The sequence below is a fragment of the Streptomyces sp. NPDC096048 genome, assembly GCF_044763415.1.
In the GTDB taxonomy this organism is placed as follows: Bacteria; Actinomycetota; Actinomycetes; order Streptomycetales; family Streptomycetaceae; genus Streptomyces.
The window spans coordinates 170,594-219,825 of sequence record NZ_JBIWGG010000013.1 but is presented as its reverse complement, the minus strand read 5'-3'; the positions used below and the strand labels follow the sequence as shown (position 1 = coordinate 219,825).

Annotated in this window: 45 protein-coding genes (1 of these 45 cut by a window edge); 18 read left to right on the top strand and 27 right to left on the bottom strand. The window is 72.9% G+C overall.

Annotated elements, in window-relative coordinates; genetic code table 11:
* Positions 1–181: 181 nt before the first annotated feature.
* On the bottom strand, positions 182–1,603 hold the full coding sequence (locus tag ACIQ6R_RS32105) for a PepSY-associated TM helix domain-containing protein (RefSeq protein ID WP_404225166.1): 1,422 nt from the start codon (positions 1,601–1,603) through the stop codon (positions 182–184).
* 145 nt (positions 1,604–1,748) lie between these two features.
* Between ACIQ6R_RS32105 and ACIQ6R_RS32100 the strand changes: the two genes are divergently transcribed.
* Positions 1,749–2,447, top strand: coding sequence for a peptide deformylase (locus tag ACIQ6R_RS32100; RefSeq protein WP_404225164.1), 699 nt, complete (start codon positions 1,749–1,751; stop codon positions 2,445–2,447).
* A 130-nt stretch (positions 2,448–2,577) separates the two neighbouring features.
* On the opposite strand, the gene ACIQ6R_RS32095 is transcribed toward ACIQ6R_RS32100, so the two are convergent.
* Complete coding sequence (locus ACIQ6R_RS32095; RefSeq protein WP_404225161.1) at positions 2,578–4,014, bottom strand: dihydrolipoyl dehydrogenase family protein; 1,437 nt, start codon at positions 4,012–4,014, stop codon at positions 2,578–2,580.
* A gap of 119 nt (positions 4,015–4,133) precedes the next feature.
* On the opposite strand from ACIQ6R_RS32095, the gene trxA reads away from it, so the two are divergent.
* Positions 4,134–4,532, top strand: a complete 399-nt coding sequence (gene trxA / locus ACIQ6R_RS32090; RefSeq protein ID WP_376673808.1) for a thioredoxin — start codon at positions 4,134–4,136, stop codon at positions 4,530–4,532.
* 70 nt (positions 4,533–4,602) lie between these two features.
* Here trxA and ACIQ6R_RS32085 read toward each other — a convergent pair whose 3' ends face one another.
* Complete coding sequence (locus ACIQ6R_RS32085) at positions 4,603–5,637, bottom strand: LacI family DNA-binding transcriptional regulator (RefSeq protein WP_404225158.1); 1,035 nt, start codon at positions 5,635–5,637, stop codon at positions 4,603–4,605.
* A 126-nt stretch (positions 5,638–5,763) separates the two neighbouring features.
* A complete protein-coding gene (locus tag ACIQ6R_RS32080; RefSeq protein WP_404225155.1) occupies positions 5,764–6,432 on the bottom strand; it encodes a TetR/AcrR family transcriptional regulator in 669 nt (222 codons plus the stop codon).
* A gap of 147 nt (positions 6,433–6,579) precedes the next feature.
* Here ACIQ6R_RS32080 and ACIQ6R_RS32075 point away from each other — a divergent pair, with 147 nt between their 5' ends.
* Complete coding sequence (locus ACIQ6R_RS32075) at positions 6,580–7,143, top strand: NAD(P)H-dependent oxidoreductase (protein ID WP_375917275.1); 564 nt, start codon at positions 6,580–6,582, stop codon at positions 7,141–7,143.
* Positions 7,144–7,281: 138 nt separating this feature from the next.
* On the opposite strand, the gene ACIQ6R_RS32070 is transcribed toward ACIQ6R_RS32075, so the two are convergent.
* Positions 7,282–8,187: a LysR family transcriptional regulator gene (locus ACIQ6R_RS32070; RefSeq protein ID WP_404225151.1), complete on the bottom strand. Its 906-nt coding sequence runs from the start codon at positions 8,185–8,187 to the stop codon at positions 7,282–7,284.
* A gap of 170 nt (positions 8,188–8,357) precedes the next feature.
* Between ACIQ6R_RS32070 and ACIQ6R_RS32065 the strand changes: the two genes are divergently transcribed.
* A complete protein-coding gene (locus tag ACIQ6R_RS32065; RefSeq protein WP_404225149.1) occupies positions 8,358–8,561 on the top strand; it encodes a hypothetical protein in 204 nt (67 codons plus the stop codon).
* A 186-nt stretch (positions 8,562–8,747) separates the two neighbouring features.
* Here ACIQ6R_RS32065 and ACIQ6R_RS32060 read toward each other — a convergent pair whose 3' ends face one another.
* Together ACIQ6R_RS32060 and ACIQ6R_RS32055 are read right to left on the bottom strand one after the other, a co-directional pair.
* Entirely contained in the window at positions 8,748–9,353 is a 606-nt protein-coding gene (locus ACIQ6R_RS32060; protein ID WP_404225183.1) for a lytic polysaccharide monooxygenase, read from the bottom strand.
* A 390-nt stretch (positions 9,354–9,743) separates the two neighbouring features.
* A complete protein-coding gene (locus ACIQ6R_RS32055) occupies positions 9,744–11,168 on the bottom strand; it encodes a non-reducing end alpha-L-arabinofuranosidase family hydrolase (protein WP_404225147.1) in 1,425 nt (474 codons plus the stop codon).
* 768 nt (positions 11,169–11,936) lie between these two features.
* Between ACIQ6R_RS32055 and ACIQ6R_RS32050 the strand changes: the two genes are divergently transcribed.
* Positions 11,937–13,367 carry an endo-1,4-beta-xylanase gene (locus ACIQ6R_RS32050; RefSeq protein ID WP_404225145.1) on the top strand — a complete coding sequence of 477 codons (1,431 nt, stop codon included), beginning with the start codon at positions 11,937–11,939 and terminating at the stop codon, positions 13,365–13,367.
* A gap of 305 nt (positions 13,368–13,672) precedes the next feature.
* Here the strand turns inward: ACIQ6R_RS32050 and ACIQ6R_RS32045 are convergent, their stop codons facing one another.
* A complete protein-coding gene (locus tag ACIQ6R_RS32045; RefSeq protein ID WP_404225142.1) occupies positions 13,673–14,647 on the bottom strand; it encodes a TerC family protein in 975 nt (324 codons plus the stop codon).
* Between the two features lie 151 nt (positions 14,648–14,798).
* Here ACIQ6R_RS32045 and ACIQ6R_RS32040 point away from each other — a divergent pair, with 151 nt between their 5' ends.
* Together ACIQ6R_RS32040 and ACIQ6R_RS32035 are read left to right on the top strand one after the other, a co-directional pair.
* Positions 14,799–16,022: a polysaccharide pyruvyl transferase family protein gene (locus ACIQ6R_RS32040; protein WP_404184025.1), complete on the top strand. Its 1,224-nt coding sequence runs from the start codon at positions 14,799–14,801 to the stop codon at positions 16,020–16,022.
* A gap of 15 nt (positions 16,023–16,037) precedes the next feature.
* Positions 16,038–17,465 carry an FAD-dependent oxidoreductase gene (locus ACIQ6R_RS32035; RefSeq protein WP_404184023.1) on the top strand — a complete coding sequence of 476 codons (1,428 nt, stop codon included), beginning with the start codon at positions 16,038–16,040 and terminating at the stop codon, positions 17,463–17,465.
* Positions 17,466–17,489: 24 nt separating this feature from the next.
* On the opposite strand, the gene ACIQ6R_RS32030 is transcribed toward ACIQ6R_RS32035, so the two are convergent.
* From ACIQ6R_RS32030 to ACIQ6R_RS32010, 5 genes are all read right to left on the bottom strand, one after another.
* Positions 17,490–18,515 (bottom strand): RNA polymerase sigma factor RpoD/SigA, encoded by a 1,026-nt coding sequence (locus ACIQ6R_RS32030; protein WP_404225141.1) that lies wholly within the window; start codon positions 18,513–18,515, stop codon positions 17,490–17,492.
* Between the two features lie 32 nt (positions 18,516–18,547).
* Positions 18,548–18,892 (bottom strand): DUF6343 family protein, encoded by a 345-nt coding sequence (locus ACIQ6R_RS32025; RefSeq protein WP_404225138.1) that lies wholly within the window; start codon positions 18,890–18,892, stop codon positions 18,548–18,550.
* A 132-nt stretch (positions 18,893–19,024) separates the two neighbouring features.
* Positions 19,025–19,450 carry a CBS domain-containing protein gene (locus ACIQ6R_RS32020; protein WP_404225135.1) on the bottom strand — a complete coding sequence of 142 codons (426 nt, stop codon included), beginning with the start codon at positions 19,448–19,450 and terminating at the stop codon, positions 19,025–19,027.
* 87 nt (positions 19,451–19,537) lie between these two features.
* Positions 19,538–19,972: a PPC domain-containing DNA-binding protein gene (locus ACIQ6R_RS32015; RefSeq protein ID WP_404225133.1), complete on the bottom strand. Its 435-nt coding sequence runs from the start codon at positions 19,970–19,972 to the stop codon at positions 19,538–19,540.
* A gap of 220 nt (positions 19,973–20,192) precedes the next feature.
* Positions 20,193–22,205 carry a BTAD domain-containing putative transcriptional regulator gene (locus ACIQ6R_RS32010; RefSeq protein WP_404225131.1) on the bottom strand — a complete coding sequence of 671 codons (2,013 nt, stop codon included), beginning with the start codon at positions 22,203–22,205 and terminating at the stop codon, positions 20,193–20,195.
* 161 nt (positions 22,206–22,366) lie between these two features.
* Here ACIQ6R_RS32010 and ACIQ6R_RS32005 point away from each other — a divergent pair, with 161 nt between their 5' ends.
* Together ACIQ6R_RS32005 and ACIQ6R_RS32000 are read left to right on the top strand one after the other, a co-directional pair.
* A complete protein-coding gene (locus tag ACIQ6R_RS32005) occupies positions 22,367–23,254 on the top strand; it encodes an alpha/beta fold hydrolase (protein ID WP_404225129.1) in 888 nt (295 codons plus the stop codon).
* Positions 23,255–23,353: 99 nt separating this feature from the next.
* A complete protein-coding gene (locus tag ACIQ6R_RS32000; protein WP_404225128.1) occupies positions 23,354–24,637 on the top strand; it encodes an MFS transporter in 1,284 nt (427 codons plus the stop codon).
* Between the two features lie 66 nt (positions 24,638–24,703).
* Here ACIQ6R_RS32000 and ACIQ6R_RS31995 read toward each other — a convergent pair whose 3' ends face one another.
* From ACIQ6R_RS31995 to ACIQ6R_RS31980, 4 genes are all read right to left on the bottom strand, one after another.
* On the bottom strand, positions 24,704–25,786 hold the full coding sequence (locus ACIQ6R_RS31995; RefSeq protein ID WP_404225126.1) for a hypothetical protein: 1,083 nt from the start codon (positions 25,784–25,786) through the stop codon (positions 24,704–24,706).
* 103 nt (positions 25,787–25,889) lie between these two features.
* On the bottom strand, positions 25,890–26,318 hold the full coding sequence (locus tag ACIQ6R_RS31990; protein ID WP_404225125.1) for a VOC family protein: 429 nt from the start codon (positions 26,316–26,318) through the stop codon (positions 25,890–25,892).
* A 440-nt stretch (positions 26,319–26,758) separates the two neighbouring features.
* Positions 26,759–27,184 carry a PPOX class F420-dependent oxidoreductase gene (locus tag ACIQ6R_RS31985; RefSeq protein ID WP_404225124.1) on the bottom strand — a complete coding sequence of 142 codons (426 nt, stop codon included), beginning with the start codon at positions 27,182–27,184 and terminating at the stop codon, positions 26,759–26,761.
* A 125-nt stretch (positions 27,185–27,309) separates the two neighbouring features.
* Positions 27,310–28,200, bottom strand: a complete 891-nt coding sequence (locus ACIQ6R_RS31980) for an NAD(P)-dependent oxidoreductase (RefSeq protein ID WP_404225122.1) — start codon at positions 28,198–28,200, stop codon at positions 27,310–27,312.
* 203 nt (positions 28,201–28,403) lie between these two features.
* On the opposite strand from ACIQ6R_RS31980, the gene ACIQ6R_RS31975 reads away from it, so the two are divergent.
* Positions 28,404–28,859 carry a type II toxin-antitoxin system PemK/MazF family toxin gene (locus ACIQ6R_RS31975; protein WP_404225120.1) on the top strand — a complete coding sequence of 152 codons (456 nt, stop codon included), beginning with the start codon at positions 28,404–28,406 and terminating at the stop codon, positions 28,857–28,859.
* Here ACIQ6R_RS31975 and ACIQ6R_RS31970 read toward each other — a convergent pair.
* Positions 28,844–29,683, bottom strand: a complete 840-nt coding sequence (locus ACIQ6R_RS31970) for a TIGR02452 family protein (RefSeq protein ID WP_404225118.1) — start codon at positions 29,681–29,683, stop codon at positions 28,844–28,846. The two genes, ACIQ6R_RS31975 and ACIQ6R_RS31970, sit on opposite strands and share 16 nt — an antisense overlap.
* 287 nt (positions 29,684–29,970) lie before the next feature.
* On the opposite strand from ACIQ6R_RS31970, the gene egtA reads away from it, so the two are divergent.
* Genes egtA through egtD form a run of 4 tightly spaced genes read left to right on the top strand, consistent with a single transcriptional unit; the run spans position 29,971 to position 34,401 of the window.
* On the top strand, positions 29,971–31,272 hold the full coding sequence (gene egtA / locus ACIQ6R_RS31965) for an ergothioneine biosynthesis glutamate--cysteine ligase EgtA (protein ID WP_404225115.1): 1,302 nt from the start codon (positions 29,971–29,973) through the stop codon (positions 31,270–31,272).
* Positions 31,269–32,642: an ergothioneine biosynthesis protein EgtB gene (egtB, locus tag ACIQ6R_RS31960; protein WP_404225113.1), complete on the top strand. Its 1,374-nt coding sequence runs from the start codon at positions 31,269–31,271 to the stop codon at positions 32,640–32,642. The genes egtA and egtB overlap by 4 nt, the downstream gene beginning before the upstream one ends.
* A complete protein-coding gene (gene egtC, locus ACIQ6R_RS31955; RefSeq protein WP_404225111.1) occupies positions 32,642–33,442 on the top strand; it encodes an ergothioneine biosynthesis protein EgtC in 801 nt (266 codons plus the stop codon). Before egtB ends, egtC begins: the two co-directional genes overlap by 1 nt.
* Complete coding sequence (gene egtD / locus ACIQ6R_RS31950) at positions 33,439–34,401, top strand: L-histidine N(alpha)-methyltransferase (protein ID WP_404225109.1); 963 nt, start codon at positions 33,439–33,441, stop codon at positions 34,399–34,401. Before egtC ends, egtD begins: the two co-directional genes overlap by 4 nt.
* A 40-nt stretch (positions 34,402–34,441) precedes the next feature.
* Here egtD and ACIQ6R_RS31945 read toward each other — a convergent pair whose 3' ends face one another.
* A complete protein-coding gene (locus tag ACIQ6R_RS31945) occupies positions 34,442–35,704 on the bottom strand; it encodes an extracellular solute-binding protein (protein WP_404183969.1) in 1,263 nt (420 codons plus the stop codon).
* Between the two features lie 254 nt (positions 35,705–35,958).
* Here ACIQ6R_RS31945 and ACIQ6R_RS31940 point away from each other — a divergent pair, with 254 nt between their 5' ends.
* Positions 35,959–36,174 carry a dodecin gene (locus ACIQ6R_RS31940; RefSeq protein WP_121745613.1) on the top strand — a complete coding sequence of 72 codons (216 nt, stop codon included), beginning with the start codon at positions 35,959–35,961 and terminating at the stop codon, positions 36,172–36,174.
* Between the two features lie 35 nt (positions 36,175–36,209).
* Here the strand turns inward: ACIQ6R_RS31940 and ACIQ6R_RS31935 are convergent, their stop codons facing one another.
* A complete protein-coding gene (locus tag ACIQ6R_RS31935) occupies positions 36,210–36,701 on the bottom strand; it encodes a hypothetical protein (RefSeq protein ID WP_404183965.1) in 492 nt (163 codons plus the stop codon).
* Positions 36,702–36,760: 59 nt separating this feature from the next.
* Between ACIQ6R_RS31935 and ACIQ6R_RS31930 the strand changes: the two genes are divergently transcribed.
* Together ACIQ6R_RS31930 and ACIQ6R_RS31925 are read left to right on the top strand one after the other, a co-directional pair.
* The gene (locus ACIQ6R_RS31930) at positions 36,761–37,780 is read left to right on the top strand and encodes an LLM class flavin-dependent oxidoreductase (RefSeq protein ID WP_404225107.1); all 1,020 of its coding nucleotides are present in this window, start codon (positions 36,761–36,763) and stop codon (positions 37,778–37,780) included.
* Positions 37,781–37,853: 73 nt separating this feature from the next.
* Positions 37,854–40,199 carry an ATP-binding cassette domain-containing protein gene (locus ACIQ6R_RS31925; protein ID WP_404225105.1) on the top strand — a complete coding sequence of 782 codons (2,346 nt, stop codon included), beginning with the start codon at positions 37,854–37,856 and terminating at the stop codon, positions 40,197–40,199.
* A 45-nt stretch (positions 40,200–40,244) separates the two neighbouring features.
* Here the strand turns inward: ACIQ6R_RS31925 and ACIQ6R_RS31920 are convergent, their stop codons facing one another.
* From ACIQ6R_RS31920 to ACIQ6R_RS31895, 6 genes are all read right to left on the bottom strand, one after another.
* Complete coding sequence (locus ACIQ6R_RS31920) at positions 40,245–41,111, bottom strand: DUF2382 domain-containing protein (protein WP_404183956.1); 867 nt, start codon at positions 41,109–41,111, stop codon at positions 40,245–40,247.
* 82 nt (positions 41,112–41,193) lie between these two features.
* Positions 41,194–41,994: a lysophospholipid acyltransferase family protein gene (locus ACIQ6R_RS31915; RefSeq protein WP_404183953.1), complete on the bottom strand. Its 801-nt coding sequence runs from the start codon at positions 41,992–41,994 to the stop codon at positions 41,194–41,196.
* Positions 41,994–42,764, bottom strand: coding sequence for a GNAT family N-acetyltransferase (locus ACIQ6R_RS31910; RefSeq protein ID WP_404225103.1), 771 nt, complete (start codon positions 42,762–42,764; stop codon positions 41,994–41,996). The genes ACIQ6R_RS31915 and ACIQ6R_RS31910 overlap by 1 nt, the downstream gene beginning before the upstream one ends.
* A gap of 222 nt (positions 42,765–42,986) precedes the next feature.
* Positions 42,987–43,736 carry a succinate dehydrogenase/fumarate reductase iron-sulfur subunit gene (locus ACIQ6R_RS31905; protein WP_404183947.1) on the bottom strand — a complete coding sequence of 250 codons (750 nt, stop codon included), beginning with the start codon at positions 43,734–43,736 and terminating at the stop codon, positions 42,987–42,989.
* Positions 43,733–45,682 (bottom strand): fumarate reductase/succinate dehydrogenase flavoprotein subunit, encoded by a 1,950-nt coding sequence (locus tag ACIQ6R_RS31900; RefSeq protein WP_404225101.1) that lies wholly within the window; start codon positions 45,680–45,682, stop codon positions 43,733–43,735. Before ACIQ6R_RS31900 ends, ACIQ6R_RS31905 begins: the two co-directional genes overlap by 4 nt.
* Before the next feature lies 1 nt (position 45,683).
* The gene (locus ACIQ6R_RS31895) at positions 45,684–46,355 is read right to left on the bottom strand and encodes a succinate dehydrogenase (RefSeq protein ID WP_404184096.1); all 672 of its coding nucleotides are present in this window, start codon (positions 46,353–46,355) and stop codon (positions 45,684–45,686) included.
* A 131-nt stretch (positions 46,356–46,486) separates the two neighbouring features.
* Between ACIQ6R_RS31895 and ACIQ6R_RS31890 the strand changes: the two genes are divergently transcribed.
* Positions 46,487–47,371 (top strand): LysR family transcriptional regulator, encoded by an 885-nt coding sequence (locus ACIQ6R_RS31890; protein ID WP_404183941.1) that lies wholly within the window; start codon positions 46,487–46,489, stop codon positions 47,369–47,371.
* A gap of 202 nt (positions 47,372–47,573) precedes the next feature.
* On the opposite strand, the gene rmdA is transcribed toward ACIQ6R_RS31890, so the two are convergent.
* Positions 47,574–49,232, bottom strand: the 3' portion of a protein-coding gene (rmdA, locus tag ACIQ6R_RS31885) for a cyclic Di-GMP phosphodiesterase RmdA (RefSeq protein WP_404225099.1). 486 nt of this gene lie beyond the right edge of the window; the window shows 1,659 of its 2,145 coding nt (coding positions 487–2,145); the start codon falls outside the window, past its right edge — the gene reads right to left on this strand; its stop codon occupies positions 47,574–47,576.

Genomic DNA, 49,232 nt, shown 5'->3' with positions numbered 1-49,232 from the left:
CTGTCTTGGGACCCTTGCCGGTGGTACTGATGTGTGCGGTTTGGGGGGGGGGTGTGGGGGGCGGGGTGCACCGCCCCGCGGGGCCGGGCGGGGGGGGGGGGGGGGGCGGGGGGGGGGCGGGGGGGGGGGGGGGGGGGGGGGGGGGGCCCGCCCCCCCCCCCCCCCCCCCCGCCGCGGCGAGTCACCGCTCCGCGGTCGCACTGCCCGCGTGCGTCCGCCGCCCCCGCCGGTGGGCGATCTCGCCGAGTACGACGTCGGCCGCGACGAACGCGGCCAGCGGGATACCGAGCAGCGGCACGAAGTAGCCGAGGACGGCGACCGCCGCGAGCAGCGGGACGAGGAGCAAGGGCGGCACCTGCTGCCACGCGCCGCGCGGGATCGGGCGGCCGAACGCGGAGCCCCGGCCGCGCTGCCACCACATGCGGTACCCCCAGACGATGAGCAGCACGAGGGAAGCGGCCAGCAGCATCAGGGCGATCTGGTTGGGCAGGCCGAACAGGCTGCCGGTGTGCAGGTCGATGCCCCAGCGGCTGAGCTTGGCGAGCACCGGGTAGTCGGCGAAGCGGAGCACGTCGGTCACCTCGCCCGTCGCCGGGTCCACGGCGACCGAGTCCTGCTTCTCGGGCCAGCTGCGCTGCACCTGCTTGACGACGTAGGCGGAGGACGCGTCCGCGGGCGGGACGATCTCCACGGGGTCGCCCAGGCCCTCGGCGCGCGCGGCGGACAGGACCTTGTCGAGACCGACCCCGTGCGCGGCGTCCCCGCCCGCGCCCGTCGCCGCGCCGTGGCCCGCGTGCTCGCCTCCGCCGGCTGCCGACGCCGACACGGACGGGGTGGTCTGGCCGAGCGAGACGCGCAGGTCCTCGATGTTCGCCCCGGCATACGTCGACCAGGTCAGGCCGGTCGCCGAGAGGAAGACGAACCCGGCCGCGGCCCAGGCGCCCACCGTCCCGTGCAGGCCGAGGGTGCGGCGCCGGCCGCTGGTGCCGCGCAGCTTGCGCCGGGCCCGTCGGCGGGAGAACCACAGCACCAGGCCACCCCCCGCGATCACCCACAGCCAGCTGGCGGCGAACTCGCTGTACAGGCGGCCGGTTTCCCCCAGGTGCAGGTCCCGGTGGAACTCGTCGATCCAGGTGCGCAGCGGCAGCGCACCGGTCGAGCCGTACTGTTCGAGGGCGCCGCGCACCTTCGCGGTGTACGGGTCCACGAAGACCGCGAGCGTGTGGTCCGGGTCGACACCCTCGACGCCGGACAGCAGCACCCTGGTGGTGGCGTCGGCCCCGGGCGAGGGGCGTACGGCCGACACGGTGCCCTCGGGGTGCGCCCGGCGGGCGGCGGCGACCTGCTCGGCGATCGGCAGCTTGCTCCCGCCTGCCTCGGGGACGGTCAGCTCGTGGGCGTAGACCAGCTTCTCGGCCTGGAAGGAGGCGGCGTACAGGAAGCCGGTGGCCGCCGCGACCAGCAGGAAGGGTGCCACGAACAGCCCGGCGTAGAAGTGCAGGCGCAGGACGAGCGGGCGGAGTGCGGACCAGTTGCCGGGCGGAGGCGGCGGGGGCGGCGGTTCGGGGGCCTCGTCCGTGGGGGTCGGGGACGTGGTGGTCATCTGCGGGCGCTCCGGGGACGTCGTGGGGACGGGGTGGTCCCAGTGGTCGGGGCGGGAGCGCGCCGGGTTCCCGGCCCTGAACGTGGCCTGTGTCACACCGTCGTGGTCGGCCAGTGGATGCCGTACGCCGTGACATCCTGGCGCGATGGGAACTCCGAGTGATCGTCGCCCCCTTGCCGAGCGGGTCGAGGAACTGCTCGCCGCCGACGGGCCGTTGCCGATCGTCGCGGCCGGCGATCCGGTGCTGCGGCGCGTCGCCGCGCCCTTCGACGGGCAGTTGGAGCCCTCGCTGCTGGCACGGTTCGTCGAGGCACTGCGCCTCACCATGCACGCGGCACCGGGTGTCGGCCTGGCCGCGCCGCAGGTGGGGGTGGGGCTCAGGATCGCGGTGATCGAGGACCCGGCTCCGGTGCCGCACGAGGTGCGGGTGGCGCGCGGGCGGGTGCCGCAGCCGTTCCGGGTACTGGTCAATCCGTCGTACGAGGCCGTGGGCGCCGGGCGTGCCGCGTTCTTCGAGGGGTGTCTGAGTGTGCCGGGGTGGCAGGCGGTGGTGGCGCGGCACACTCAGGTGCGGCTGCTGGCGCGGGACGAGCACGGGGGTGCGGTGGACGAGGTGTTCGCGGGGTGGCCGGCGCGGATCGTGCAGCACGAGACGGATCATCTGGACGGCACGCTGTATCTGGACCGGGCCGAGTTGCGGTCACTGGCGTCGAATCGGGCGATGGCGGAGTTGTGGGGGCAGGTGACGCCGGAGCGGGCGGCGGTGGAGTTGGGGTTCGGGCTGCCTGGGGTGGCGGGAGCGGGGACCGCAGAGGGCGCGGGGCCTCCGGGGGCGGCGGTCTGACTGGCCGCCGGAGCTGGACTGGGGTGGGCGCGGCAGCCCGGCGTCGCGGGGTGCCGCCGCGCCCACCCGTGCCGTCCCAGCGGCACGACCGCCCGCAGCTGCGGCGGCAGCTGCGGTGCGGGTGAGCCGGTCAGTTGTCCCGGTAGGACTCCAGCAGCCTCAGCCATACCTCGCTGATCGTCGGGTATGACGGGACCGCGTGCCACAGGCGGCTGATCGGTACCTGGCCGGCGACGGCGACGGTCGCGGAGTGGATCATCTCGCCGACACCGGGGCCGACGAAGGTGACGCCGCGGACGATCTCGTCCTCCAGGTCGACGACCATGCGGGCGCGGCCCCTGTAGCCGTCGCCGTACAGGCTCGCGCCGGCCACCGTCGCGAGGTCGACGTCGACGGCGCGGACGCGGTGGCCGGCCTGCTCGGCCTCGGCCAGGGTCAGGCCGACGGACGCCGCCTCGGGGTCGGTGAACACCACCTGGGGGACGGCGTCGTGGTCGGCCGTCGCGGCGTGCGCGCCCCACGGGCCGGAGTCCAGGTCCGGCACGCCGGAGGCGCGGGCGGCGATGGCGGCACCCGCGACGCGGGCCTGGTACTTGCCCTGGTGGGTGAGAAGGGCGCGGTGATTGACGTCGCCGACGGCGTAGAGCCAGTCGTGGCCCTCGACCCGGAGGCTGTCGTCGACGGGGAGCCAGGAGCCCGGTTCCAGTCCGACGGTCTCCAGGCCGATGTCGTCGGTGCGGGGGACGCGCCCGGTGGCGAAGAGGATCTCGTCCGCCTCGACGCGGTCGCCGGTGTCCGTGACGGCGACTACCGTGCCGCCCTCGCGCTTGACGGACTCGACGGAGGTACCCGTCCGGATGTCGACGCCGGCCTCGGTGAGCGCCTCGGCGACCAGTTCGCCGGCGAACGGCTCCATGCGGGCGAGCAGGCCGCCGTCGCCACGCACCAGGAGCGTCACCCGGGAGCCGAGGGCCTGCCAGGCCGTTGCCATCTCGACGGCGACGACTCCGCCGCCGACCACGATCAGCCGGCCGGGCGCGCTCTTGGCGCTGGTGGCCTCGCGGCTGGTCCAGGGGCGCACCTCGGCGAGTCCCGGCAGGCCGGGCAGGGCGGCGCCGCTGCCGGTGCAGACGGCGACGGCGTGCCGGGCGGTCAGTACCCGGCGGGTGCTGTCGGGCGCGGCCACCTCGACCGTGCGCGGCCCGGCGAGCCGTCCCCGGCCGCGGTACAGGTCCGCCCCGATGCCCTCCACCCACTGGACCTGGCCGTCGTCCTTCCAGTGGGAGGTGTACTCGTCGCGGCGGGCGAGGACCGCCGCCGTGTCCAGGGGGTCTCGCACCGACCGGCTCAGACCGGGCAGGCGGCGGGCGTCCGCGCGGGCGAGGACCGGGCGCAGCAGGGCCTTGCTGGGCATGCACGCCCAATAGGAGCATTCGCCGCCGACCAGTTCGCTCTCCACGATCGCGGTGGACAGTCCGGCCGCACGGGTGCGGTCGGCTACGTTCTCCCCCACGGGGCCCGCGCCGATCACGACGACGTCGTACGCGATGGAATCCGATTGCGTCATGGGGCCAGTCTGGTGGGTGGTGTGCGACGTGGCCACATGGGTACGTGCGCGGAATACCCACCAGGTCGGCAGTGTTGTGCCGACGGTTCACGCCCCGAACGCAGGAAGAGGGATCACCCATGACCAGCACCGTGGAGCTCACCAAGGAGAACTTCGACCAGACGGTCACGGACAACGAGTTCGTCCTGATCGACTTCTGGGCGTCGTGGTGCGGTCCGTGCAAGCAGTTCGCCCCGGTCTACGAGAAGGCGGCCGAGGCCAACCCGGACCTCGTGTTCGGCAAGGTGGACACCGAGGCGCAGCCCGAGCTGGCCCAGGCCTTCGGCATCCAGTCGATTCCGACGCTGATGATCGTCCGGGAGCAGGTGGCCGTGTTCGCGCAGCCGGGCGCGCTGCCCGAGGAGGCCCTGACGGACGTCATCGGCCAGGCCCGGAAGCTGGACATGGACGAGGTTCGCAAGGCGGTCGCCGACCAGCAGGCGCAGGCCGAGGGCCAGGCCGGGCAGGACGGCCAGTAGCAGCGGTGACAGACGGCCAGTAGCACCGGTGGCAGACGGCCAGTAGCAGCGGAGCGAAAGCGGCCGCCGGTCAGCTCGACTCGCGGTGCACGACCGCCGCGCCCAGCACCTTGTGGCGCTCGGGCGCGGCGCCCGGGTCGTGGACCGCGCGGTCGACCAGGGCGGCCAGGTCGCGGCCGGAGGGCAGCTCCAGGTGGACGGTGCTCAGCCGGGGCCGCAGCAGGCGGCCCAGCATCAGGTCGTCCGCGCCGATCACGGCCGCGTCGCCCGGGATGCCGAGGCCCTCGTCCTGCATGGCCCGCATCAGCAGCATCGCGTACTCGTCGTTGTACGCGAACACGGCGTCGAGCCCGAGAGAGCGCCAGCGGGCGGCCAGCCGGGCGGCGTCCCGCTCCTCGTAGGCGAGAGGCAGTTCGGTGACGGTGGCGTCGGTGTCGCGCACGGCGCGGCGGGCGCCGGCCAGGCGCGGTGCCGAGAAGACCTCCAGCCCCTCCTCCGCGGGCACGACGACGCCGATCGCGCGGCGCCCGCGGTCGTGGAGGTGACGGGCCGCCGTGTGGCCGACGGTCTCGTGGTCCATGAGCAGTGCGTGCGCTCCCTCGACGGCCTCGGGGCCGAGGGTGACGACCGCGCGGGCGCCGGAGCGTTTGAGGACCTCCACGCCCCGCGGGCCGAGTCCCGAACCGGGTACCAGGACGGCGACCGGGCGCAGTTCCGCCCACGCCCGGGCGGCCTCGTCGTCGTGCGGGCCGACGGTGCCGTACTGCACGACGGTGTAGTCGAGACGGCCGAGGGCCCCCTGGAGTTCGCTGAGGAACCGGCTGTAGAGCGGGCCAGCGGGGAAGGACGGCGCGGGCATCAGGACCGTACGGCTGTGTCCGGCGCGCAGGGAGCGGGCCGCGGCGTGCGGGACGTATCCGAGTTCCCGGGCGGCATCGTGGACGCGGCGGCGGGTGGGTTCGCTGATCCGGACGGCGCTGGTGTTGTTGAGGACGTAGGAGACGGTCGCACGCGAGACGCCGGCCAGGCGGGCCACATCGGCGCTCGTGGGGACGGAGCGCGGTGCGGGGGGCTCGGGGGCGGGCGGTTTCGGTATCTGCACCATGACGTACGGCATCTTGGCAGAAGCCGGGTACGGGGCGGCGGGCGGGGCGACGCCGTCCGGATCGGACGAAATCCCGTCCCGTGGGCGCAGTGGTCGTCGGCGGTCAGGCCGGGTGCTCGGTGCGGGTCACCCGGGCGGCTCGGTGCGGGTCACCCGCGCGACGAGGTCGAGCCAGCCCGCCTGCAGCCGCGCCGGGGGTACCCCGCACTGTTCGGTGAGGTGGTGGACCAGGGCGGCGTCGAGGTAGGCCAGGAGCGTGTGGGAGAGGAGTTCGCTGTCCCCGTCCGGGACCGACTGCCGCAGCAGCAGGGCGACGTGGCCGCGCAGGAAGCGGCGCGGTGCGGCGGTGTAGCGGCGCTCCGCGCTGGGCTCCGCGGCCAGTTGCAGGTCCAGTTCGTCGATGGAGCGGCGCAGCATCGCGCAGCCGAAGGCGCGCAGCCGCTCGACGGGCGGCGCCCCGGGCCCCAGGGGCGGCGGGCCACCGAGGAGCGCGGCCTGGAACTTCTTCTCGGAGTGGTCCAGGAGTGCCATGAGCAGGCCGGTGCGGTCGCCGAAGCGGCGGAAGACCGTGCCCTTGCCCACCGAGGCCGCCGCGGCCACCGCCTCCATCGTGACGCCCGCCGCGCCGTGCTCGGCGACCAGCCGGGCGGCGGCCTCCAGCAGCCGGGCCCGGTTGCGCGCGGCGTCCGCGCGCAGGCAGGGCTCGTCCTCCTCGACCCCCGTGCCGACTTGCAGCAACTCGGGAGGGCCGGCGGTCTCCTGTGGCTTCGGGAAGGGCGGCAGGGCGGCGGACATGACGCCAGCGTAAAGCATCGGGAAGAAAACTGGACCGCGGTCCGTTTGGGATGTTAGAAATTAAACGGACCTCGGTCCGGATCCTTTACGGCAGTGTTTTCAGCAGCGTCTGTTCCCGCAGCCTCTGCTCCGTCAGTGGGAGTACTCATGTCTGTCCGCATCCTTGCGCTCGTCGGCAGCCTTCGCGCCGGTTCGCACAACCGCCAGCTCGCCGAGGCGGCCGCCAAGTTCGCGCCGGAGGGCGCCGAGGTGCAGCTGTTCGAGGGGCTGGCCGAGATCCCCTTCTACAACGAGGACATCGACGTCGAGGGCAGCGTCCCGGCCGCCGCCGCCAAGCTGCGCGAGGCCGCCCAGGCCGCCGACGCCTTCCTGTACTTCTCGCCCGAGTACAACGGCACCATCCCGGCCGTCCTGAAGAACGCCATCGACTGGCTGTCCCGTCCGTACGGCGCCGGCGCCCTGTCCGGCAAGCCCGCCGCCGTCGTCGGCACCGCCTTCGGCCAGTACGGCGGCGTGTGGGCGCAGGACGACACCCGCAAGGCCGTGGGCATCGCCGGCGGCAAGGTGATCGAGGACATCAAGCTGTCCATCCCCGGTTCGGTGACCCGCTTCGCGGAGATCCACCCGGCCGACGACGCCGAGGTCGCCGCCCAGCTGACCGAGGTCGTCGCCCGGCTGCACGGCCACGCCGACGAGGCCGTCGCCGCCTGACCGGCACGCAGAGCGCGCACGGGACCGGAGCTCCGCCGAGCTCCGGTCCCGCCGTGTGTGACGGCGGCGTGTGTGACGGCGGCGTGTGGTCCGCCGTCCGTCCCGGCGCGCGCGTCCCGGCGTACGTGGCGCTGCGCGTCAGGCCACCGCCGACGCGGCCAGGTCGCGCAGCTCCTCCAGTGCGGCCGCGACCGCCGGACGCCGGTGACCGCCGCTCCGTGTGCAGGTGAGCAGCTTGCGGTGCGGCCGGTTGGCGCAGGGCACCCGGACGATCGGCAGCTGCGGGGTCAGCTGGGCGAGCCGGGGGATCAGCGCGACGCCGAGCCGGTGGGCGACCAGGTGGGCGATGACGTTCCAGTCGAGCGCGTGATGGACCACGTCGGGAGTGAAACCGGCGGCGCCGCACGCCGACATCACATGCGGACGGCAGGGGCTCCGCGGCACCGGCGCGATCCACGGTTCATCGGCCGCGAGGGCGAGATCGACCCCGTCCCGTCCGGCCAGCGGGTGGCCCTCGGGGACGACCAGGTCGAAGGGGTCGTCGAGCAGGGGCCGCTGGTCGAAGCGTGCGTCGGCCGTCGGCGGGTTGGACGGGGTCGCCTCGACGACCGCCAGATCGGCCTCCCCCTCGAAGAGCAGGTCGAAGCTCTCCGTCACCTCGACCTCCCGGATCCGGACCGACAGCCGTGGATGCCGTTCGCGCAGCCGCGCGGCCATCGGCGCCAGCAGCACGGAGACGGCCACCGGAAATCCCGTCACCCGCAGCGGCCCGGCGGGCGTCCCCTCCCCCGCCCGCAGATCCAGTTCGGCCTCGTCCCAGCGGGCCTCGATGGCGTCGGCGTGCGCGAGCAGACTCTCCGCGGCCGGGGTGAGCCGGACCCCGCGGCCCTGCGGCTCCAGCAGATCGACGCCCAGGTCACGGGAGAGCTGGCGGATCTGCTGGGAGGCGGCGGACGGGGTGAAGTGCAGGGCGCGGGCCGCCGCGGTGACCGTGCCGTAGTGGGAGACGGCCCTGAGGACGTGCAGCCTGCGCAGGTCAATCATGAAGTGCACGCTTCACGGTGGAGTCCGTAAAGTCAACCTGGACGTGAACGGATCCGTGGCCGCACTCTGTCTGTGGCGCGACGGCCGGTCACCCGCCGCGCGCCGGTCGTCCGACGACCACCGACGCACGTACCGCCGATGCACGTACCACCGACGCACGAGGAGTCGCCATGCCCAGCACGACCGGTGCCGTCTGCCCGCACTGCGGGTGGCCCGACGGTGCCGAGCCCTTCCAGGTGGTGTCCGCGCACCCGACCTCGGCGGGCGGCACCCTGTGGACCCGGTGCGCCTGCGGTTCGCTCCAGGCCCGCGTCGTCGACGATCACGGCACCCGCGTCATCTCGCGCGGCAGGCCCTCCCCGGCGGGCCGCTGAGGCGCCGCACCACCAGGGTGCCTCGCGACCGACCCGAGCGGGGTCCCCTGCGTGCCGCGGCAAGCGAGGAGCCCCGTCGGGTCAGGGTGACCGAGTAGGTCTCCCTGACCCGACGGAGTTCGGTCGGCCGGGCGGCGGGTTACCGGCGCCCGGCCGAGGCAGGTGCCGTGTGCGGCGCTCCTCGGCTCAGCCGAAGGTCACGTCACTGCACCACATGTAGGCCTGGTCGAGGTGCGAGGCCTGCCAGATGACGAACACGATGTGGTGTCCGGTGTAGCCGGAGGTCTGGACGGGGAACGTGATGTCCTGCGCCGGGGCGAAGCGGCCGGTCTGCGTGATGAAGTCGAGGTCGCCCCAGCCCAGGGTCTGGGTCTTGGGGTCGAAGCCCTGCTTGCTCACGTAGACCTTGAAGTAGTCGGCGCCGTGGTACGCCTGGTCGTACAGGTGGACCGAGAAGTTGTTGCCGACGGTGGTGGTCTTCCACTGCCCGGGCTTGTTCAGACTGGCGTTTCTCGAGAGGTTGTTGCTGCAGAGCGTCCCGTCGGGGGTCCGCGCCTGGAACTGGCCGCCGAGGCCGTCGCGGAGCGCGCTCATCCAGTTCCACATGGTGTCGGGGTTGGCCTGGAAGGCCTGCCAACACATGGGGTCTTCGGTCTGCATGGCCGGGTTCGTGTGGTTACTGCCCCACGTCTTCCAGCACTGGTACGCACGGGTGGCGGGGCCCACGACGGTGCCGTGAGCCTGGGCGGGGGCCGTCCAGGTCAGTGCGCCGACAACCACGGCGAACAGCATGACGAGCACCTGGAGAGGCCGACGGAGGGAGGGCTGCGAACGCCCGGTCAACGGACTCTGTTTGCGCATGTGGGGGGAACTCCTTCCAGTTGCCAAGCTGTGATGGGAGCGCTCCCAACGTTAGACCCTCTCAGTGAAGTGTCAATGAAACCAACAGAGTTGATCACAAGAGTGGGTGTCGGGCAGGAAATCCGGAGTGCCCCGACCACCCCGGCGATCACTTCGTCGACAATTTCCGGCCCGACCCCCCCCCGCGACCCGGCGGCCGCAGCCGGTTCCGGCTGCGGCCGCTGGAGCCACTGCACCGCGGTGAGCTGCTCTCCGGCGCCGTCATGGCAGCGGCAGGCTCGCCGGCCGCGCCACATCGGGATCACCGTGAACGCGGAAAGGTCAGCGCCGCAGGGTGAGGACACCCGGCCGCCACGGCAGCTGGTCGTAGGGACCGCCCGCGCCGGGGGACTTGCCCTGATAGAGGAACCGCAGGTTGCAGGGGTCGACGGTCATGGTCTGATCGGGGTTGTCGCGGACCAGGTCACCGTGGCTGATGTCGTTGGTCCAGGTGGCACCACTGTTGGCCTTGCCCGCGAAGGGGTTGCTCTCGGTGGCGGCCTGCGGGGTCCACGACCCGTTCAGGCTGGAGGCCGTGAAGGATCGGAAGTAGCGCCCGTTCGCGCCCATGGCCTCAACGATCATGAGGTACTGGTTCTGCCCCTGGACCTTGTAGACCTGTACGCCCTCGAAGAGGTTGGCCTTCGTGTCGCTCATGATCGTCGTGTACGACGAGCCGAAGTTGCCCGGGAAGTTCCCGATCGGCATGCTCGCCCGGTAGATCTTGCCGTTGTCACCGGCGAAGAACAGGTACATGTTCTGCCCGTCCGCGATCAGGGTCTGGTCGATCGGGCCGGTGTCGGAGCCGGAGATGCTCCCGGTGAACAGCGGCTGCGGTGCGGACCAGCCGTTGGGGTTGGTGGGGTCGCTGGACGTGCGGTAGATGAAGGGCCACGCACCCCACTGGTACGCCAGCACCCAGATGTTCTTGGGCGCGAAGTAGAACAGCGTGGGCGCCACCGCGGGCTGGCTCATGCCGGTCTGGCCGGCCGACGCCATGTCCGACCAGTTGGTGAAGGGGCTGAACATCATCGAGCCGTACGACGATCCCGACACGTTCGACGCGTAGACGAGGTGCTTGCCGTTGTGCGTCACGGTGGTGAAGTCCTTCACCGCGGCCCACCCGTTCGCCGGCTGCGCCAGTACACCCGTTGACGTCCACCGGTAGGTCGACGGAAGAGCGCACGGGCCGTCCGTCGGCGGGTTCGGCGTCAGACCGGTCCACTTCTGGTTACTGCCGCCGTTGCACGTCCACAGTTGCACCGCCGTGCCGTTGGCCGTACCGGCGCCCGCGACCTCCAGACACAGCCCGGACTGCACTCCGACGACCGTGCCGTCGCCGTTCACCCGCCACTGCTGGTTCGCACCGCCGGAACAGCTCCAGATCTGCACCCGGGTACCGGCGGTGGTGGCGTGGCCCGGAACGTCCAGACACTTGTCGCCGTACACGGTGAGCTGGTTGTCGTCCGTCAGCGTCCACTGCTGGTTGGTCCCGCTCCAGCAGTCGTGGATCTGGAGGTAGGTGCCGTTGGTCTGGCTGGCGCCCGGCACATCGAGACACCGGCCGGAACCAACACCGCGCAAAGCGCCGCTGGAAGCCGCCTGGGCCGGGGCGGCGACGAGCATCGCCGCCACAGCGGTCAGGACCGCGACCATGGCGGCGAGCACCGCGGACGGATGCCAACGGCTGGAACTTCCTCTGCACATGGGGACTTCCTCAACCTTGAGTGAGCGGTTCCGGTCGGCCTCGTCGGAGACTGTCCGGACTGTCGGTGTGATGCGTGTGCGGCGGCCCGTGAGCACCACGGCAGACCGCTTGTGACGTCCCGGGCCTGCGGTCACGGCCGCACAACCCTGGCGGGAGCATGACATCATTACGTTCGATATCTCGAACGAGAGTCGAAGTGTCGAGCAGCCTGAATGATAGGGACCCACCGAACGCCGTCAACCGTTTCCGCGCATGTCGCTCTCGAAGCCGAAACATTCGAAAGATCTCGCTCAGGAAACGTCGCACGTCACACCGGCAAGCGACCGAGTGGCGCCACACTTGACGCCGCGCGAGGGGCGCCGGTCCGTGCGGACCGGCGGCGACAAGGGCACGCCGACGACACGCCTCAGATGTTCGAAAGTTTCGAGGATACGGCAGAAACTTTTTCCGTGAGGAGTGTTGACGATGCATCGTCAATACCTCAATCTCTCTTACCTGGGAGCCCGGCCACGGATCGATATCTCGGACAGCACCAGCCCTGGCAATCCGTGCCGCACGGCAGACCCACACACCGAACCACCTGCGCCGGCTGAGCCGCGAGGAGTCCTCCGTGCCGTGTCGAAGACCGCCCCACCCCATGACCGCGGTGTCCGGCGCTTCCGCACTGCCCGGGCCCTGGCTCACCCCGTCCGTCTGCCGAATGGGAGCGGATGACGCAACCCCCACTGCTTCAGTCCCTACGTGATCCCTACCTTGGAGGCACAGTCATGGGCTCGTACGCCCTTCCAAGAGCCTTTGTCCGCGGGAAGATCCGTGGCCTGCTGCTGGCGCTGGCCGTCGGCGCCCTCAGTGCGGTCGCCACACTCGCCGCGCCGCCGCCCGCACACGCTGCGGAGAGCACGCTCGGCGCCGCGGCGGCGCAGAGCGGCCGCTACTTCGGTACCGCCATCGCCTCCGGCAGGCTGGGCGATTCGACGTACACGACGATCGCGAACCGTGAGTTCGACTCGGTGACGGCCGAGAACGAGATGAAGATCGACGCCACCCAACCGCAGCGAGGCCAGTTCAACTTCACCGCCGCCGACCGCGTCTACAACTGGGCCGTGCAGAACGGCAAGGAGGTGCGCGGCCACACCCTGGCCTGGCACTCCCAGCAGCCCGGCTGGATGCAGAGCCTCAGCGGCAGCGCGCTGCGCCAGGCGATGATCGACCACATCAACGGCGTGATGGCCCACTACAAGGGCAAGATCGCCCAGTGGGACGTCGTGAACGAGGCCTTCGCCGACGGCAGTTCGGGGGCCCGGCGCGACTCCAACCTCCAGCGCACCGGCAACGACTGGATCGAGGTCGCCTTCCGCGCCGCCCGCGCCGCGGACCCGGCCGCCAAGCTCTGCTACAACGACTACAACGTCGAGAACTGGACCTGGGCCAAGACACAGGCCATGTACGCCATGGTCCGCGACTTCAAGCAGCGCGGCGTGCCGATCGACTGCGTCGGCTTCCAGGCGCACTTCAACAGCGGCAGCCCCTACAACAGCAACTTCCGCACCACCCTGCAGAACTTCGCCGCCCTCGGCGTCGACGTGGCCGTCACCGAACTCGACATCCAGGGCGCCTCGCCCACGACCTACGCCAGCGTGGTCAACGACTGCCTGGCCGTCCCTCGCTGCCTCGGCATCACCGTCTGGGGGGTGCGCGACACCGACTCCTGGCGATCCGAGCAGACACCGCTTCTGTTCAACGGTGACGGCAGCAAGAAGCCCGCCTACACCGCCGTCCTCGACGCACTCAACGGTGGCACCTCCACGCCCCCTGAGGACGGCGGACAGATCAAAGGCGTCGGCTCGGGCCGCTGCCTGGACGTGCCCGACGCCAGTACCGCCGACGGCACCCGGCTCCAGTTGTGGGACTGTCACAGCAGCACCAACCAGCAGTGGACGTACACCACCGCGGGCGAGCTGAGGGTCTACGGCAACAAGTGCCTGGACGCCGCCGGTACCGGCAACGGAGCCCGGGTCCAGATCTACAGTTGCTGGGGCGGCGACAACCAGAAGTGGCGCCTGAACTCCGACGGAACCATCGTCGGAGCCCAGTCCGGCCTCTGCCTCGACGCCGTCGGGGCCGGCACCGCCAACGGCACCCAGATCCAGCTCTACTCCTGCTCGAACGGCAGCAACCAACGCTGGACCCGCACCTGATGACGCCTCCCGCACGCGAAGACGGGCGTCGATGACAGCCTACGGTGCGGCTCCTCCCGCCGCGCCGTGAAGACACCGCTGATGGTCTTGGGTCGCCGCCGTAGTGGCGGCGACCCTCGCGCTCCGCATGCGCACCGCGGTGGATCCGGCGCCCGCCGAGGCGGCGTCGGTGGCCACCAATGCCTATTGCGTCCTGGTCGATCGCCGCAGCGGCGGTCGAGCTGTCGTCCGGTGGAGGCGGCTGGTGCGGCGGATGCGGCGGCACTCCGTCTCCGACGAGCGGTACGCACACGAGTGGGCCCGCGTCACACGCCCGGCCCTCCCTGCCCCTGCCCCTGCCCCTGCCTCCTCGCGGCCCACAGGCTCGTCGCCGTGGTGACCGCGAGGACGATCACGATGAAGCCGAGCGAGAAGGGGATGCCGATCTCGGGGACGTGGAACCCGGACTCGTGCAGGGCGTGCAGGATCAGTTTGACGCCGATGAAGCCCAGGATGACCGACAGGCCGTAGGAGAGGTGCACCAGCCTCTTCAGCAGACCGCCGATGAGGAAGTACAGCTGGCGCAGGCCCATCAGAGCGAACGCGTTGGCCGTGAACACGATGTACGGGTCCTGGGTCAGGCCGTAGATGGCGGGGATGGAGTCCAGGGCGAACAGGACGTCGGTGGAGCCGATCGCGAGCATCACGACCAGCATCGGGGTCATGACCCGCTTGCCGTTCTCCTCGATCCACAGCTTCGTGCCGTGATAGCGGTCGGCGACACCGAAACGGCGTTCGATCGACTTCAGCAGCTTGTTCTCCTCGTACTCCTCGTCGTGCCCTCCCTTGCGGGCGTCCTGGATGAGCTTCCAGGCGGTCCAGATCAGGAAGGCCCCGAAGATGTAGAAGACCCAGGAGAAGGCGGAGATGATCGCCGCGCCGGCCGCGATGAACGCGGCGCGCAGCACCAGGGCCACGACGACGCCGACCATCAGCACCCGCTGCTGGTACTGCGAGGGCACCGCGAACTTGGCCATGATCAGGACGAAGACGAAGAGGTTGTCGACACTGAGCGACTTCTCGGTGATGTAACCGGCGAAGAACTCGCCGGCGGGCCCGCCGCCGGCGACCACGAGCAGCCCCACGCCGAAAAGGCAGGCGAGGACCACCCAGACGGCCGTCCAGATCCCGGCTTCCCGGATCGACACGTCGTGCGGCTTGCGGCCGATGAAGAAGTCGGCGCCGACCAGCACGCACAGGGCCGCGACGGTGAGCAGCCAGACGCTGAGAGAGACGTTCACCGGTGCTCCTGTGACAGGCGACGGACGGGGATCACGTACACGTTCTTGGTCAGGGTGTTTCCGCTGAGCGGCCCAGGCAACCCGGCACCGTGCGCGGCCTGCGCACCGAGGCCGGCGGGCCGGCCGACTCCGACGTGACGGGAGCCCCCGGATGACCACTGCCCCCTCGCATCCACGCCCCACCCGGCCGGGCCCGCGCATCGGCGTGCTCGGCTCCTACGGCGGCTTCAACATCGGCGACGAGGCGATCCTGACCTGCGTCCTGAGCTGTCTGCGGGCCCAGCGGCCCGACGCGCACCTGATCGTCCTGAGCCGGAACGCGGAGCACACCCGCGCCCACCACCCCGACGTGGACGAGGTGATCCCCTGGGAGGGCGTCAGCCGCAACCACGTCCTGGACGCGCTGCCGGGCCTGGACCTGCTGGTGCTGGGCGGCGGCGGCATCCTCTACGACGGTGAGGCGCGCCGCTATCTGCGGCTGGTGCGCGCCGCGCAGACCCGCGGCGTGCCCACCTTCGCCTACGCCGTCGGGGCCGGGCCGCTGAGGGACGCCGAGGACCGGGACGCGGTGCGCACCGTGCTGGCGGACATGGACGGCGTCGTGGTGCGGGACGAGGAGTCCCGGCTGGTGCTGGAGGAGGTCGGCCTGGAGCGCGAGGTCACGGTCACCGCCGACCCGGCTCTGCTGCTGGGGCCCGAACCGTTCACCGAGGCCATGATGCGCGACGAGGGCATCCCCTCCGGTGCCCGGCTGGTGGGGATGTCGGTGCGCGAACCGGGGCGGGCCGCGGAAAAGCTCGACGAGGGCGACTACCACGCGCTGCTGGCCGACGTCGCGGACTTCCTCGTGCGGCGGCTGGACGCGCACGTGGTGTTCCTGCCGATGGAGCGGCACGACGTACGGCACGCGCACGCCGTGCTCTCCCACATGACCGCGCCGGACCAGGGCCGGATCCTGCACGGCGACTACAGCCCCGGGCAGGTCCTCGGCTTCATGCGCCATCTGGACGTGGCCGTCGGCATGCGGCTGCACTTCGTGATCTTCGCGGCGCTCACCGGCGTGCCGGTGCTGCCGCTGCCCTACTCCGGCAAGGTCTTCGACTTCGCGCGCCGGCTCGGCGCCCCGGCGCTGGTGGGCGTGGCGCGGGAGCAGGCCGGGCTGCTGCTGGCCGAGGTGGACCGGCTGTGGGACGAGTATCCGCAGCGCCGGGAGGACCTCCGGTCCCGGATCCATGAGCTGTCCGCGGCGGCCCGGGAGACCTGCGTGCGCTGCGGCTCACTGCTGGACGAGATCGACGCGCCCGACGACGGACCGCGGGCACGGACGGCGGGTCCCGAGCCGTACGCCGACGAGCCGCGGCCGTTGCACGCCTGACCCCCGAGGAGAGCGATGCCGATCCTGGAAGAGCCCCGCGAGCCCCGCACGGTCACCCTGCCCCCGCGGCCCGCCCGGCACGGGGGGCGGTGCGACGTCCTGGTGGTGGGCGGCGGTCCCGCCGGGTTCGCCGCCGCGGTGGGTGCGGCCGACGCCGGGGCCGATGTCGTGCTGGTGGAGCGGTACGGGTTCCTCGGCGGCAACGCGACGGTGGCACTGGTGATGCCGCTGATGTCGTTCCACAACGAGCACAAGCAGGCCGCGTTCACCGAGTCCGGGGACACCTCACGGCTGCTGCCCACCGACCACGGCGAGGGCGAGCCGGTGGTCGCGGGCGTGCTGTGGCAGCTGCTCGACCGGCTCATGGGGCGCGGCGGCTGTCTGCCGCCCTCGCCGAAGACCGGGTACACGGTCCCCTTCGACCCGGAACTGTTCAAGCTGTCCCTGCTGGAGATGATGGACGAGTCGGGGGTACGGATGCTGTTCCACTCCTTCGCCTCCGGCGCGCTGCCCCTCGACGACGGCTCCGGCTGGCGGGTGGTGTTCGAGACGAAGTCGGGGCCCGTGGTGATCGACGCCGGGGTGGTCGTGGACGGCACCGGCGACGGTGACGTGGCGACGGCCTGCGGGGCGCCGTACGAGATCGGCCGGCCCGAGGACGGGCTGGTGCAGCCCATGACGCTGATGTTCCGCGTCGCGGACTTCGCGCGGCCGGACTTCGCCGACTACGTGCGCGAGCACCCCGACCAGTGGCGCGGGGTGCACGGCCTGTGGGACCTGATCGAGGAGGCCAGGGCCAACGGCGAGCTGAGGCTGCCGCGCGAGGACATCCTCTTCTTCGCGACCCCGCACCCGCGCGAGGTCGCGGTCAACAGCACCCGGGTCAACCGGGTGCTCGGCACCAGCGTGTGGGACCTCACCCGCGCCGAGTACACGGCCCGGCGCCAGCTCTCCCAGATCGACCGCTTCCTGCGGACCCGGGTGCCCGGTTTCGAGGAGGCGTACGTGGTGCAGAGCGGCACGCACATCGGCGTACGGGAGAGCCGGCGCGTACTCGGCGACTACCAGCTGACCGGCCACGACATCCTGGCCGCGCGCACCTTCCCGGACGTGGTCGCGCACGGCGCCTATCCGGTCGACATCCACAACCCGCGCGGCTCCGGCACCGTCCTCAAGCGGGTTCCGCGGGGCAGCTTCTACGACATCCCGCTGCGCTGTCTGGTGCCCCGGGACACCGAGCGGCTGCTGGTGGCCGGGCGCTGCATCTCCGGCACGCACGTGGCGCACTCCTCGTACCGGGTCATGCCCATCGCCATGGCGACCGGCCAGGCGGCCGGGGTGTGCGCGGCGCTGACCGTCCGGCACGGGCGCGGTCCGCGCGGCCTGCCCTACCGGATGGTCCAGCACGAGCTGCTGCGCCAGGGGGCGCGGCTGCGCGTGTAGAGGCGTCGGTCACGGGCGTGTCGGTCAGCTCGCCCAGTCCAGCAGGCGGTCCCGGGTCTCCGGGGCGCGGAGGTGGTCGAGGGACGCCTTCTCCAGCTGGCGGACGCGCTCGCGGGTCAGGCCCACGTGCTGTGCCACCTGGTGCAGGGTGCGCGGGCGGCCGTCGTGCAGACCGTAGCGCAGGCTGAGGATCAGGGCCTCGCGGGGCGCGAGGGTGCCGACGGCCTCCCGCAGCTCCTCCGCGAGCGCCCGGAACTCGGCGACCTCGGGGGCCTGGAGCACCTCGGCGTCGGGGATGAGGTCGCCGACGACGGTCTCGCCGGTCTCGTCGACCGGGGTGTCCAGGCTGACGGCGTCCCGTCCGACGCGGCGCAGCCAGACGACCTTGTCCCCGTCGATGCCGCTCTCCGCGGCCACCTCCTCGGCGGTCGGCTCGCGGTCGAGGCTGCCACGTAGCTTGCGTTCGACCTTGGCCAGCTTCTGCAGCTGTTCCACGACGTGCACCGGCAGCCGTACCGTGCGCGCGTGGGTCGCCAGGCCCCGCTCGATGGCCTGGCGGATCCACCAGGTGGCGTACGTGGAGAACTTGAAGCCCTTGGTGTGGTCGAACTTCTCGACGGCCCGGATCAGCCCGAGGTTGCCCTCCTGGATGACGTCCAGGAGGGGCAGCCCTCGATGGGCGTGGCGCTTGGCCATCGACACCACGAGCCGCAGGTTGGCCCGCACCATGTGGTCCTTGGCGGCCTGGCCGTCGTGGACGGTCTCCTCCAGTGCGCGGCGTCGTGCGGGCGTCGGGGCGGGCTCGCCGGTGTCGGCCGACTCCAGTTCCTCCATGGCCCGGACACCGGCCTCGATGCGCCGGGCCAGGCGCACCTCGTCCTCGGCGGTCAGCAGCGGGGTGGCGCCGATCTGGGACAGGTACTGGCCGAGCAGGTCCGGTTCCTCGTCGGGTTCGGGGATCCGGTTGCGCAGCCGCGCGGTGCGGGCGGGGGCCCGGCGGTCCTCCCCGGGGCCCGCCGCGGGGGTTGGGGTTCGTGCCAGGGGAGCCATGTCGTTCCTCCGTCCCCTTCTGGAGTCCTGAGTCAGTGCGGAGCGGGGGTGCCCCGTTCCCTCCGCAGGCGGCCGGACACGACCATCAGGTCCGCCGCCGCCAGCAGGACGAACGCCGCGCACACGGCGGCGAGGGCCACCAGGGTGCCGCGTCCGGGGCTGTCGCCGGGACCGGTGCCCGCCGCCCACACGCCGAAGAACGCGGCCCCGGCGACGAAGAGTGGCAGGAAGACGGCCGACAGCAGCAGTCGCAGCCGCAGCGGGCTCTGCGCGGTGACCGGTTCGGTGCCGGTGCGCGGGAAGCGGCGGCCGATCGCGCCGGATCGCGTGCGAGGGGCGGGTTCCGTGGCCCCGGCGGGGCGGCGTCGGTCATTCATGCCGGTCCTCCCTGGCGGTCGGGGACGTGGGTGGCCGGGGATTTCGGTGACCCGGGCACCTCGGTGGTCGTGGTCGGGCGCCTCAGCGGTCGGAGCACCCCCAGCGGTCGGGCACCCCAGCGGTCGGACGCCTCAGTGGTCGGGCGCGGCCTTGCTGATGTCCGCCAGGGCGGAGTGCGGATCGTCGGCGGCCGCGAGGTCGCCGAGGGTGACCACGCCGACCGGAACGCCGCCGTGCTCGACGACCGGGAGCCGCCGGACCGCGTGACGTCGCATCAGCTCGGCCGCGCGGTCGGTGGTGTCGTCGGGTTCGAGGGTCACGACGGGCGGGGGTGTGCACACCGAACCGACCGTGGTGTCGTCGGGGTCGCGGCCGTCGGCGACGCTCCGGAGCACGATGTCGCGGTCGGTGAGCAGACCGAACAGATCGCTGTCGTAGGTCACCAGGACGTCGCCGACGTCCTCCTCGCGCATCAGCCGGGCCGCCCGGGCCACCGTGGTCATGGGCTCGACGGCCACCGCGGCGGGTGACATCACGTCTCGGATGCGCCGTGTCATGGTCGCGCCTCCCGGGGTCTGGGTCTCGGTTCCGTGCGGGCCGCGTAGCCCGCACCCGGGCCGGTAAACCGCTCTCCGGCGGTCGGCTCAGCCGAGGTCGATCAGGGCCAGCCCGATGTCGGGGCGGTGGGTCTTGGCCAGTTCGGCCGGGCTGTCCCGGACGACGACCTCCAGCGTCGGCCAGACCCGCCCGGACAGCAGGTGGCCGCCGCGGGTGGAGCCGTCGGACAGGCCCACCACGGCGTGCAGGTGCGGGGTCGGCCCCTCGTCGCCGACGGCGACGTCACCGATGAGCGACAGCACCTCGCACTGCTCCTCCACGGGGATGGGCCGGTAGTCCTTGGCCTGCCGGTCGAACCAGCCGACGACCGCCTCCGAGAAGGCGCCCACGGCGGTCATCTGGGAGGCGCCGAGGGAGCGGTCACGGGCGAAGGCGGTGAGTTCGGCGACCGCGTCCTCGCCGGGGTCGAGCACCACCACGTACACCGCGGACGGGCCGTCCTGCACCTGTTGCCACTTCATGCCCGCCGGGTACCCGGCACGGGACGGCGCAACCCGCCCGGCCGGCGTCCCGCCTCCGGGTCGGCGCCCCGCCTCCGGGGCCGCCTCAGGGGCCGCCTCAGGGGCCGCCTCAGGGGCCGCCTCCGGGGCCCGGTCCGCCGCGTCGAGCGTCGCGACCGGGGAAGGCCCGCACAGCGACCGGGACGTGCCGGGGCATACCGGCGGCCCCCTGGCCGACGTACTATCCCTGGCCCCCGGCCCCTCCCGGGTCCGCCCCCGCCGCGGCGGGACCGAGTGCCAGGCGGAGCGCGGCGAGCCAGTCGTCGACCGGCCCGAAAGTGAGCAACCCGCTGCCCGCACCGGCCAGTTCACCGGACGCGGGCAGCAGTCGTCCGTACGTCCGCTCCAGGGCCGCGCGGTCGCCGAGTTCGAGGGCGAGTGCGGCCTCGGCGCAGCACAGGGCCTCGTACAGGAGGTCGGGCGGCGGCTCCGGGAGGGCCCTCAGCGCCGTCCGGGCCTCGGCGTCACGGCCGTCGGCGAGGAGGGCGAACGGTTCGGCCCAGGGGCGGTACGGTCCCCAGTCCGCGCGCGGGTCCACCTCCGCCGGCCGTCCGCGGGCCAGGCGCAGACCGAGCAGGGCGAGCGGTAGCAGCCCGCGTCGCAGGCCCGGCATCCCCGCGCCGTCGAGCCCCGCGGCGGCGGACCGGTAGGCGGCCTCGGCGCTGTCGTACGGGCTGCCGGTGGCGGCCCGGCGCAGGGCTCGGTACCACTCGGTGAAGACGGCCACGAGCGGCCGTTCGTGCCGTTCGGCGAGGCGGTCGACGGCGGTGGCGTGCTCGTCGGCGGCGGTGAAGTCGGCGAGCGCCGAGCGTGCCTGGAGCCGGATGAGATGCCCGAGGATCGCGTAGTTGACCAGCCCGTGCCGGGTCGCGAGGGCGACGAGCTCGGCGCCGATCGCGTCGCGGCGCGGGGCCAGTCCGGCGGTGGTGCAGGACTGCATGAAGACGCCGTTGAGGGCGAAGGCGAGCAGCGCGGGGTCGTCCAGGCGGCGGGCGATCCGCTCGGCCGCGTCCGCCGCCCGGGGTCCGTGCGGGGACCGGACGCCCCGGGACTCCAGGGCGACGGTGGCCAGCAGGCGGCAGCGGTCCGCTTCGGCGGTGCCGTCGTCCGGCAGGGCGGCGAGGGTGCGCTCGGCCGCCGCGACGATCCGCCGGGCCCGTTCGGGATCGTCGCCGCGGGTCCAGTTGGCGGGCACGTCGTAGGCGCCGATCACCCGGGCCGTCAGTTCCGCGTCGCCCGTCTCCTCCGCCGCCGCGACGGCCGTCATACGGTGCTCCCGGGCGGCCTCCAGTCCGCCGCCGCCGGTGACCGCGAGGGAGCGCAGCAGGCCGACGGTCGACTCCAGGCGGGCGTGGGCACCGGCGGCGACCGTGCGGTCGTACGCCTCGGTGGCGCGGGCCCACAGCCGGGCCGCCGCCTCCGCCGGCTCGCTGGGCGGGTCCAGGCCGGGGTCCTGGGCGAGGATGCCGGCCTCCAGACGGCGCAGCCGGGGCCCGGGGTCGACGCCCAGGTGTCCGGCGAGCAGGGCGCGGGCGCGGCGCAGCACGGCGAGGGCGTCCGCCTGGCGTCCGGTCCGGTACAGGGCCAGGGCGAGCAGGCGCCAGGCCTCCTCGCGCCAGGGATGCTCGGTCAGGTGCCCGTCCAGGTCGGGGACCGCCTCGGCGGCGCGGCCCAGCTCCACGAGCAGTTCCGCGTGCCGTTCGACGGCACGCAGCCGCAGTTCGGTGAGCCGGGAGCGCTCCCCGCGGGCCCACTCCGCCCCGCTGAACTCGGCGTAGGCGGGGCCCCGCCACTCCCCCAGCGCTGCCCTTAACCGGTCCGGCGCCTGTGCGGCCGGCAGCCGGTCGGCCTGGGCGACGGCCGCCTCGAAGCGCCACGCGTCCACGGCCTCCGGTGCCGCGCGCAGGGCGTACCCGGGTCCCTCGGTGACCAGCAGCCGGGCCGGGGCCCGCGGCGGGCGGTCGGGTTCCAGGGCGCGGCGCAGATCCCCGACGAAGGTGCGCACCGCTCCCACGGCCCGCGGCGGTGGTTCGTCCCACAGGTCCTCGACCAGGCGGGCGAGCGGGACGACCCGCCGCCGGGCCAGGAGGAGGCGGGCCAGCACGGCACGGTGCCGGGGGCCCTTGAGGGCGAGGACGTCGCCCGCGCGCTCGGCCGTGACCGGTCCGAGCACACCGAACGTGACCGCTTCCATGTTCCGTCCGCTCCGATTCCGCCACCGCTCGTGCGATCACCACGGTACGCGTGCTGATCGGTTGCTGATCGAGGCCCGGCAGGCTCGAAGGCGTCATCAGCGAGACGCGAACAGAACCGATGTGAGCGGGCCTGATGTGACCAGAAAGGTACAGACCAACCATGGAACCGACCGAACCCACCATCCCGGGCTTCACCCACGACCGCGTGACGGTCGCCGACGGCGTCGCCCTGCACGTGGCCGTCGGCGGCTCCGGCCGCCCGGTCGTGCTGCTGCACGGCTTCCCGCAGACCCATCTGATGTGGCGGCACGTCGCCGCCGACCTCGCGGCCGACCACACCGTCATCTGTCCCGACCTGCGCGGTTACGGCGCCAGCGACAAGCCGGCCGACCCGGACGGCACCGCCTACGCCAAGCGGGCCATGGCCGCCGACGTCGTCGCCCTCGCCCGGGCGCTCGGCCACGAGCGGTTCGCGCTGGCCGGGCACGACCGGGGCGCCCTCGTCGCGGTGCGGGCCGGACTCGACCATCCGGACGCGGTGACGCACCTGGCCGCGCTGGACGTGCTGCCGACCCTCGACATGTGGGACGTCCTGCACGGCACCACCGCGGCGGTGGGTTTCCACCTGTACCTGATGGCGCAGCCGCCCGGACTGCCGGAAGAGCTGATCGGTGCCGCGCCGGACGCGTTCTTCGGTCACTTCCTCGACGGCTGGACGCGGGACCCGGACGCCCTGCCCGCCGAAGTACGCGCCGCCTATCTGAAGGCGTCCCGCGGGGCGGTGCCGTCCATCGTGGCCGACTACCGTGCCTCGGCCGGCATCGACGTCGCCCACGACCGGGCCGACCGCGCCGACGGCAACCGGCTGCGGATGCCCGTGACCGTCCTCCAGCAGGACTGGGGCGCCGCCCTCGGTTACGACGCCGCCGCGCTGTGGCGGGCCTGGGCCCCGGACCTGCGGCACGACACCGTCGACTGCGGCCACTTCATGGCGGAGGAGGCGCCCGGCGAGGTCGTCGGGGCCCTGCGGGAGCTGCTGAGGCGGTAGGGGCCCGGGCGGGCCGGGCGCCGGCGGACCGGCGTACAACGGCGTGTTGTGCGTGGTTCCCGGGCGGTTGTTTGATCGGTGGGGCCGCCACTCGCTTTGATGTCGGGCGTGACGGAGTCGGGCGTGACGGAGTCGGGCGGCGTGGGCAGCGGGTCGCTGGGGCGGCGATTCGGGTGGCTGTGGGCCGCGTACTCCGTCAGCACGTTCGGTACGCGGCTGGCGTTCGACGCCTTTCCGCTGATCGCGGTCGTCGTGCTGGACGCCGGAACGGCGCGGGTGGCGGCGCTCGCGGCGGCCGGTCTCGCGGTGGGAGCACTGGTGGCGGTCCCGCTGGGGCCGTGGGTGGAGTTCCGGCGCAAGCGGCCGGTCATGGTCGCGATGGACCTGGTCCGGTGCGTGGTGCTGCTGAGTGTGCCGCTCGCGTACGCGTTCGACAGGCTCGGCTTCGCCCAGTTGCTGATCGTGTCGGTCGTCGTCGCCGCGGCCGACATCACCTTCAGGGCAGCCGCCGGTGCCTGTCTCAAGGCACTGGTACGGCCGCGGGACCTGCTGACCGCGAACGGCCGGTTCGAGGCGACGGCCTGGACCGCGACGATGCTCGGGCCCCCGGTCGGCGGGGCCGCGGTCGGGGTCTTCGGGCCGGTGGTGACGGTGGCGGTCGACGCGGTCAGCTATCTGCTGTCGGCGCTCGAGATCCGGGCGATCGGCGGCGGAGAACCATGCCCGCGGCGCGCCGACGTGCCCCGGCTGCGGGCCGGCGACCTGCTGGACGGCTGGCGGTACGTCCTCGCCGCGCCGGGTCTGCGTCCGCTGTTCCTCAACACGGTCATGGTCAACGGCCTGATCATGGCGACCACACCGCTGCTCGCCGTGCTGATGCTGGGCGATCTGGGCTTCGCGCCCTGGCAGTACGGTCTCGCCTTCGCGGTGCCCTGCGCCGGCGGGCTGGTCGGCTCACGGCTGGCCCGGACACTCGTGGCGCGCTTCGGACAGCACCGGGTGCTGGTCACCAGCGGCGTGCTGCGCGTGTGCTGGCCCGTCGGGCTGGCCTTCGTCGGCCCCGGCACCTCGGGGCTGGTCCTGGTGATGGTCGTCGAGTTCGGGCTGATCACGTCCATCGGCGTGTTCAACCCGGTGTACGCCACCCGCCGGCTGGACCTGACGCCGACGGACAGGGTCGCGCGCACCCTGTCCGCCTGGACGGTCAGCGGGAAGCTGGCGACCGCGGGACTGACCGCGGTGTGGGGCCTGTTGGCGGGCCTGACCGGAACACGTGCGGCCGTCGCCCTCGCGGGCGTACTGCTCCTCGCGACCCCGCTGCTCCTGCCGCGGCAGGAGCAGGTCTCCGGCCGAGCCCTGGTGGAGCCGGCCAGTGACCGGTGAAACCCCGGCGGTCGTTGTCGTCGAGGCGATCGCCCGCCCCGACTCCCGTGCGGAACGCACTGCTCGCTACCGCGGCCGCCGCACGCCCCGGCCGAGGGCGGGGAACTCCCGGCGGGCCTCGGCGAACAGGGCCGGGTAGTCGGTGCCGTGGGTGACCGCGGCGGCGAAGAGGGCGCCCAGCGCGGCGCGCAGCGGGTCCGGTTCGGCCGCGGCACGCAGCGCGGGCATGGCCATGGCCTGTCGCAGCGGGTTGCCGTGGCATTTGTCGGACGCGTCCGACGGGGTGCGAGTGATGCGGTCGTCGGTGAAGAAGCGCTCCCAGGCCCGCCGGGGGTCGTCGAACGGAGCCGGCAGGGGCTCCCCTCGGTCCAGCGCCGCCAGCGCGGGCGTGATCCAGTCGACGTCGTCCAGCCCGGCCGCGGTGAAGGCCCGGTGGGCGGCCCACCGCGCGAGGCTCCGCTGCGTCGCCGGACACACCGCGTCGACGGCGTCGAGCAGCTCCCGGTCCAGTGGGACGAGCCCGCGGGCGTCGCCGCCGACTTCCCGGACGCGCGGGCTGGGCAGCCGGCCGCCCCAGGACAGGGTCTCCGCGCGGTCCCGCGCGGTGCCTTGCCCGGGAGGGAGCGGCGGCAGGCTGCGCCCGTGCCGATGCCGGACCTCCGCGCCGCGTGACGTCTGCCGGACGACCCGGTCCGCGGCGGGCGGTGCGGGCCAGAACTGCAGCAGATAGTGGCCGACCGGCCCGGCGACCCCGGCCGCGGTGAACTCGGTCTCCTCCCTACGGTCCGTGCCACGTCCGCAGCAGCGCACCCGGTGGTCGGCGGGCGGCAGGTCCACCTCGCACAGCACCCCGTGACCGCAGGGCAGGACGGCCGTCGAGGGGGAGACGGGCCGGAAGGACGCCTCCACCACGTCGTCCCAGCCGTCGTCGAGCGGCGGAGCGGCCCCGTGCACCTCGACGGTCAGCCCGACTCTGCCGGTACGCAGGCCGGCGCCCAGGAGGAGTCGGCCGGGGACGGCCGCACCGCACGGACCGTCGACGTCTCCGGCACAGGCCTTGGCCGGTCCCGGACCGAGCGGGCGCCGGTGGCTGTCCACGTGGAACCACCCGTGGGCAGCCGCCAGTTCACCGCTGTACACCCTCCGCATGACCGCCCCCTGATCGCGTCCGACTCCCTGGGGCCACCAGTATGCGGAGGGGGTCTGACAACAGGCCGGGCGACGAGTGCGCCGACGGGGGTGCGGACGCCGGTCAGCGCGCCCCGGGAACGTCCTCCGTGACGCCGTTCAACGGCGAGGACGGGTCACTGCCGTAGGGGCGGGTGAAGGCCTCCATGGCGTGGCCGGAAGGGTCGATGAAGTACACGCCCCGCCCGCCGTCGTTGCGGTTGATCCGGCGCGGGTGCCGGCCGTGCGGGTCGGCCTGAATGGGCACCCCGCCCGCCACGAGCCGGGCGAGGATCGCGTCGAACTCGCCCTCGGAGACGAGGAACGCGTAGTGCTGCACGGGGATGTCGGTGTCGACGGTGGCGAAATCGAGGGTGACGCCGTTGGCGGTCGTCACGGGCAGGAAGACTCCGGCCGGCTCGCCGACCTCCAGCCCCAGGGTCTGGGCGAGGAAGTGAGCGGACTTCTCCCGGTCACGGGAGAGAACGATGGTGTGGTTGAACTCGACTGACACGGGTCAATGCCTCCACGGGCATCTCCGCGGCGCCTCCATGCCTCACCCGGACGGTGACCGACACGCGATGCCGCGCTGGGGATCTTAGACAAGGCGGCACGAGGTGTCGACACCTGGCGGAATCCCGTGCGACGCGGTGCGGGACCCGTGCTCGCATGGCGCCACGGCGCCCCCGACCGGCCGCTCGCCGACCGGGAACAGGCCCGGCGCCTACGTCCTCGTCGCCGCCCTCCCTCTGGGCGTCGGGGCGGTCGTCGAGCGGTCGGCCGTCGCCTTCCCGCACTCGAACCGGCCGGCGCCGCCCGCCTGGTGTACCTCGGGGGTCAGGGCGTGGGGCGAACGCGGGCGTTTGCGAGCCCCGTTCGCCGGTGACGCGCAGGAACGCGAGAGGCGGCGGCATACCCTCCGGGAGGGCTTCGCCCGAGATCGCGGTCGTTCCCTCAGGGGGATGCCTGGTCGCTGTCCTTCATCGCGCCCCAGCCGTGCCAGCGCTCCACCTCGATCCAGGCACTGACCCGGGGACGGACCCGGTCCGGATACGCGTTGCCCGTGTAGTGCCTGGAGAGGCGGTCGATGCCGGTGAGGTCCTCGTCGTCGCGGGTCTCGGTGACACGGCCGATGAGGGTGACGTGGGTGTACCAGTCGTCGCCCGCGAGGACGGTGAGGGTCACGCGCGGATCGCGGCGCAGGTGCCCCAGGCGTACCCGGCCCTCATCGAGGTTGATCAGGACCCGGCCGTCGTCCTCCCACAGGTACCAGGTGGGCGTGGAGACGGGGGCGCCGTCCGAGCGGAGGGTGGCCATGACGCACGGGTTGGGACGGCGCAGCAGGTCGACGGCCTCGGACGGCAGCGGCGGCTTGGACATGCGGGCTCCTCTGTTCTCTGCTTATGTTCTCGTGCCACGTGGTTCCTTACCGGTGTTACTTGATTCCCTTCTTTGTGTTCCTTGGTTCTTTTCCTGGTTGTTCCCCCCGGGTACCCCACGCGCCGTCAGTCGGACGGCTTCCCGTCAAAACTGGCGAAGTACGCCGCCGCCATGTCCTCGTCGCCGTGCCCCTGCGCGGCGGCGCGCGCCAGGCGTTCCGCGCCGGCGGCGGCCACGTCCAGGCGGACGCCGTTCGCCTCGCCGGCCTCGACGATCAGCCGGGCGTCCTTCACCGCGGTGGTGACCGCGAACTGGGCCGGTGTCAGCGCGCCGTCGCGGATCATCGCGGTCTTGGCGCGCAGGTAGCCCATGTCGAGCGGGCCGCCGGCGATGGCGTCGAAGAAGCCGTCCGGGTCCACGCCCAGTGCCTTGGCGAGCGCCAGGACCTCGCCCGCCGCGTTGGTGGCGGCGAGAACCCAGCTGTTGGCCACCAGCTTCAGCCGGGTGGCGCTGCCAGCGGCGCCGTCCTGGCCGGTCCACACCGTGCGGGAGCCGACGGCGTCCAGGACGGGTGCCACCACGTCCCGTGCGTCGGCCGGCCCGGCGGCCAGGATCAGCAGTTGTCCGGCCTCGGCGGGTTGGCGGGTGCCGAGGACGGGCGCGTCGAAGAAGACGAGGTCGTGTTCCTGCGCGAATGCCGCCAGGTCGGCGACCGCGTCGACGCCGGCGGTGGTCGACTGGACCCACGCGGTGCCGGGGCGCAGGCCGGGGGCGGCCTGCCGCATGACGTCGAGGGCTGCCGGACCGTCGTACAGCATGGTGAGGACGGCGTCGGCGCCCCGCACCGCCTCCGCGGGGCTGCTCGCGACGTGCGCGCCGTCGGCGGCCAGGGGCTCGGCCTTGTCCCGGCTGCGGTTCCAGGCCCGGACGGTATGCCCGGCCCGGGCGAGGTTGCGGGCCATGGCGGCACCCATGATGCCGGTGCCCAGGACGCTCACGGTGAGCTGGTCGGTCATGAAGTCGGCTTTCTGTGCTCGTTCTCTCGGGTCGATCGCCGGGGTCCCTGGTGCGGGACCCGGTGATCAGCCTGCCATCCGGTGGCGGGCGGCGCCGGTCGGGTCCGGCGGGCCGGGACCGGTGGCCGTCCACCGGGTCGGCGCCTCCGCGACGCGGGCCGGCACGCGCGGGGCCGAGCCCGCGCGTCCCGTACGGTACGGCCGTGAGCGCCTTCACCGACGACACCGACAACACCGTCCCCGGCCGCTACGGCCCCACCGCCACTACCGAGGCCGACCCCCGGGACGTGGGCCGGGTGCGTACCGAGTACTCCCCCGCGCACGACGGGGACCCGGATCCCGGCGAGATCGTCTGGACGTGGGTGCCCTATGAGGAGAACGACGGCCGGGGCAAGGACCGGCCCGTGCTCGTCGTCGCCCGCGAGGCCGCCGGCACGCTGCTGGCCGTGCGGTTGTCCAGCAAGCGCCACGACGGGGACCGGGAGTGGGTACCGATCGGGAGCGGTCCCTGGGACCGTTCCGGGCGCGAGTCCTGGGTCGACGTGGACCGGGTGCTGCGGTTGCACGACGCCGGTATGCGCCGCGAGGCGTGCGCCCTGGACCGGATGCGGTTCAACCTCGTACGGCAGCGGCTGCGGGAGCGCTACGGCTGGAGCTGAGGGGGGCTGTCGGCCCGGTCCGGGAAGGCACGCTCGAACGCCTCCCGGACCGTGCCGCCCGGCGTGCGGTCCAGGATGCCGAACGCCACCCGCTCGAAGGCCGTCGCGAACCGTCCGCCGGGCCCGAGCAGTCCCCGGAACGCGCCCGCGACCTGGGCGGGGTCGTTGCGGAAGACCCCGCAGCCCCAGGCGCCGAGCACCAGGCGCCGATAGCCGTGGGCCGCGGCGGTCTCCAGCACCCGCTCGGCGCGTGCGGCCAGGGCGCCGGGCAGCTCGGCGGCCCGCTCCGGGGCCGTGCGCAGCACCACGCCCGCGTTCGGCGCGGCGGAGGTGAGGAAACCGGCGGTGTACGGCTCGTCCAGCAGGCGGCCGCGGTCGTCGCGGAAGACGGGCACGGCGGGCGAGTGGATGACGCGGTCCGTGTAGAACGGGTCGCGGTGGGCGCGGTGGTGATCGTAGAACCCGCGCGCCTGCAGCAGGCAGGTGTACAGCGCGGAGGCCCGGCACAACGCCTCCTCCTGCGCCTGGGCGCCGTTCAGGTAGCCGCCACCCGGATTGCGGGCGGAGGCGAAGTTCAGCACGGCGACCTCGCCGCCGAGGCGGCGGGCGGCCTCCAGGCTGCTCTCGCCGGTGACCTGGAAGACCGTGCGCACCGGAGCGGAAGGGGCGGGCTCGACGGGCTCGGGTCCGTACATCCGCGTACCGTCGCGTGCCGCCTCGACCGCCGCCGCGATCGCCACCTCGCGCCCGTCGGGCGCACAGTAGGACCCCGCCGTCACGATCTGTTCCGTCCGCTGTGCGATACCCCGCAAGCGCGCGCTCACGGCGCCACCCCCGTGGACGCCGTGACCGCGCGCCGCGCGGCCTCCCTCGTCGTGCTCATGCGGGAATCCTGGGTGATGCTGGTGATGCGGTGCAACGGAGTTTCCCGACCGGCGAACGAGGGGGAAAGCCCCCGGAAACGAACGGGTCGCGGAGATTACCGAGCTGGAACGTCCTGTTATGCACCCTTGTGCGGAGCGACACGAGGGTCTTGGGTGGGACGAGTGTGCCGACCCGGCCCACCGCAAGAGGGTCGGCGGCATGGATGGAATCTCAGGAGGATCCCGACATGTCCGATACGGTAAGTGGCTGTACTCGGCCACGCACCACCGTCACCGAAGCCGAGGTCGAGGCGCTGGTCCACGGCATCTGCTTCAAGACCGGTCCGCCGAGGCGCCTCGGTGTCGAGGTGGAATGGCTCGTCCACGAGCTGCGCGCGCCGCGGCTCCCCGTGTCACCCGAACGGCTCGAAGCGGTCTACTCCGCACTGCGGGCCGTGCCCCTGAGGTCGGCGCTGACCGTCGAGCCCGGCGGCCAACTGGAGCTGAGCTCGCTCCCCGCCGCCTCCTTGACGGAGTGCGTCGCCACCGTCTCCGCCGACCTCGACGCCGTCCGCGCCGTGCTCCGCGAGGACGGTCTCGCCCTCGTCGGCCTCGGCCACGACCCCTGGCACGCGCCCCGCCGCTTCCTACGGCAGCCGCGCTACGACGCCATGGAAGCCTGCCTCGACCGCACCGGCCCCGCGGGCCGTTTCATGATGTGCACCTCCGCCTCCGTGCAGGTGTGCCTGGACGCCGGGCACGAGGAGCCCGGCCCCCTCGGCCACGTACGCCGCTGGTGGCTGGCCCATCACCTGGGCGCGGTGCTGCTGGCCGCGTTCGCCAACTCCCCGCTGGCCGGCGGCCGGCCCACCGGCTGGCGGTCCACCCGGCAGCTGCGGTGGACGCAGATCGGCACCGGCCGGGCGGGCGGCCCCCCGCTGGACGCCGACCCGCGCGGCGCCTGGACCCGGCACGTCCTGGACGCCCCGGTGATGTGCGTCCGCAGCGACGGCGGGCCTTGGGACGTGCCCGAGGGCATGTCCTTCCGGCAGTGGACCAGGACCGGGGCGCCGAGGCCGCCGACCCGGGAGGATCTCGACTACCACCTCACCACGCTGTTCCCACCGGTCAGGCCCCGCGGCCACCTGGAGCTGCGCATGATCGACGCACAGCCCGGGGACGACGGCTGGATGGTGCCGCTCGCCGTGACGGCGGCGCTGTTCGACGATCCGGAGGCCGCCGAGACCGCCTACCGGGCCGTGAAGCCCCTGGCCGAGCGCACGCTCGGGCTGCCCGCCCCGCACAACCCGCTGTACGAGGACGCGGCCCGCGACGCCCTCGCCGATCCGGAGCTGCGCGAGGCGGCCGTCACGTGCTTCACCGCGGCGCTCGGCGCCCTGCCCCGGGTCGGTGCCACGACCGAGGTGACGGACGCCGTCGCCGAGTACCTGGAGCGCTACGTGCGAAGGGGCCGCTGCCCCGCCGACGACCTGCTGGACATGCCGGACGGCGCGAGCCGTGGCCCGCACGGGAGGGAGACCCGCCCATGACCGACCCCGCCATGGAGACCGCCACCGACACCGACACCGGCATCGCCACCGCCGGCGAATCGGCCGTCGACGCCGAGACCCTGCGCGAGCGGGCCCTGGCCACGCTCGTCACGGCCCGGGACCGCACCACGCTGCTGACCAGCTGCGTGGAGGGTCCCGACCTGACCGACCAGGTGTCGCCGCTGATGTCCCCGCTGGTGTGGGACCTGGCGCACATCGGCAACCAGGAGGAGCAGTGGCTGCTGCGCGCCGTCGCCGGGCAGGAGGCGATACGGCCCGAGATCGACAGCCTCTACGACGCCTTCGAGCATCCGCGCGCAGAGCGGCCCAAGCTGCCACTGCTGTCGCCGGACGAGGCCCGTCGGTACGCGGCCGACGTGCGCGGCCGGGCGCTGGACGTGCTGGAGGGCACCGCGTTCCACGGAACGCGGCTGACGGAGGCGGGCTTCGCCTTCGGGATGATCGCCCAGCACGAGCAGCAGCACGACGAGACCATGCTGATCACGCACCAGCTCCGCAAGGGTCCGCAGGCCCTGACCGCCCCGGACCCGGATCCCGTGCCGCTGTTCACCGGCCCGGCCGAGGTCCTGGTGCCCGGCGGCCCGTTCACGATGGGCACGTCGACCGAGGCGTGGGCCCTGGACAACGAACGCCCGGCGCACCGGCGCGAGGTGGCGCCCTTCTACCTCGACACCACGCCGGTGACCAACGGCGCCTACCGGGCGTTCATCGACGACGGCGGCTACGACGACCCGCGCTGGTGGACTCCGGAGGGCTGGGACCACGTCCGCCGGCACTCCCTCACCGCCCCGCTGTACTGGCGCCGCGACGGCGGCCAGTGGCTGCGGCGCCGTTTCGGGATCACCGAGGCGGTGCCGGCCGACGAGCCGGTGGTGCACGTGTGCTGGTACGAGGCGGACGCGTACGCCCGCTGGGCCGGGCGGCGGCTGCCCACCGAGGCCGAGTGGGAGAAGGCGGCCAGGTACGACCCGGCCGGCGACCGCTCGGCCCGCTACCCGTGGGGCGACGCCGACCCGGGCCCCGAGCACGCCAACCTCGGCCAGCGACATCTGCGCCCGGCACCCGCCGGCAGTTACCCGGCCGGTGAATCGCCGCTCGGCATACGGCAGTTGATCGGCGATGTCTGGGAGTGGACGTCCAGCGACTTCGCCCCGTACCCGGGTTTCCGGGCGTTCCCGTACAAGGAGTACTCGGAGGTGTTCTTCGGGCCCGACTACAAGGTGCTGCGCGGCGGTTCGTTCGCCGTGGACGCGGTGGCCTGCCGGGGCACTTTCCGCAACTGGGACTACCCGATCCGGCGGCAGATCTTCTCCGGGTTCCGCACCGCCAGGACCGCGGAGGGCTGCTGATGTGCCGTCACCTCGCCTACGTGGGCCCCGAGGAACCCCTCGGCGGGCTCCTCGTGGCGCCGCCGCACGGCCTGTACCGGCAGTCCTGGGCGCCCAGGCACCAGCGCTACGGCACGGTCAACGCCGACGGGTTCGGCGTCGGCTGGTACGCCGAGGGCGACCCGGTGCCGGCACGGTACCGCCGGGCCGGGCCGATCTGGGCCGATCAGTCCTTCGCCGACCTGGCCCGGGTGGTGCGGAGCGGCGCGCTGCTCGCCGCCGTGCGGGACGCGACGCTGTCGGGTGCGGACGCGGAGGCCGCGGCGGCGCCGTTCGCCTCGGGGGCCTGGCTGTTCAGCCACAACGGTGCCGTGGCGGGCTGGCCCGGTTCGCTCGCGCGGGTGGCCGGGACGCTGCCGCCCGAGGAGTTGCTGTCGCTGGAGGCCCGCAACGACTCGGCGCTCGTGTGGGCGCTGGTCCTGGCCCGGCTGCGCGCCGGGGACGACGAGGGCCGCGCGCTCGCCGAGACGGTGCTGGAGGTCGCGGCGGCGGCCCCCGCCTCCCGGCTCAACCTGCTGCTCACGGGCGGTGCCACCATCACGGCCACCACCTGGGGCGACACCCTGTGGTATCTGACCCGCCCCGGCGGGGGCACGGCGGTCGCCTCGGAGCCGTACGACGACGACCCGCGCTGGCAGGAGGTCCCCGACCGCACCCTGCTCGTGGCCAGTCGCACGGACGTACAGCTCACTCCGCTCAAGGACCCGGGCGACAACGCCCTCGCAGACGCTTTCGTCTCCCCGAAGGAGCCCCGCACGTGAGCCCGTTCCGTCTCACCCGCACGCTGCCCGAGGACGCCACGGGCGCCGCCCTGCGCGCCGACGTCCTGGCGGGCCTGACGAGCACACCCAAGTGGCTGCCGCCCAAGTGGTTCTACGACGCTCGGGGCAGCGAGCTGTTCGAGGAGATCACCACGCTGCCCGAGTACTACCCGACCCGGGCCGAGCGGGAGATCCTCGTCGACCGGGCCGGCGAGATCGCCGCGGCGACCGGCGCCCGCACCCTGGTGGAGCTGGGCTCCGGTTCCTCGGAGAAGACGCGGTTCCTGCTCGACGCGCTGACGGAACTGCGCGGCTACGTGCCGGTGGACGTCAGCGGGAGCGCCCTCACGCAGGCCGGCCAGGCGCTCGTCGCCGAGCGGCCAGAGCTTCAGGTGCACGCGCTGATCGCCGACTTCACCGGAGGGCTGACGCTGCCCGAGACGCCCGGCCCCCGGCTGGTGGCGTTCCTCGGCGGCACGCTCGGCAACCTGCTGCCCGGCGAGCGTGCCGCGTTCCTGGCCGCCGTCCGGGCCCTGCTCTCCCCGGGCGACGCCCTGCTGCTGGGCACGGACCTGGTCAAGGACGAGCGGGTGCTGGTCCGGGCGTACGACGACGCGGCCGGGGTGACGGCCGCGTTCAACAAGAACGTGCTGTCCGTGCTCAACCGGGAGCTGGGGGCCGACTTCGCGCCCGCCGCCTTCGAGCACGTGGCGCTGTGGAACGCCGAACGGGAGTGGATCGAGATGCGGCTGCGCTCGCGTACCGCGCAGACGGTCAAGGTCCAGGCGCTCGACCTGGCCGTGGACTTCGCCGAGGGGGAGGAGCTGCGTACCGAGGTGTCGGCGAAGTTCCGGCAGGAGGGCGTGCGGGCCGAACTGGCCGCGGCCGGCCTGGAGCTGGCCCGTTGGTGGACGGACGGCGAGGACCGGTTCGCGCTCTCGCTGAGCGTGGCGCGATGAGCGTCGTACGGTGAGTTTGGTGCGCTGACACCGCGGCGCGTCAGCGCGCGTCGAGGTCCAGCAGTTCGGTGATGCGGTCGGAGGCCTTGCGGGCCTCCGACTCCGCGTCGCCCCCGGTGAGCACCTTCGTCATGTATTCCTTGATCGGGTTGTCCGCCTCGACCGCGCCCCAGCGGGGCGTGCCGGGGGTCGCCCGGCCCTGCGCGGCGCCGGCCGCCATGGCGGCGACCCCCTCCTCGTCCGCGACGGCCTCGGCGAGCGACTTCTTGTTCGGGACGTAGTTCATGGTGCGGGCCAGGTCGGTGTTCCACTTGGTGCCCACGAGCGCCTCGACCACGGCGAGGGCGCCTTCCCGTTCGTCGGTGTTCTTCGGGACGACGAGGTCGGAGCCGCCGGTGAAGACGGCGCCGGGCCGGCCGGCCTTCTTGCCGGGCACGGAGAAGAAGCCCAGCTTGCCCTTGAGTTCGGGGTTCTCGCGCACGATGGACTGGGCGAGGCCCGGTACCGCGATGATCTGCGCGACCTGTCCCTTCGCGAACACGCCGGCCTGCGGCGGGTGTTCCTCGTCGGCGTCCAGCGGACCGTCGCCCAGGGCCTGGAGTTCGCGGTAGAAGTCCATGCCGCGCAGGGCGGCCTCCGAGTCCAGGGCGCCCGCCCAGGTGCCGCCCTCCTGGGTGGCCAGCTCACCGCCCTCGTCCCAGATGAAGCCGGAAAGCGTGTACCAGTCCTGCCCGGCCAGGTAGATGCCCTGGTCACCGCCCGAGTCGAGCTTCTCGGTGACGGTGAGCCACTCCTCGCGGGTGCGGGGCGGCTCGGTGACTCCGGCCTGCTCGAACAGGTCCTTGCGGTAGATGACCACGCGGTTGGCGGCGTACCAGGGGATGCCGAACTGCTGGGACATCCACTGGCCCGGTTCGGCGAGGCCCGGCAGCCAGTCGCGGATGCCCCAGTCACGCATCGACTCCAGCGTGAGGTCCTGCAGCCGGCCGCCCTCCGCGTACTGCGGGACCTGGGTGTTGCCGACCTCGATGACGTCGGGCCCGTCCGTGCCGTCGGCCTTCAGCGCGGTCTGCACCTTGTCGCCGATCCCGGTCCACGCCTGGATCCGGACGTCGAGGTCGAGGTCGGGGTGTTCCCGCTCGAACTCCTCGGTGAACCGCCGCAGGAAGTCCTGCGAGGCGCTGTCCTTCATCAGCCACACGGTGACGGTGCGCCGCTCGCCCCCGCCGTCCTGCGGCATCAGGCCGCAGCCGCTGAGCAGAGAGGCGGACACACAGACGAGGGCGAGCAGACGACGTCTCACGAGGGGTCCTTCTGTCTGACGGACAGGGGGGCGGAGCGGACAGGGAGGTCCTGCGCACGCGAAAGGAGACCCGACGTGGGGGACGAGCCCGAGGCTCGAACGGGTGTCTGGGATTTTGGTATGGACCAATGCCGAGGTCAAGGGGTGACGGGCGGTTACCCTGCCGGGCCCCCGACACCTCGCGCTCCGTCGCGGCTTGGGGCACGGTTGGAGTGACGCACGGCACACCGCCGCCCCGCGGAAGGAGCACCCGCATGTCGAACCACACCTACCGGGTCACCGAGATCGTCGGCACCTCGCCCGACGGCGTCGACCAGGCCGTCCGCAACGGCATCACCCGCGCCTCGCAGACCCTGCGCAACCTGGACTGGTTCGAGGTGACCCAGGTACGCGGCCAGATCGAGGAAGGGGAGGTCGCGCACTGGCAGGTCGGCCTGAAGCTCGGCTTCCGCCTGGAGGAGTCGGACTGACGGCCCCGGGGGCGCTCAGGGGCTCACCGTGACGGTCAGGTACGCCCCTCGCGCTCCTGTGCCACGCGCAGCTCGGCCGAGCGGGCCGCCCACCGTGCCCGGACGACGTTGAATCCGGCCCGCTCGGCGTCGTCGCACACCAGCTCGTCGTCGTCCACGAGGACCCGGACCTCGCGGGTGCGGGCGAGCCGCCGAAGGGTCTCCAGCTTGGTCCGCCGGGCGGGCCGGCGGTCGGCGTTGCCCCGCATGTGCACCGGGCCTTCGGGCAGGCCGTGCGCGGTCAGCCAGTCGAGCGTGTCGCGCCGGCAGCGCTCCGGCCGCCCGGTCAGGTAGACGATCGCGCACTCCTCGGCGCTCTTCCGCACCAGTGCGATGCCCTCCGCGAGCGGCGGATCGTGCGGCGCGGCGGCGAAGAAGGCGTCCCAGTCGCGCGGCCGGCGCTCCAGGAACCGCTGCCGGTGCGCCGTGTCGGCGAGGGTGTTGTCCAGGTCGAACACGGCCAGCGGGGGCCTGCTGCTGTCGGTCACCCGTCCACCCTAGAACTCCGTACCGGGAATCCTGACGCCGCCCGGACGTTGAACACCGTGTGAGCTCAGTGACCGCGACCACCCGCTTCTCCGTCCTCGACCGCTCCCGCATCCGCGAGGGCCACACCGGCGCGCAGGCGCTGCACGACACCGTGGAGCTGGCGCGGGCGGCGGAGCGGCTCGGCTACCACCGGTTCTGGGTGTCGGAGCACCACGGCGTGCCCGGAGTGGCAGGCTCGGCGCCGACCGTGCTGGCCGCCGCCGTCGCCGGTGCCACCCGGCGCATCCGGGTCGGCACCGGCGGCGTGATGCTGCCCAACCACCGGCCCCTGGTCATCGCCGAGCAGTTCGGCGTACTGGAGTCGCTCTTCCCCGGCCGGATCGACATGGGGCTCGGCCGCTCGGTCGGCTTCACCGACGGCGTACGCAGGGCGCTGGGCCGGGACAAGGACGACGCCGAGGACTTCGACGCCCAACTGGCGGAGCTGCTGGGCTGGTTCCGGGGCACCTCCCCGACCGGAGTGCACGCCCGGCCGACGGAGGGGCTGGCCGTCCCGCCGTTCGTGCTGGCCATGGGCGAGGGTGCGGCCGTCGCCGCCCGGGCGGGCCTGCCGATGGTCATCGGGGACCTGCGCGACCGCGACCGGATGCGCCGCGGCATCGACCGCTACCGCGCCGACTTCCGCCCCTCCGAGTGGAACCGGGAGCCGTACGTCGTGGTCTCCGGGACCGTCGCCGTGGCCGACACCCCCGAGGCGGCCCGGCGGCTCCTGCTCCCGGAGGCCTGGTCCATGACCCACGCCCGCACCCGGGGCTCCTTCCCTCCCCTGCCGCCGGCCGAGGAGGTCGAGGCCCGGACGATGACCGCCAAGGAGCGCGACCTGTACGACTCCGGTCTCACCGGGCACATCGCGGGCACCGAGGAACAGGTCGCCGAGGAGCTGGAGTCGCTTCTCGGGGACACGGGCGCGCAGGAGGTCCTGGTGACCACGAGCACGTACGACCGCGAGGCGCTGCTCGACTCCTACGCGCGGCTCGCCCGGGTCGTCGGCGCCGGGGCGGCCACCGCCGCGGCGTAGAATCGCGGGGTTTGTCCCACCGGCCCCACCGGCCCCACCGGCCGTCGTCGAAGACCGTACGGAGTTCCCCGCGATGCACAGCCCCCACGACCCCTACGTCCGGGTGCGCGACGCCCGTGAGCACAACCTCAAGGGCGTGGACGTGGACATTCCCCGGGACGTGGTGGCCGTGTTCACCGGTGTGTCGGGCTCGGGGAAGTCGTCGCTGGCGTTCGGGACGCTCTACGCCGAGGCCCAGCGGCGCTACTTCGAGTCGGTCGCGCCGTACGCCCGCAGGCTGATCCACCAGGTCGGCGCCCCGAAGGTCGGCGAGATCACGGGGCTGCCGCCCGCCGTGTCGCTGCGGCAGCGCCGCTCGGCGCCCACGTCCCGCTCCTCGGTCGGCACGGTCACCAACCTCTCCAACTCCCTGCGGATGCTGTTCTCCCGCGCCGGTGACCGTCCGCCGGGCGCCCCGCGGCTCGACTCCGACGCGTTCTCGCCGAACACGGCGGCGGGGGCGTGCCCGGAGTGCCACGGACTCGGCCGGGTGCACCGTACGACCGAGGAGCTGTTGGTCCCGGACCCGTCCCTGTCGATCCGGGACGGCGCCGTCGCGGGGTGGCCGGGGGCCTGGCAGGGCAAGAACCTGCGGGACGTCCTCGACGCGCTCGGGTACGACGTGGACCGGCCGTGGCGCGAGCTGCCCGCCGGGCAGCGGGAGTGGATCCTGTTCACGGACGAACAGCCGGTGGTCACGGTGCACCCCGTGCGGGACGCGGGCCGCATCCAGCGGCCGTACCAGGGCACGTACATGAGCGCCCGACGGTATGTGATGAAGACGTTCTCGGATTCCAGGAGCGCGACGCTGCGGGCGAAGGCGGAGCGTTTCCTCACCAGTGCGCCCTGCCCCGGCTGCGGCGGCGGCGGACTGCGGCCCGAGGCCCTGGCGGTGACCGTCGGCGGGCACACCATCGCCGAGCTGGCCGCGCTGCCGCTCAAGGAACTCCCCGGGATGCTGCCGACCGGCGGCGAGACGGCCCGGGTGCTCACCGGGGACCTCACCTCCCGCATCGCGCCCGTCGTCGAGCTGGGGCTCGGCTACCTGAGCCTCGACCGCCCGACGCCCACCCTGTCGGCGGGCGAGCTGCAGCGGCTGCGGCTGGCGACCCAGCTGCGCTCCGGGCTGTTCGGGGTCGTGTACGTCCTGGACGAACCGTCCGCGGGGCTGCACCCGGCGGACACCGAGGCGCTGCTGACGGTGCTGGAGCGGTTGAAGGCGGCCGGCAACTCGGTGTTCGTGGTGGAGCACCACCTCGGCGTGATGCGCGGCGCCGACTGGATCGTGGACGTCGGCCCGCGGGCGGGCGAGCACGGCGGGCGGGTGCTGTACAGCGGTCCGGTCCCCGGGCTGGCCGAGGTCGGGGAGTCCGCCACGGCCCGCCACCTCTTCGACCGCTCCCCCGCTCCCGCCCGTGCGGTGCGGCCCCCGCGGGGCACGGTGACGGTCGGTCCGGTCACGCGGCACAACCTGCGCGGGGTGACGGCCGAGTTCCCGCTCGGTGTGCTCACCGCGGTGACGGGCGTGTCCGGCTCGGGGAAGTCGACGCTCGTCGGCGAGATCACCGAGGACCTGCCGGGCGTGGGCCGCCTGGTCTCCGTCGACCAGCGGCCCATCGGACGCACCCCGCGCTCCAACCTGGCCACGTACACGGGCCTCTTCGACGTCGTGCGCAAGGTGTTCGCGGCCACCGACGAGGCGCGGCAGAGGGGTTACGGCGTCGGCCGCTTCTCCTTCAACGTGGCCGGTGGGCGCTGTGAGACCTGCCAGGGCGAGGGGTTCGTCAGCGTCGAGCTGCTGTTCCTGCCGAGTACGTACGCGCCGTGCCCGGACTGCGGCGGGGCGCGGTACAACCCCGAGACGCTCGAAGTGGCGTACCGGGGCCGGAACATCGCCGGCGTACTGGACCTGACGGTGGAGGAGGCGGCGGAGTTCTTCGCGGACACTCCGACGGCGTCGCGCAGCCTGGCCGCGCTGCTCGATGTCGGGCTGGGCTATCTGCGGCTCGGCCAGCCGGCGACCGAGCTGTCCGGCGGCGAGGCGCAGCGCATCAAGCTGGCGAGCGAGTTGCAGCGTGGGCGCCGCCGGCACACCCTGTATCTCCTCGACGAGCCGACGACCGGTCTGCATCCGGCCGATGTCGAGGTGCTGATGCGCCAGTTGCACGGCCTGGTCGACGCCGGGCACACGGTGGTCGTCGTCGAGCACGACATGGCCGTGGTCGCGGGCGCCGACCGGGTGATCGACCTGGGGCCGGGCGGCGGCGAGGCGGGCGGCCGGATCGTCGCCGCGGGGCCGCCGGCCGAGGTGGCACGGGCACGCGGGAGTGCCACCGCGCCGTATCTGGCCAGGGCCGTGGACGGCGGGACGCGCCGGTGAAGGCGCTTCACCGGCGCGGACCCTCCTGGTGACGGCCCAGGGCGGCTACTCGCGGCCCTTGCGCAGGTCGTCGTCGGTGTACTCCTCCGTCTCGGCGTCGATCCGCTCCTTGCGGACCCGGCCCCGCACGGTCTCGTTCTCGATGTGCTCCTCCGTGGTCATCCGGACGCGCTCCACCGGCACCGTCTCGGTCTCCACGACGGGGCGTTCCTCGTGCAGCGTGACCTCGTGCTCGTCCTCGCTGATCTCCGGCCCGGAGAGCGCCTCGTCACGGTTGGCGTCCGTGATCGGCTCGCGCTCCACCCGCACTTCCTCGTGGCTCACTGGAACGGTCTGCTGAACCTCTTCGGTGACCACGTACTTGCGCAGCCTGGCCCGGCCCGACTCACGCCTTTCGACGCCTACGTGCATCTGCTCCTCCGAGCGGGTCATGGCGTCGTCGCCGCGCATGCCCGTCCGGTCCGGCGCGCCCTGTTCGCCGGTCCTGCCGCCCGCCGTGCCGGCCATGCCCGCCGCACCGGCGGCCCCGGCCGTGCCCGGCCCGGCGGCCCAGCGGCCGTCGTCGGTCCGCTCGGCCTCCGAGAGGACGCTGTCCCAGTTGATGCCGTAGTAGTCGTAGAGCCGGTGCTCCTCGGACTCCGACAGATGCCCGCCCGCGTCGACGTCGACGCTTGGCGCGCCCTTGACCATGTCCTTGCGGTAAGGGACCTCGAGGTGGTCCTGCACCAGCGCGGCGTCGCGGATGGGCACGAAGGACTCGTTGGAGCCGAGCATGCCCGTCTTCACGCTCACCCACTCGGGGCGGCCGGTCATGTCGTCGAAGAAGACGTGCTTGGCGTCGCCGATCTTGTTGCCGTCACCGTCATAGACCGGATGGTCCAGGACGTTGGCGATCTCTTCACGGGTGATCATCTGGCATCACCCTCCTTCCGGAGTGCCTGCCTTCCGGATGTCCGCATCAGAGGTACGGAAACGTACGGAACCGCACCATACGTCACAAATGCCACGTACTTTTCGAAGGTGCTTTCCCCTGGGCGGCGTGGGCGAGCGAGCGGCGGTCGGCGTGGCCGCCCGGCCCGATGACCGGCCGTACCTCCACCTCCGCGGTCAGCCCGCGCGCCGACGCCACCCGCCACAGGGAGGCGAGCAGGGTGTCCTCCCCGACGAACGCGGGCGCCGTACTCACCGCCCGCTCCCCGGCCCGGTACCGGATGCGGACCGGCTGGACCGGCACCCCGGCGTCCAGGGCGGCCTGGAAGACGGCCCGGCGGAAAGGCCCCTGGGCGCGTCCGCACCAGGTGCTGCCCTCGGGGAAGGCGGCGACCGCGGCGCCCGCACGAAGGGCCCGCGCGAGCACGGCGACGGTGTCCGGCAGGGCCCGCAGCCGGTTCCGCTCGATGAACAGGACCCCTCCGCGCGCGGCGAGGGGCCCGGCCACCGGCCAGCGCCGGATCTCGCTCTTGGCCAGCATCCGCGCGGGACGCACGGCGGCGAGCAGCGGGATGTCGAGCCAGGAGACGTGGTTGGCGACGAGGAGCAGCCCGCCGACGGGCGCGGCGGCGCCCGTGACGCGGACCCGGACGCCCGCGGCCCGCACGATCCACCGGCACCAGCGCCGCACCACCGCCGCGGGAACCCGCCCGCCGAGCGGTGTCAGCACGATCGCGATCCCGGCCAGCAGCAGAACGGCGACCGCCGTCAGCCGCAGCACGGCACGCGGTACGGCGGCCGCCGCCCGGGACGGCTCCACGCACGCCCCGGGGGTGCAGGGCGCGGCGGGCAGCCAGGCGCTCATCAGGCCGGGACGAGCGAGAGGAAGTGCCGCAGATAGCGCGGGTCGACCCGGCTCATCGGCAGCAGCACGTAGAGGTCGGCGACGCCGAAGTCCACGTCGTGCGCGGGCTCCCCGCAGACCCAGGCGCCGAGGCGGAGGTAGCCGCGCAGCAGGGCCGGCAGTTCGGTACGGGCGGCGGGCACCGCGGTGCGCGGGATCCACGGGAGCAGCGGACGTACCCGGAACTCCTCGGGCGCCAGGTGCTTGGCCCGCACCCGGCCCCAGGCGCCCGCGGCCAGGGTGCCGCCGTCGGCGAGCGGGATCGAGCAGCAGCCCGCCAGCCACTCGTGGCCGTGGTCGGTCATGTAGCGGGCTATGCCGGCCCAGATGAGTCCGATGACGGCACCGTCGCGGTGGTCGGGGTGCACGCAGGACCGGCCGACCTCGACCAGTCCGGGGCGGATCGCGTCCAGCGCCGCGAGGTCGAACTCGCTCTCCGCGTACAGCCGCCCGGCGACCGCCGCGCGCTCCGGCGGCAGCAGCCGGTAGGTGCCGACGACCTGCCCGGTCGTCTCCTCCCGCACCAGCAGGTGGTCGCAGTAGGCGTCGAAGGGGTCGACGTCGTACCCGGGCTGCGGGCTCGCCAGCAGGGCACCCAGCTCCCCGGCGAAGACGTCGTGCCGCAGCCGCTGCGCGGCCCGCACGTCCTCCTCGTCGCGGGCCAGCGCGACGGTGTAGCGGTGGGGAGCGGCGGGCTTCGGGGGGCGGTCCGCGGTCAGTACGCCGGTCATGGCACTCTCCTGGGTCACGAGCGGGGCGGTGACGGCGGGCCGACGGTGTACGGTCCGCCGCCCCTGTTCTTCCGCTGCCGGTTGGCCGGTGCGTGACCTGGGCCGGGAGAGTGGATGTTGGGCTGTTGAATGCCAGGGGCGAAAGCGAGACGGGGCCGGGAGGAGCACCTCCCCCGGCCCCGTCCGTCCGCACCTTTCGGCGAACGTTCGGTCGGGCCCGCGCTAGCGCTTGGCCACCTTGCGCGTGGCCCGCAGCCATTCCTTGTTCATGCTGGTGATGGAGAAGAGCGGGATGCCCTTGGGGCACGCCGTCGCGCACTCGCCGGCGAGGGTGCAGCCGCCGAAGCCCTCGTCGTCCATCTGCGAGACCATGTCCAGCACCCGCGTCTCCCGTTCGGGCGCGCCCTGCGGCAGGACGCCCAGGTGGTTGACCTTCGCGGAAGTGAACAGCATGGCCGCCCCGTTCGGGCAGGCCGCCACGCAGGCGCCGCAGCCGATGCACTCCGCGTGCTCGAAAGCGAAGTCGGCGTCCGGCTTCGGCACCGGGGTCGCGTGGGCCTCCGGCGCGGCACCCGTGGGCGCGGTGATGTAGCCGCCGGCCTGGATGATCCGGTCGAAGGCCGACCGGTCGACGACCAGGTCCTTCACGACCGGGAAGGCGGACGCCCGCCACGGCTCGATGTCGATGGTGTCGCCGTCCTGGAAGGACCGCATGTGCAGCTGGCAGGTGGTGGTGCGCTCGGGGCCGTGGGCGTCGCCGTTGATGACCAGCGAGCAGGCGCCGCAGATGCCCTCGCGGCAGTCGTGGTCGAAGGCGACCGGGTCCTCGCCCTTGAGGATGAGCTCCTCGTTGAGGGTGTCGAGCATCTCCAGGAAGGACATGTCGCGGGAGATGCCGTCCACCTCGTACGTGGACATGGCGCCGTCGGCATCGGCGTTCTTCTGCCGCCAGACGCGCAGGGTGAGCTTCATGCGTAGCTCCGCTGAGTGGGGTGGACGTACTCGAAGACCAGGTCTTCCTTGTGCAGGGCCGGGGCCTCGCCCGTACCCGTGAACTCCCAGGCGGCGACGTACCCGAACTCGTCGTCCCTGCGGGCCGCCTCGCCGTCGGGGGTCTGGGACTCCTCGCGGAAGTGACCGCCGCAGGACTCGGCCCGGTGCAGCGCGTCGAGGCACATCAGCTCGGCGAGCTCCAGGTAGTCGACGATGCGGTTGGCCTTCTCCAGGGACTGGTTGAACTCCTCGCCGGTACCGGGGACCTTGATGCGCCGCCAGAACTCCTCGCGGATCTGCGGGATGCGCTCCAGGGCCTTGCGGAGCCCGGTGTCGGTGCGGGCCATGCCGCAGAACTCCCACATCAACTCGCCGAGTTCGCGGTGGAAGGAGTCGGGGGTGCGGTCGCCGTCGACGGAGAGGAGCAGGTTGAGCCGGTCCTCGGTCTCGGCCAGCACCTCCTGCACCACCGGGTGCCCGTCGTCGACCTCGTCCTTGTGGGGATTGCGGGCGAGGTAGTCGTTGATGGTGGCCGGAAGGACGAAGTAGCCGTCGGCCAGGCCCTGCATCAGCGCGGAGGCGCCGAGCCGGTTGGCACCGTGGTCGGAGAAGTTGGCCTCGCCGACGGCGAACAGGCCGGGGACGGTGGTCTGGAGGTCGTAGTCGACCCACAGTCCGCCCATCGTGTAGTGCACGGCGGGGTAGATCCGCATGGGCACCCGGTACGGGTCCTCGTCGGTGATCCGCTGGTACATGTCGAAGAGGTTGCCGTACTTGGCCTCGACGGCCTTGCGGCCCATGCGCTTGATGGCGTCCGCGAAGTCCAGGTACACGCCCTGGCCGCCGGGGCCGACGCCCCTGCCCTCGTCGCAGACGTTCTTCGCGGCGCGGGAGGCGATGTCACGGGGCACCAGGTTGCCGAAGGACGGATAGACGCGCTCCAGGTAGTAGTCGCGCTCGTCCTCGGGGATCTTGTTCGGCGGACGGTCGTCACCCTTGGCCTTCGGCACCCAGATCCGGCCGTCGTTGCGCAGTGACTCGCTCATCAGGGTCAGCTTGGACTGATGGTCGCCGGTGCGCGGGATGCAGGTGGGGTGGATCTGCGTGAAGCAGGGGTTGGCGAAGTAGGCACCGCGCCGGTGCGCCCGCCACACGGCGGTGGCGTTGGAGTTCATGGCGTTGGTCGACAGGTAGAAGACGTTGCCGTAGCCGCCGCTCGCCAGGACCACGGCGTCCGCGAAGTACGTGTCGATCTTCCCGGTGACCAGGTCCCGGGCGACGATGCCGCGCGCCCGGCCGTCCACGACGATCAGGTCGAGCATCTCGGTGCGCGGGTGCATCTCGATGTTCCCGGCCGCGATCTGCCTCGACAGCGCCTGGTAGGCGCCGAGCAGCAGCTGCTGCCCCGTCTGGCCGCGGGCGTAGAACGTACGGGAGACCTGGACGCCGCCGAAGGAGCGGGTGTCGAGCAGGCCGCCGTACTCGCGGGCGAAGGGCACGCCCTGGGCCACGCACTGGTCGATGATCTCGACGGAGATCTGCGCGAGGCGGTGCACGTTGGACTCGCGGGAGCGGAAGTCGCCGCCCTTGACGGTGTCGTAGAACAGGCGGTGGATGGAGTCGCCGTCGTTGCGGTAGTTCTTCGCGGCGTTGATGCCGCCCTGCGCGGCGATGGAGTGGGCCCGGCGCGGGGAGTCCTGGTAGCAGAACTGGACGACGCGGTAGCCCTGTTCGGCGAGGGTCGCGCCGGCCGAGCCGCCCGCGAGTCCGGTGCCGACGACGATGACCGTCTGCTTGCGCCGGTTGGCGGGGTTGACCAGCTTGGCCTCGAAACGGCGGGTGTCCCAGCGTTCGTGGACGGGTCCGGCGGGGGCCTTGGCGTCGGCGACCGGCTCGCCGGTCGTGTAGTCGGCGTAGGTTGTCATGTCAGCTCACCACTCCGGTCATGACGCCCACGGGTACGGCGACGAAGCCGACCGTGAGCAGCAGCGCGAGGACGCCTGCGACGGTCTTCAGGGCGCGGTCGCGGGTGCGGCTGCCGGCGCCCAGGGTCTGGGCGGCGCTCCAGAAGCCGTGCCGGATGTGCATGCCGACGGCGAGCACCGCGACGATGTAGACGACGTTGCCGTACCAGGTGGAGAAGGTGTCCACGACGTTCTGGTAGGGCTTGCCCGTCTCGAAGCCGCCGGGGTGCACGGTGCCGGTGGTCAGGTCCAGGATGTGCCAGACGATGAACAGGGCGAGGATGATCCCGCCCCAGCGCATGGTGCGCGTCGCGTAGCTGGCCCGCTTCTTCTCGTGCACGTACTTGCTGGGCCGCGCCTTGATGTCGCGGCGGCTGAGCTGGTACGCGGACACGGCGTGGGCGACGACGGCGACGACCAGCACGACGCGGATCAGCCAGAGCGTCCACTCGTAGTGCATGAACGGTTCGCCGACCGTGCGCAGCCAGTGGGCGTACTCGTTGAACTCGCTCGTCCCGAAGAAGATCTTCAGGTTCCCGATCATGTGGGCGACCAGGTAGAGCAGCATGACGAGACCACTGACCGCCATCACTGTCTTCTTGCCGACGGTCGAGTCCCACACGGTGCGCGCCATGGACGGCCGTCGGTCCGTCCGCGTTGCCAGAGCCATGTCACAGGACGCTACGGGGCCGAGGCCCCATCGGTCCAAGACATGGTACGCCTGGTTTCCATAGGCTGTAACTATCGGGCACGTATGCTCGGGGTATGCAGTTGCAGCAGCTCCAGTACTTCGTGGCGGTCGCCGAGACCCGGCACTTCACCCGGGCCGCGGAGACGGTCCACGTGGCCCAGCCGTCGCTGTCCCAGCAGATCAAGGCGCTGGAGCGGGAGCTGGGCGCCGACCTGTTCCAGCGGGCGCGGGGCAACATCACCCTCACCGACGCAGGGGAGGCCCTGCTGCCGCTGGCCCGGCGCATCCTGGCCGACGCGGACACGGCCCGCCACGAGGTGCTGGAGCTGGTGCAGCTGCGACGCGGGCGGGTGCGGCTGGGCGCCACACCGAGTCTGTGCACCGGTCTGCTGCCGGACGTGCTGCGCGCCTTCCACGACCGCTATCCCGGCATCCAGCTCATGATCGAGGAGGGCGGCTCCCACGACCTCGTCCGGGAGCTGGCGCGCGGCGCGCTCGACCTGGCGCTGGTGGTGCTGCCGCTGCCCACCGCGTCACCGGCGCTGACCACGGTGGAGCTGCTGCGGGAGGATCTGGTCGTGGTGTCGTCCCCGGAGTCGCCCCGGCCGGGCGGCGGGCGGCGGGCGGTGCGCATCGCCGACCTGGAGGGCGAGCGGCTGGTGATGTTCCGGCACGGCTACGACCTGCGGGAGCTGACCGTGGCCGCGTGCCGCGCGGAGGGCTTCGAGCCGGACTTCGCGGTCGAGGGCGGGGAGATGGACGCGGTGCTGGGGTTCGTGCGGGCGGGGCTGGGGATGGCGGTCGTGCCCCGGATGGTGGCGGCGCGGTCGGGGCGGGGGCTGCGGGTCACTCCGCTGGCCCGGCCGGGGTTGCACCGGACGATCGCACTCGCCCATCGCAGCGATGTGGCTCCGCCTCGGGCGGCTCGGGAGCTGCAGCGGATGTTGCTCGAGCGGTGACCCGCCCCGGGGGTGCGGGCAGGGGCCCGGTCGCGTCGTGGGGGTGCGGTGTTCGTTCGGGGATGCGGAAGCGGGTGCGTGCGGGTGCGGGTGCGTGCGGGTGCGCTGTGGCTTGGCGCGCCCACGCGGCGGAGCCGCGCACGGAAACGGCCCCGCGCCCCTTCAGGGCGTTGCCCGCACCCTTCTCACCTCGTCGTGTTCCCTACGCCGTCGCGTCCACCAGGGCCAGTTCGTGCAGGCGCTCCGGTGGGCCCGGGCGGGCGTAGTACCAGCCCTGGGCCGTGTCGCAGCCCAGTATGCGCAGTTGCTCGGCCTGGGCGCCGGTCTCGACGCCCTCCACGGTGACCGTGAGGTCCAGGCTGTGGGCCAGGGCGACGATGCCCTCGACGATCTTGAGGTCGACGGGGTCGGCCGGGAACTGCTGCATGCTCTGGGTGAAGGAGCGGTCCAGCTTGAGGACGCTCACCGGGAGCCGGCGCAGGTTGGCGAGGTTGGAGTAGCCGGTGCCGAAGTCGTCCAGGGCGATGTCGACGCCCATCTCGGCCAGCCGGCGCAGCGGTTTCAGCAGGTCGTCGTCGGCACCGATCAGCGCCGACTCCGTCACCTCCAGGCACAGCGCGTCGGGCGCGACCCCGGTCCGCTCCAGGATGTCGACGGTGTCCTGGACCAGGCCGGGGTGGGTGAGCTGGCAGGGCGAGAGGTTGACGTTGATGCGCAGCGGGCCGGCGGCGGTCGTCTCGCCGTACCGCTCGCGCCAGACGCGGGCCTGCCGCACCGACTGCTCCAGCACCCACCGGCCCAGCGGCACGATCAGTCCCGTGTGCTCGGCGAGCGGGATGAACCGGTCGGGGCCGAGCACCCCGTGCTGCGGGTGCAGCCAGCGCACCAGGGCCTCGGCACCGCGCACGCTGCCGTCGCCGAGGTGCACCAGCGGCTGGTACTCGATGAAGAACTCGCCCCGCTCCAGAGCGGCCGGCAGCGCGGTCGTCAGGCCGTGCCGGGTGATGACGCGGGCGTCGGCCTCCGGATCGGCCAGCTCGTAGCGGTTGCCGCCCGCCGACTTGGCCCGGTACATGGTGATGTCGGCGCTGCGCAGCACCTCCGCCGGGCTGCGCTCCCCCGCCGGGCCCTCGACGATGCCGATGCTGCCGCGCACGGTCAGCTCACGGCCGTCGACGCTGATCGGGGCGAGCAGCGCGTTCATGATGCGGCCCGCGAGTTCGTCGACCTCGTGCCGGGTGCCGGGGCCGGTGGTCAGCGCGACGAACTCGTCGCCGCCGAGCCGGGCGACCATCTCGCCGGGCGCGGTGGCGCAGGCCTGCAGACGGTCGGCGACCTCCACGAGCAGCCGGTCGCCGGCCGCGTGGCCGAGGCTGTCGTTGACGGCCTTGAAGCCGTCGAGGTCCAGGTAGCACAGGCCGAAGCGCTGTCCCGGGCCCGCGCTCAGGGCCTTCTCCAGGCGTTCGAAGAAGAAGCTGCGGTTGGGCAGGCCGGTGAGCGCGTCGTGCGTGGCCTCGTAGCGCAGCCGCAGATTGAGCAGCCGGCGTTCGGTGGTGTCCTCCATCAGCGCGAGCTGGTACTGCGGGGTGCCGTCGGCGTCGCGCAGCAGGGAGACGGTCAGGTTGGTCCACAGGACCGTTCCGTCGGGCCGGTAGAAGGCCTTCTCCAGGTGGTAGGCCTCGCGCTCGCCGCGCACCAGCTCGTCGTAGAGCCGCCAGGTCTGGGGCGCGTCGTCGGGGTGCGACCACTCCCTGACGTTGCCGCCGCGCAGCGTCGGGTCGGCGATGCCGAACATGCGCATCAGCGCCCCGTTCACCTGGAGGACGTTGCCGTCCAGGTCGGCGATGCCGATGCCTATGGC

Coding starts and splice junctions, on each gene's coding strand:
- ACIQ6R_RS32105 (WP_404225166.1), bottom strand. CDS start 1,603: ATGACCACCACGTCCCCGACCCCCACGGACGAGGCCCCCGAACCGCCG.
- ACIQ6R_RS32100 (WP_404225164.1), top strand. CDS start 1,749: ATGGGAACTCCGAGTGATCGTCGCCCCCTTGCCGAGCGGGTCGAGGAA.
- ACIQ6R_RS32095 (WP_404225161.1), bottom strand. CDS start 4,014: ATGACGCAATCGGATTCCATCGCGTACGACGTCGTCGTGATCGGCGCG.
- trxA (WP_376673808.1), top strand. CDS start 4,134: ATGACCAGCACCGTGGAGCTCACCAAGGAGAACTTCGACCAGACGGTC.
- ACIQ6R_RS32085 (WP_404225158.1), bottom strand. CDS start 5,637: ATGGTGCAGATACCGAAACCGCCCGCCCCCGAGCCCCCCGCACCGCGC.
- ACIQ6R_RS32080 (WP_404225155.1), bottom strand. CDS start 6,432: ATGTCCGCCGCCCTGCCGCCCTTCCCGAAGCCACAGGAGACCGCCGGC.
- ACIQ6R_RS32075 (WP_375917275.1), top strand. CDS start 6,580: ATGTCTGTCCGCATCCTTGCGCTCGTCGGCAGCCTTCGCGCCGGTTCG.
- ACIQ6R_RS32070 (WP_404225151.1), bottom strand. CDS start 8,187: ATGATTGACCTGCGCAGGCTGCACGTCCTCAGGGCCGTCTCCCACTAC.
- ACIQ6R_RS32065 (WP_404225149.1), top strand. CDS start 8,358: ATGCCCAGCACGACCGGTGCCGTCTGCCCGCACTGCGGGTGGCCCGAC.
- ACIQ6R_RS32060 (WP_404225183.1), bottom strand. CDS start 9,353: ATGCTGTTCGCCGTGGTTGTCGGCGCACTGACCTGGACGGCCCCCGCC.
- ACIQ6R_RS32055 (WP_404225147.1), bottom strand. CDS start 11,168: ATGTGCAGAGGAAGTTCCAGCCGTTGGCATCCGTCCGCGGTGCTCGCC.
- ACIQ6R_RS32050 (WP_404225145.1), top strand. CDS start 11,937: ATGGGCTCGTACGCCCTTCCAAGAGCCTTTGTCCGCGGGAAGATCCGT.
- ACIQ6R_RS32040 (WP_404184025.1), top strand. CDS start 14,799: ATGACCACTGCCCCCTCGCATCCACGCCCCACCCGGCCGGGCCCGCGC.
- ACIQ6R_RS32035 (WP_404184023.1), top strand. CDS start 16,038: ATGCCGATCCTGGAAGAGCCCCGCGAGCCCCGCACGGTCACCCTGCCC.
- ACIQ6R_RS32030 (WP_404225141.1), bottom strand. CDS start 18,515: ATGGCTCCCCTGGCACGAACCCCAACCCCCGCGGCGGGCCCCGGGGAG.
- ACIQ6R_RS32025 (WP_404225138.1), bottom strand. CDS start 18,892: ATGAATGACCGACGCCGCCCCGCCGGGGCCACGGAACCCGCCCCTCGC.
- ACIQ6R_RS32020 (WP_404225135.1), bottom strand. CDS start 19,450: ATGACACGGCGCATCCGAGACGTGATGTCACCCGCCGCGGTGGCCGTC.
- ACIQ6R_RS32015 (WP_404225133.1), bottom strand. CDS start 19,972: ATGAAGTGGCAACAGGTGCAGGACGGCCCGTCCGCGGTGTACGTGGTG.
- ACIQ6R_RS32010 (WP_404225131.1), bottom strand. CDS start 22,205: ATGGAAGCGGTCACGTTCGGTGTGCTCGGACCGGTCACGGCCGAGCGC.
- ACIQ6R_RS32005 (WP_404225129.1), top strand. CDS start 22,367: ATGGAACCGACCGAACCCACCATCCCGGGCTTCACCCACGACCGCGTG.
- ACIQ6R_RS32000 (WP_404225128.1), top strand. CDS start 23,354: ATGTCGGGCGTGACGGAGTCGGGCGTGACGGAGTCGGGCGGCGTGGGC.
- ACIQ6R_RS31995 (WP_404225126.1), bottom strand. CDS start 25,786: ATGCGGAGGGTGTACAGCGGTGAACTGGCGGCTGCCCACGGGTGGTTC.
- ACIQ6R_RS31985 (WP_404225124.1), bottom strand. CDS start 27,184: ATGTCCAAGCCGCCGCTGCCGTCCGAGGCCGTCGACCTGCTGCGCCGT.
- ACIQ6R_RS31980 (WP_404225122.1), bottom strand. CDS start 28,200: ATGACCGACCAGCTCACCGTGAGCGTCCTGGGCACCGGCATCATGGGT.
- egtA (WP_404225115.1), top strand. CDS start 29,971: ATGTCCGATACGGTAAGTGGCTGTACTCGGCCACGCACCACCGTCACC.
- egtB (WP_404225113.1), top strand. CDS start 31,269: ATGACCGACCCCGCCATGGAGACCGCCACCGACACCGACACCGGCATC.
- egtC (WP_404225111.1), top strand. CDS start 32,642: ATGTGCCGTCACCTCGCCTACGTGGGCCCCGAGGAACCCCTCGGCGGG.
- ACIQ6R_RS31940 (WP_121745613.1), top strand. CDS start 35,959: ATGTCGAACCACACCTACCGGGTCACCGAGATCGTCGGCACCTCGCCC.
- ACIQ6R_RS31925 (WP_404225105.1), top strand. CDS start 37,854: ATGCACAGCCCCCACGACCCCTACGTCCGGGTGCGCGACGCCCGTGAG.
- ACIQ6R_RS31920 (WP_404183956.1), bottom strand. CDS start 41,111: ATGATCACCCGTGAAGAGATCGCCAACGTCCTGGACCATCCGGTCTAT.
- ACIQ6R_RS31915 (WP_404183953.1), bottom strand. CDS start 41,994: ATGAGCGCCTGGCTGCCCGCCGCGCCCTGCACCCCCGGGGCGTGCGTG.
- ACIQ6R_RS31910 (WP_404225103.1), bottom strand. CDS start 42,764: ATGACCGGCGTACTGACCGCGGACCGCCCCCCGAAGCCCGCCGCTCCC.
- ACIQ6R_RS31905 (WP_404183947.1), bottom strand. CDS start 43,736: ATGAAGCTCACCCTGCGCGTCTGGCGGCAGAAGAACGCCGATGCCGAC.
- ACIQ6R_RS31900 (WP_404225101.1), bottom strand. CDS start 45,682: ATGACAACCTACGCCGACTACACGACCGGCGAGCCGGTCGCCGACGCC.
- ACIQ6R_RS31895 (WP_404184096.1), bottom strand. CDS start 46,355: ATGGCGCGCACCGTGTGGGACTCGACCGTCGGCAAGAAGACAGTGATG.
- ACIQ6R_RS31890 (WP_404183941.1), top strand. CDS start 46,487: ATGCAGTTGCAGCAGCTCCAGTACTTCGTGGCGGTCGCCGAGACCCGG.